Source organism: Pseudomonas sp. 10-1B, assembly GCF_000935045.1.
Taxonomy (GTDB): Bacteria; Pseudomonadota; Gammaproteobacteria; order Pseudomonadales; family Pseudomonadaceae; genus Aquipseudomonas.
In genome coordinates this window covers 1-46,945 of the sequence record NZ_JYKS01000046.1, presented here as the reverse complement: position 1 = coordinate 46,945, position 46,945 = coordinate 1, and the positions used below count along the sequence as shown (strand labels likewise).

The following is a 46,945-nucleotide window of genomic DNA, read 5'->3' as shown; positions in this document are numbered from 1 at the left end:
AAGCAGCCCCAATGGCTGCCACTAAGGCTTAACTGACTGGCATTACCCCTCGGGGTGCTTTTTCTGTGCCTGGTGGTTTTGCATTACCTGTGCTGGCGCTATCGCCGGCAAGCCAGCTCCTACAAGGCTATCCGCAGACCTTGGGCCTAATGCTCTCCTGTGGGAGCAACTGTCTTGTATTGCCTGGACTGGCCTCATCGCCAGCAAGCCAGCCCCCACAGGTACTGCACAGGGCTTGAGGCCTATGCGATCGAGGTGGGAGCTGGCTTGCCGGCGATGAGGCCGGAACAAGCAACAACATCACTGGCCAGCTTCGCTGAGGATCAGCTTGCCATTCTTGTCCAGCGGAATGGTCGACCCGGGCTCACGGTCCATCTTCACCTTGCCCACCTGGTCACCGATGGAATAGGTCACGTTGTAGCCCACCACCTTCTCGCTGATGTCGTTGACCGTGTTACAACGGGTTTGCGTGGTGGTATAGGTGTCACGCTCCTGCATACCTTCCTGCACCTTGTTGCCGGCATAGCCACCACCGACCGCACCAGCCACGGTAGCGATCTTCTTGCCAGTACCACCACCAATCTGGTTACCCAGCAGGCCACCGGCAATGGCACCCACCACGGTACCGGCGATCTGGTGCTGGTCCTTGACCGGCGCCTGGCGCGTCACGGCGACGTCCTTGCACACCTCACGCGGGGTTTTCACCTGCTGCTTGATCGGTTGCACGTCGGTGACCTGGGCGTATTCAGGCCCCTTGTTCACCAAGCTGTAGGTCGCGACAGCACCTCCGGCAGTCACACCGACAGCACCCAGCACAGCACCTACCAGCATTGATTTGTTCACATGAACCTCCTGATCATACCCGCGGGAGCCAACCCGCCTTCTCCCTGCCTTGGAGCGAAAAAAAAGGCGCGAGTTCAATACTCGCGCCTTTCGGGCCGCCCAACGGCGTAGACCAGGCCTTATGGACGCTCGTCCACACCCTCGGCCTTGACCACCGGGATCAGGTCTTCGCTGCTCAGGTTCAGCCAGATCAGTACCACGTTGGCGATATAGATCGACGAATAGGTACCAGCCATGACGCCGAGGAACAGCGCCAGCGAGAAGCCGAACAGGTTGTCGCCACCGAAGAACAGCAGCGCGGCAATAGCCAGCAAGGTCGACACCGAGGTGGCGATGGTACGCAGCAGGGTCTGGGTGGTCGAAACGTTGATGTTCTCGATCAACGAGGCCTTGCGCATGACGCGGAAGTTCTCACGCACCCGGTCGAACACGACGATGGTGTCGTTCAGCGAGTAGCCGATGATCGCCAGCACCGCAGCCAGCACCGTCAGGTCGAAGGTGATCTGGAAGAACGACAGGATACCCAAGGTCACCACCACGTCGTGGATCAGCGAGATGATCGCACCCACGGCGAACTTCCACTGGAAGCGGAAGGCCAGGTAGATGAGGATGCCGCCCAAGGCAAGGAGCATGCCCATGCCACCCTGGTCGCGCAGCTCTTCACCCACCTGCGGGCCGACGAACTCGACACGCTTGACCGTGGCTGGGTTGTCGCCGCCAGCCTTTTGCAGGGCTGCAGCTACCTTGTTGCCCAGTTGCGGATCATCGCCCGGCATACGCACCAGCAGGTCAGTGGTGGCACCGAAGCTCTGCACCACAGCCTCGTGGAAGCCGGAATCGGCCAGCTCGGCACGTACCGCCTTGAGGTCGGCCGGGCGCTCGTAGGTCAGCTCGATCAGCGTACCGCCGGTGAAGTCCAGGCCGAAGTTCAGGCCCTTCTGCCACCAGCTGAACAACGCCAGCACGGTGAGGAGCACGGTAATGGCGAACGCGACATTGCGCACGCCCATGAAGTTGATGGTTTTCATCGCAGCTCCCTCAAACCCACAGCTTCTTGATGTCACGCCCGCCGCAGGACAGGTTGACCATTGCACGGGTCACCATGACGGCGGTGAACATCGAGGTGAAAATCCCGAGGGACATGGTGACCGCAAAGCCCTTGACCGGGCCGGTGCCCATGGCGAACAGAATGCCACCGACCAGCAAACTGGTCAGGTTGGCGTCGATGATCGCGGTATAGGCGCGGTTGAAACCTTCGTGGATGGCGCGCTGCACCGACATGCCGGCTTTCATCTCTTCGCGGATACGCGAGAAGATCAGCACGTTGGCGTCTACCGCCATACCCATGGTCAACACGATACCGGCAATACCCGGCAGGGTCAGGGTGGCGCCCAGCAACGACATCAGCGCCAGCAGCAGGACCATGTTGCCCGCCAGGGCGATGGTGGCGATCACGCCAAAGGCGCGGTAGATGGCGATGATGAACAGCGAGACGAACAGCATGCCCCACAGCGACGCATCGATACCCTTGGTGATGTTGTCGGCACCCAGGCTCGGGCCAATGGTACGTTCTTCAGCGAAGTACATCGGCGCGGCCAGGCCACCGGCACGCAGCAGCAGGGCCAGTTCGGACGATTCGCCCTGGCCATTCAGGCCGGTGATGCGGAACTGGCTACCCAGCGGCGACTGGATGGTCGCCAGGCTGATGATCTTCTTCTCTTCCTGGAAGCTCTGTACAGCTACGTCTTTCTCGACGCCGTTGACGATCTGCTTGACGTAGCGGGTGACCGGCTTCTGTTCGATGAAGATCACCGCCATGCTGCGGCCGACGTTGCTACGGGTAGCACGGCTCATCAGCTCGCCACCGTGGCCATCCAGGCGGATGTTCACCTGCGGGCGACCATGCTCGTCGAAGCTGGCCTGGGCGTCGGTGACCTGGTCACCGGTAATGATCAGGCCGCGCTCGACTGCGGCGGAACGGCCGCCTTCACGGAACTCGAAGACCTCGGTGGTGGCCTTGGACGCACCCGGTTCGGCACCGAAGCGGAACTCCAGGTTGGCGGTTTTACCAAGGATACGCTTGGCCTCGGCAGTGTCCTGCACGCCTGGCAGTTCGACCACGATACGGTTGGCGCCTTGGCGCTGTACCAGCGGTTCGGCCACGCCCAACTCGTTGACACGGTTGCGAACGGTGGTGAGGTTCTGCTTGATCGAGTATTCGCGGATCTCGGCGACTTTCGCCTGGGTCAGCGCCAGACGCAGCACGGCGAGGTCATTGCGCTCGGTGGTGGTCAGGTCGAAATCATTGAAATTCTTGCGGATCAGGGCACGGGCCTGTTCGCGGGAGGCATCGTCAGCGAAGCCCAGCATGATGCCGCCATCCTGCTGAGGCAGGCTGCGGTAGCGGACGCGCTCTTTACGCAGCAAGGTCTTGACCTCGCCCTCGTAGACTTTCATGCGGGCGCTCATGGCCTTGTCCATGTCCACTTCCAGCAGGAAGTGCACACCACCGGACAGGTCCAGGCCCAGCTTCATCGGGCTTGCACCCAGGTTGCGCAGCCATTGCGGGGTAGTCTGAGCGAGGTTCAGGGCCACGACGTAATCATCGCCCAGTGCCTTGCGCACTACATCCTTGGCCGGCAGTTGGTCTTCCTGGTTGGTCAGGCGAATCAGCCCGCTGCCCTTCTCGCCCAGGCTCGCGGCCTTGACGGTGATACCGGCATCGGCCAGCGCCTTGCCGGCACGATCCAGGTCGCCCTGGTTCACATGCAGCGCCGAGCTGGCACCGCTGATCTGCACCGCCGGGTCATCCGGGTAGAGGTTAGGAGCGGAATAAATGAAACCGACCACCAGTACCAGCACGATCAGTGCATATTTCCACAGAGGGTATTTGTTCAGCATCACGCCGCCCGTTCAAGACGCGGGGCGCGTTGCGCGCCCCGACTGGAAAGAAAAACCGGTAACTCAGATAGCCTTGAGCGTACCTTTTGGCAGGGTCGCCGCGATGGCGCCCTTCTGGAACTTCAGCTCGACGTTGTCGGAAACTTCCAGTACCACGAAATCATCGGAAACCTTGACGATCTTGCCGGCGATACCGCCGTTGGTGACAACTTCGTCACCCTTCTGCAAGCTGCTCAGCAGGTTTTTCTGCTCCTTTGCACGCTTGGCCTGCGGGCGCCAGATCATCAGGTAGAAGATGACCAGGAAACCGACCAGGAAGATCCATTCAAAGCCGGTGCCGGCTGGGCCGGCGGCGGGTGCAGCGGCGTCCGCGTAGGCGGCGGGAATCAAGAAGCTCATTGGGCACTCCAGTTGCTTAAGTTTTTAATAGTGTGAGCGAACAGTCAGTCCAAGGGCGGCACAGGCAGCCCGCGCTTGGCGTAGAAGGCGTCGACAAAGGCGGCCAATTTACCCTGTTGAATAGCCTCGCGTAAACCGGCCATCAAGCGCTGGTAATGGCGCAAGTTGTGGATGGTATTCAGCATGCTGCTCAGCATTTCGCCGCACTTGTCCAGGTGATGGAGATAGGCGCGGGAGAAGTTGCTGCAGGTATAGCAATCACAGGTCGGATCCAGCGGCGATTCATCATGGCGATGGAACGCATTGCGGATCTTGATCACCCCTGTATCGACGAACAGATGACCGTTGCGCGCGTTACGCGTCGGCATCACGCAGTCGAACATGTCGACGCCGCGGCGCACACCCTCAACGAGATCTTCCGGTTTGCCTACCCCCATAAGGTAACGAGGTTTGTCAGCAGGCATCTGGCCCGGCAGGTAATCCAGCACCTTGATCATTTCATGCTTGGGTTCGCCCACCGACAGGCCGCCGATGGCCAGGCCGTCGAAGCCGATGTTCTCCAGCCCCTCCAGCGAGCGCATGCGCAGGTCCTGGTACATACCGCCCTGGACGATACCGAACAGCGCCGCGGTGTTGTCGGCATGGGCATTCTTCGAACGCTGGGCCCAGCGCAGCGACAGCTCCATGGAGGTGCGCGCCACATCGTGCTCGGCCGGGTACGGGGTGCATTCGTCGAAGATCATCACCACGTCCGAGCCCAGGTCACGCTGCACCTGCATCGACTCTTCCGGGCCCATGAACACTTTGGAGCCATCGACTGGCGAGGCGAAGGTCACGCCCTCTTCCTTGATCTTGCGCATGGCGCCCAGGCTGAACACCTGGAAACCACCGGAATCGGTGAGGATCGGGCCTTTCCACTGCATGAAGTCATGCAGGCCGTTGTGCTTCTTGATCACCTCGGTGCCCGGGCGCAGCCACAGGTGGAAGGTGTTGCCAAGGATCATCTCGGCGCCAATGGCCTCGATATCACGCGGCAGCATGCCCTTGACCGTGCCATAGGTGCCCACCGGCATGAACGCCGGGGTTTCCACGGTGCCACGTGGGAAGGTGATGCGACCACGACGGGCCTTGCCGTCGGTGGCCAGCAGTTCGAAGGACATTCGACAGGTGCGACTCATGCTTGATCCTCGGGGCCGCGTGGCGCCGGATTGCGGGTGATGAACATGGCATCACCGTAACTGAAGAAGCGGTAGCCCTGCTCGACCGCCGCCGCATAGGCAGCCATGGTCTCGGGGTAACCGGCGAAGGCCGAGACCAGCATCAGCAGCGTGGACTCCGGCAGGTGGAAGTTGGTGACCAGGGCGTCGACCACATGGAACGGCCGGCCAGGGTAGATGAAGATGTCGGTGTCGCCGCTGAAGGCCTTGAGCACGCCATCTCGCGCCGCGCTCTCTAGCGAACGCACGCTGGTGGTGCCGACCGCGATCACCCGGCCACCACGGGCGCGGCAGGCCTCGATGGCATCGACCACATCCTGGCCCACTTCGAGCCATTCTTTATGCATATGGTGATCTTCGATCTTGTCGACCCGCACCGGCTGGAAGGTGCCGGCGCCCACGTGCAAGGTGACGAAGGCCCGCTCGACGCCCTTGGCGGCGATCTTTTCCAGCAGCGCCTCGTCGAAATGCAGGCCCGCCGTGGGCGCGGCGACCGCACCGGCGCGTTCGGCGTACACGGTCTGGTAGCGCTCACGATCGGCGCCCTCGTCCGGGCGGTCGATGTAGGGCGGCAGCGGCATGTGGCCAACGCGGTCGAGCAGCGGCAGCACCTCTTCGCTGAAGCGCAGCTCGAACAGTGTGTCATGGCGCGCAACCATTTCGGCCTCGCCACCGCCATCGATGAGGATCACCGCCCCCACCTTGGGTGCCTTGCTGGCACGCACATGGGCCAGCACCCGGTGGCTGTCGAGCACGCGTTCGACCAGCACTTCCAGCTTGCCGCCGGAAGCTTTCTGGCCAAACAACCGCGCCGGGATCACCCGGGTGTTGTTGAACACCATCAGGTCGCCGGGGCGCAGGTATTCGAGCAGGTCGGGAAATTGCTGGTGCGCCAGCGCGCCGCTCGGCCCATCGAGGACCAGCAGACGGCTGCCATGGCGCTCGGCCAACGGGTGGCGGGCGATCAGGGAATCGGGGAGTTCGAAGGAAAAATCGGCGACGCGCATGATGATGTTCGGTTCGGCAGGGCCGGGAAGTTTAGCCCAATGTGTGAAAATTGACCATGAAAGCCGATTGACCGACCAGCGGCACCTCTCTATACTGCGCGCCACGCCCTGATGGCGGAATTGGTAGACGCGGCGGATTCAAAATCCGTTTTCGAAAGGAGTGGGAGTTCGAGTCTCCCTCGGGGCACCAAATCCGGAAAAAACCGACCTTATGGTCGGTTTTTTTTCGCCTTGAAAAATTCAAAGGCTGACGCGGTCCCTAATAGCAGCAACTGCCTTAAACAAAATCCAAAGGCTATCGCAAGCCCTGTGGGAGCGGGCATGTCGAGGCGTCGAACCGCCGCGAACACCGGCAAAGCCGGTGCTATTCACGGCGCCGCCTGTTTCGCGGGCTCGCCCGCTCCCACAGGTACTGTGCTCGCTTCTAGATGACGCTAACCAGCATGAGTGGACGCAACGTGTGCATGCAGCTGAAGACCAAGTGCCCTGGTCACCTTCAGGATAGTGGCAAAGCTGGGGTTGCCCTCGCCGGACAGCGCCTTGTACAGGCTTTCGCGCCCGAGCCCAGTATCACGCGCGAGTTGCGCCATGCCTTTGGCGCGCGCAATGGTGCCGAGGGCCTTGGCGATAAATGCAGCATCATCGCCCGCCTCTTCGATACAGGCCTCCAGGTAAAGCGCCATGTCCTCGTCCGTCTTGAGGTGTTCGGCACTGTCCCACTTTTTCAACTTGACGCTACCCATGGATGCCTCCTCCCGTCGTGCCAGGATTACGATTTCAAGGCCACGCTGAGTGAAATACACGCGATACCCCGGCCCATAATGAATACGCATCTCCGCGACGCCCTCACCTACAGGCTCGCAATCGCCGAAGTTCCCCGCTTCAGCACGATCAATGCGCGCCTGAATGCGTATTACAGATCGCCTATCCCTAAGCTTGGCAAACCAAACATCGAAATCATCGAGCGTTGCCAATCATGACCACTTTGCCCCCGGATCGCACTCGGAACCAGGGGTGTCAGCGCCAGGTAAGGGATGCAGAAGCCTTAGAAATCCGCCCGCAGGGTCACGCTGTAGTTACGCGGATCCCCATAGTAGTTCGCCGCATACAGCCAGCCAATGCTGGAGTAGTACTTCTTGTCGAACAGGTTGTTGCCGTTCAACGATACACTGAAGTGCTTGTTGATCTGGTAAGCCAGGCGCGCATTCCAGATCGCATACCCTGCCTGCTCGATCTTCCCTATCCCATCGGGCACGCGAACCTTCGACGCCCCTCGACGTCCCATACTGCATCCCCAGCAATCCGAGGTACCCCCCGCGTGAAAGACGTCATCGCCCGCAAGTACCGGCTGGTGGAGTCGCTGGGCTGGTTCACGCCGTTGGCGTCGACGGTGGTGGGGTTCATGCTGCTGGCCATCGAGCGGATCGGCACGGATTTGCAGAGCCTGTTCAGGCTCAGTGAGCACCAGATCCAGATGGACAGCATTTGCGAGACGATCGAGCGGAACCTGGAGTCGATGCAGCGGGAAGCGCAGTGTGGGGAGTTGGCTTAGTGCCAGACCTCAAGGGCCCTATCGCCGGCAAGCCAGTTCCCACAGGGGCCGTGGAGCCTTGTGACCTTGCACAGTACCTGTGGGAGCTGGCTTGCCGGCGATAGGGCCGCAAAGCGGCCCCGGCTATCTATCAGGCCCGCACATAGCGCTGGCGCAACACATCACTCAGCGCATCCACCAGCAACACCAACACCAGCATGCCGATGATCACCGTGCTGGCCTGGGCCTCCTGGAACAGGCTCAAGGTGGTGTACAGCATCTGCCCCAACCCGCCAGCCCCGACAAACCCCAGTACGCTGGCCATGCGGATGTTATTCTCCCAGCGGTACAAGCTGTAGGCCAGCAACTGCGGCCACAGGTTGGGCAAGGTACCAAAGCAGAACGCCGCCACCTGGCTGCCACCCTGCAAGCGGATCGCCGCCGCCGGCTCCGGCGGGGCGTTCTCCAGCGCCTCGGCAAACAACCGCCCCAGCACGCCAGCGGTATGCAATGCCAAAGCCAGAGTACCGGCATTCGGCCCAAGCCCGGCCGCCAACACGGTCAGCGCCGCCCACACCAGCTCCGGAATCGCGCGCAAGGCATTCAGCAGCAAGCGCGCCGCGCCCTGCAACGGCCAACCGAAGCGGCCTGCTGCCGGCAGTGCCAGCAACATCCCAAGTACCATCGCCAACAAGGTACCCAGGCCAGACATGGCCAAGGTCTCCAGCGCCCCACGCCACACCGCCTGCAAGCGCCCTGCAGACAGGTCCGGATGCAGGAAACGCCCGGCGTACTCGCCCATCTGCCCCAGCCCACCGTTGCCGACCAGCGCTTGCAAGTCCAGCTCCAGATAAGCGAACGAGGCCACCACCGCCGCCACGATGGCGCCAAGCAGCAACAGGTTGATTGCCCGGTTCATGCCAGCCTCCAGCGCAGCAGGCGGCTGAGCAGGTCGGCCAGCATCACCAGCAGCAGGAACGTCAGCAGCATGCTCGCTACCTCCGCACCGGCAAACATGCGCATCGACAGGTCGATCTGCTGGCCCAGCCCGCCAGCGCCAACAAAGCCCATCACCACCGATGCCCGCACCGCGCACTCCCAACGGTACACGGTGTACGACACCACTTCGGATGCGGCATTGGGCAGGATGCCATAGAGAAACGCCGTCAACCGGCCGCTGCCCGCCTGCAACAACGCATGGGCCGGGCGCTGGTCAACCGACTCGAAGATCTCCGCATAGACCTTGCCGAGCATGCCGCTGTAGGTGATGGCGATAGCCAGCACACCCGCCGTCGGCCCCAGCCCTACGGCACGCACGAACAACAGCGCCCAGACGATCTCCGGCACGCTGCGCAGGAAAATCAGCAGCCCGCGCACCGGCAGGCGTAACAACCGTGACCACAACCCGGCCCGCCCGCCGCGAGAAGCAGCACGTAACGACAAGGCACGGCTGGCCAGCAGGCCGGCAGGAACAGCCAACAACAGCGCCAGCGCCATGCCAGCGGTAGCCACGGCCAAGGTCTGCAAGGTGGCTTCGTACAACAGCGAAAGGAAATCGGCATCGTGTGCCGGCGGCCAGAAAGCACGGGTGAAGCTGGCAATCTGCTGGCGGTTCTCCGCCTGTAACAACACCCCTGGGTTCAGTTCGCTCAACTGAATACCCGGCCACAGTACCGCTACGGCCAGCAAGGTCAGCAGCAACCGCGGCAGCAGCGCCGGGTCGCGGGCGTCGGCCTTCAGCATCGCGGAATCTGCACGGTCAGGGTAGGCCCCTGGGTTGGCGGCGAGGCCAGGTGCTCGTTGGCGTACAGCGCCTCCAGCAATTGCTCGGTGACCGCCTCGGCCGGGCAGTCGAACGCCACCTGCCCTTCGCGAATACCGATCACCCGCGGGAAGTGCGCCAGCGCCAGCTCTACCGCGTGCAGGCTCGCCACCAGAGTCACGCCGTTGGCCTGGGCATGGCGGTTGAGCAAGGCCAGGCTGTGGTCGGCCAGCACCGGGTCCATGGCCGACACCGGCTCGTCGGTCAGCAATACCTGCGGCCGCTGGTAGAGCGCGCGGGCAATACCTACCCGCTGCAACTGGCCACCCGACAATTGCCCACACTGCACGAACAGCTTGTCGGCCAGGCCCAGCTCGGCCAAGACCTGGCGTACCCCCGGCACATCGCTGGGGTACAGCAGGTTGAGCAAACCGCGCAGCACACCCCATTGCCCCAGGCGGCCGGCCAGCACCGCCGTCACCACCCGCTGGCGCGGCGGCAAGGGCGGTGCCTGGTGCACCAGGCCAACCCGAGCCCGCAGGCGTTGGCGCGCCCTGGCCGACAACCTCCAGGGCTGCACGCCGAGCAGCTCCAAATGCCCGTTGCTGGGCTGGATGGCCGTGGCCATCAGGTGCAGCAAGCTCGACTTGCCCGCCCCCGACGGCCCGATGATGGCAACGCGCTCGCCCTGCTCGATGCATAGGTCGACCGCGTCAAGCGCGCGTACCTGGCCATGGCGCAGGCTGGCACCGTACAAATGGATTGCCACGTTCGAAGCTGTCACTTGAGCAGGCCGGCCTCACGTGCAGCCTGTTCGGTGCCCACGTAGTTCTCAGGCTTGGTCTCGATGAAGCGGCTGGCGGCCTGCAGGTCCAGAATCGCCTTGTGCTCCGGGTTGGCCGGGTCGAGGTCGAGGAAGGCTTTCTTGATCTTCTCTTTCAGCGCCGGGTCCATGTTGCCGCGTACGGTCCAGTTGTAGTCGAAGTAGGTCGGGGTGGTGGCGAACACTTTCACCTTGCTGGTATCGACCTTGCCGGCATCCACCAGCTTCTGCCACACACTGGCGTTGAGCACGCCACCATCGACCTTGCCGGCCTGTACCCAGGCCACGGTGGCGTCATGGGCGCCGGAATAGGCCACGCGGCTGAAGTACTCTTCAGGCTTGATGTTGTCCTGCTTGAGCATGAAGTAACGCGGCATCAGGCTGCCCGAGGTGGACGAGATGGAACCGAAGGCGAATGACTTGCCCTTGAGGTCGGCCAGGCTGTTCACATTGGGGTTGGCAGTGATGAACTTGGAGGTGAACTGGGCATCCTGCTCACGCTGTACCAACGGCGTGGCGGTCGGGTCCTTCAGGTGCACCTGGACGAAGGTGAAACCACCCAGCCAGGCCAGGTCCAGACGGTCGGAAGCCAACGACTCAACCACTGCCGGGTAGTCAGCCACCGGCACGAACTTCACTTCCATGCCCAGTTGCTTGGCCAGGTACTCGCCCAACGGCTTGAACTTGCGCTGCAGTTCGGTTGGCGCTTCGTCAGGGATGGCGCTGACCCGCAGGGTGTCAGCAGCCTGGGCGACAACGGCACAGCAAGACAGCACGAGACCGGCGGCGAGCGCCAGGGGGCGTTTGAGCATGGGTGTTCTCCGGTTCAATAGCGGGGAAAGGCCGGCCTACGCGCCGACAACGGGAATTATAAGAGGCGCAGGCACAAAGGCCAGCTTTGCTACAATCGCGCAACAATTTGACCTGCTGAGGTGCGTATGAGCGAGCAGATTCGCCTGACCCAGTACAGCCATGGTGCCGGCTGTGGCTGCAAGATCTCCCCCAAGGTGCTGGATGTGATCCTCGCCGAAAGCGGCGCCCAGGCCCTGGACTCGAAGCTGTGGGTCGGCAACGCCTCGCGCGACGACGCGGCCGTGTACGCGCTGGACGACGAGCGTGGCGTGGTCTCGACCACCGACTTCTTCATGCCGATCGTCGACGACCCGTACGACTTCGGCCGCATCGCCGCTACCAACGCTATCAGCGACATCTACGCCATGGGTGGCGACCCGCTGATGGCCATCGCCATTCTCGGCTGGCCAGTCAACGTGCTGCCGCCGGAAGTCGCCCGCGAAGTGATCCGCGGTGGCCGTGCGGTGTGCGCCGAAGCCGGCATCCCGCTGGCCGGCGGCCATTCCATCGACGCCCCCGAGCCGATCTTCGGCCTGGCCGTCACCGGCGTGGTCAGCAAGCGCCACCTCAAGCGCAACGACACCGCCAGCGCTGGCTGCCAGCTGTACCTGACCAAGCCACTGGGCATCGGCATCCTCACCACCGCCGAGAAAAAGGCCAAGCTGCGCGCGCAGGACCAGGGCCTGGCCCGCGACTGGATGTGCACCCTCAACACTCCTGGCAGCCGCTTCGGCAAGCTCGACGGGGTCAAGGCCATGACCGACGTCACGGGTTTCGGTTTGCTCGGCCACCTGGTGGAACTGGCCGAAGGCAGCGGTCTCACCGCGCACCTGGACTACGCCGCCGTACCGCGCCTGCCTAGCGTCGACCACTACCTGGCCGAAGGCTGCATCCCTGGCGGTACCCTGCGCAACTACGACAGCTACGGGCACAAGATCGGCGCCCTCGGCGACGACCAGAAGCACCTGCTGTGCGACCCGCAGACCAGCGGTGGCCTGCTGGTGGCGGTTACCCCGGAAGGCGAAGCCGAGTTCCTCGCCGTGGCCGCCGAACTGGGCCTGCAACTGTCGCCGATAGGCAAGCTGGTCGAGCGACAGAGCCATGCGGTCGAGGTAATCTGATGCGCCCCGACTGCACCAACTTCCGTCAGCTGTTCCTCGACGACGTGCCGATGATGGACATGCGCGCCCCCGTCGAATTTGCCAAGGGCGCCTTCCCCGGCGTCGTTAACCTGCCGCTGATGAACGACCAGGAGCGGCAGAAGGTTGGCACCTGCTACAAGCAGCAGGGCCAGGCCGCTGCCATTGCCCTGGGACACCAGCTGGTCAGCGGCACCACCAAGCAGGCCCGCCTGGAGGCCTGGGTAGCGTTCACCCAGGCCCACCCCGAGGGCTACCTGTACTGCTTCCGTGGCGGTTTGCGCTCGCAGATCGTGCAGGGCTGGTTGCGTGATGAAGCGGGCATCCAGTACCCGCGCGTGAAAGGTGGCTACAAGGCCATGCGTACCTTCCTGCTGGAGACTACCCAGCAGGCGGTGGAGCAATGCGACTTCGTGCTGATGGGCGGCCTGACCGGTACCGGCAAGACCGATGTGCTGCACCAGCTGGACAACGTGCTCGACCTGGAAGGCCACGCCAACCATCGTGGCTCCAGCTTCGGCAAGCGCGCCACTGCGCAGCCAGCGCAGATCGATTTCGAGAACCAGCTGGCCATTGATGTGCTGAAAAAGCGCGCCCGAGGTGTCGAGCAGTTCGTGCTGGAAGATGAAGGCCGCATTGTCGGCAGTTGCACGGTGCCGCTGGAGTTGTACCAAGGCATGCAGCGGTATCCGCTGGTGTGGCTGGAAGACAGCTTCACCAACCGCGTGGAGCGCATCCTGCGCGACTATGTGATCAACCTGAGTGCCGAATTCGTCGGCGTGCACGGCGACGAGGATGGCCGCCGGTTGTTCGCCGAGCGCATGCTGCAGAGCATGGCCAACATCTACAAGCGCTTGGGTGGCGAACGCTACCAACGGTTATCGGAAATCCTGCGCCAGGCCCTGGAAGAACAGCAGCGCAGCGGCGCGGTGGACCTGCACCGGGGCTGGATCGAGGGCTTGCTGAACGAGTATTACGACCCTATGTACGCCTACCAGCGCGCAGCGAAGTCCGAGCGCATCGAGTTTGCCGGGGATGCCATGGAAGTGCGCGAGTACCTCAAGGCCAGGGCGATGCGCCAACCGCGCACATAAAAACAGGGCCGCTTCGCGCCCCATCGCCGGCAAGCCAGCTCCCACCTCGATCGCATCGACTTCAAATCCTGTGCAATCCCTGTGGGGGCAACTGTCTTGCTCAAAATCTATAAGCTGACGCAATCCCTGTGGGAGCTGGCTTGCCGGCGATGAGGCCAGTCCAGGCAATACAAGACAGTTGCTCCCACCTCGATCGCATCGACTTCAAATCCTGTGCAATCCCTGTGGGGGCAACTGTCTTGCTCAAAATCTATAAGCTGGCGCAATCCCTGTGGGAGCTGGCTTGCCGGCGATGAGGCCAGTCCAGGCAATACAAGACAGTTGCTCTCACCTCGATCGCATCGACCTCAAATCCTGTGCAATCCCTGTGGGGGCAACTGTCTTGCTCAAAATCTATAAGCTGGCGCAATCCCTGTGGGAGCTGGCTTGCCGGCGATGAGGCCAGTCCAGGCAATACAAGACAGTTGCTCTCACCACACTACCCCTGTGGGAGCGGGCATGCCCGCGAAGAGGCCCGTACAGACAACTCACTGCCCCGGGCTAAGCACCCGCTCCAGCTCCGCCGCGCGATCGCGGGTCATGTCCATCAGGCAGCTGCCGCCTTCCAGCTGCGCCATGGTCCCGCCACTGGCCTGTACATGGAACTGGCAATTACCATCGCGGTAGGCCAGCCATTTGCGCTGCACATCGCGCAGGCTCTTCTGCTGCCCCGCATCCAGCTTGCCCATCAGTTGCTTGTACACCCGGTTCAACCGCTGGTCCTGCACTTGCGTCTCGGCCTTGATGCATTCGCTCATGGCCACCGTAGTGGAGGCCTTGTCCATGCACTGGCCATAGGCCGATGTGTAGTCGTCCGCCACCGCCATTGGCAGCACGCAGGCCAGTGCCAGACCTGTCAGATATTGCTTGATCATGCGAATCCTCCTTGTGGATATCACAGCGTCTGCGGCTGCTCCGGAGGCATCAGCACCTTGCCCGGCTCGAAGCGCAACGATGGCATCTGCGTTGCCGCATAAAGCGCCACGCCCAACGCCGCAATCAAGGCCACATCAAGCCAGTTCCAACCGGGCATGTCATCGGCGCTGCGGGCCTTCCAGCAATGCCAGGCCTGGCCCAGGCAGAACACCACCATCGCCGCCAGCCACAGATAGAAGCCGGCACCGAAACCGGTCAGGTCGTGGAATTCATAGGTCTGGTTGTCCGGCAACCGAGTGATGTCGAAGCTGCTGGCCGCCAGATACACCGCCGCCAACCCGGCCAGCAATGCCAGCCGGCGAAAGCGCCGATGGGCAAGAATGGCCAGGGCCAGCAACGGGTTGGCAAACCATTGGTACAAGCCGAAGGGCATGCCCCATGGCCCGTACAGCAGCATCTGCAGAGCCGGCATGCGGTGGCCGCCGCTCATCAGCGCGCCATCGAAGAACAGGGCGAGCAAGTACAGCAGCAGGCTGATGCTCAGGTAAAAAGCGGGCAAGGGGTTAATTTCCTAGGCAACCGGGGGCTCTAGCAGAAGACCATAGATGCCGGAATCGGACAACTCACCGGCCACGCACCAGCGTGCCCGCAGGGTGCCTTCCAGCACGAAACCCTGACGTTCAAGGGTGCGTGCAGAGCCTTGGTTGCGTGGGTCGATCTCGCCTTCCAGGCGGCGCATGTGCAGGGTGTGGGCGAGGTAGTCGATGAAGCAGGTCAGCGCTTCGTCCATGTAGCCCCTGCCCTGCACGGCGCTGGCCAGGCAGTAGCCAATTTCGCCGCGGCGGGAAACATCGTCGATGTTGAACAACTGGACCATGCCGATCAGCTCGCCGTTGTCACGGCGGTACATGCCAAGCTTGAGCTGGTCGCCATTGGCATAGGCTTCACGGTCCGCGGCCAGGGCGCTTTCGGCTTCGGCCAGGTCTTGCCAGGGGGCATGGTGCCAATAACGCATGACCTCCGGGTCGGCCATGATCGCCAGCCACTGCGCGGCATCGGCATGGCGCATGGGGCGCAGTTGCAGGCGCGGGCTGTCGAGGCAGAGGTCAGTGGGGAAACTGCGGGGTGGGGTCACGCCGGATCTCCTGTCCATGGCTGGGGAGATGACAGTTTAACGTCAAGCGCAAGGTTCCGGCATCCCGGGGCTGCTTTGCAGCCCATCGCCGGCAAGCCAGCTCCCACAAGGTCCCCACAGGACCTGAGCCTTGTGCAGTACCTGTGGGAGCTGGCTTGCCGGCGATGGGCTGCAGAGCGGCCCCAAAAATCGCTCAGGCGCCGCGATTCAACCCCACTTCCATATCATTGATCAGCGCCTTGGCCATGGCACTGAGTATCCGCGCCGCGCTGCCGGCGATCTTGTCGCCCTCCATCTCGGCCTCTTCGTTCAGGTGCTTGATGCAGCCAATCAGCATTGACAGCTCATCGAACGCCAGGTCGAGTGGCACACCCGGCTCTACCCGATACAGCTCTAGGAATTTCTCCACGCCTGCAGTGGTGCGGGATTTGAGGTGGTCGCTCATGCCTTGGCCTCCTGCGCTTTCATGTGGGCCAGCAGGGCTTGCAACTGGTTGGTCTGGATCGACATGTTTTCTAGGAGGGAGGAGCGCAAGGCCGGGGCTTCGGCGTCGAGGTATTGGATGATGATGTTGGAGAGGGTATCCATGACCTGGGTAGCCTGGGACTTCGCGGCTTGGTAGGTAAGGTCGGTAACAGGTGGGTCAGGTACAAGTTTTTTCATAGTCACCTCGGAAATATTTCAGAAGCAACCACTCACATCCTTCTCACAGATAAGGTGGCAGCCGTACGCGAGGTGAGAAGACCGTGTCCGAGGTACCACGGCCAGACCGAAGTCTGCACGCGCACGGCTGCCATAACTGGCAAGCCTCCTCAAACAACGGGCTTCTCACACCCGATCGCCATGTGTGGCGACGCTGAAACGTTATCTCTGAGGTTCCTACTTGCCTATCAGACGGCATCCGACTGAGCTCGTAGGATAATTCCCAATCCCTGGCAACCTGAAGCATTTGGTTTCAAGTTCAGAATCTTCTTACAGCTGATGGCCCTATCGCCGGCAAGCCAGCTCCCACAAGGTCTCCACAGGGCCTGAGCCTTGAGCAGTACCTGTGGGAGCTGGCTTGCCGGCGATAGGGCCAATGCTGGCTAGCGAAAATGGCTCAGGCCACCTCCGCCCCATCATCCGGCCAATGCGGCTCGTTGGCCCCCGGCGGGGTCAATGGTGGCAACCCATATGCCGCACGCGCAGCGTCACAGCTGGGGTTATGCAGCCCGCCCTCCCAGGAAGCCTCGAACTCGCGGCAGGTGCTTGAGCGGTTGGCATAAATGGTACAACCCACCTCTTTACCGATCTCGCCATCAAGGGCGACGCAACGACAAGGCTTGGCATCGGTGCCGATCATGGCAACGCGGGAGGGGTTGACCTGTACCACCAGGTCATCTGGCACAAGGCCCCCGGCAGACTGGCATTCGCCCCAGAAGAAGGACACACGGAAGTACCCGCAGCAGGCGCCGCAGTCAAGGCAAGGGTTATATTCGGACATGATGGCACGGAGGGAAGGTTGTTGTTATCGGGGCTGGCCCGCGGCGCCATTTTCATTCCAAGCAGGGGCGGCTGGATAGAGGGGCGATGCAAAATAAATCTGCCGCTGATCCGGCCGCCCGCCACGGCTAGCAGATGGCCTTGTAGGTGGCGGCATCCCAGCGCTGCAAGGCCAGGCCTGCGCTCGGGTCGTAGTCATCACCCTTCACCTTGCTGAAGTGCGTACGCGCTTCACCACAGTGCACCAGCCGGTCGTGTTTTTCACCCTCGGTCAGTACGGTGTAGGACTCGCTGCGCATGGCCTGGTACTGCTTGTCAGCCGCCGCCATGAGCTGGTGATATTTCATCAACTGGCTGTCGGCCAAGGCCAGGCACTTGTCCAGCTGCACACCCCAGCGGGTCAGGCACACTTCGGCAAAGTGGCGAACGATCAACCCCGGTTCTGCCAGCACCTTGCCTTCGCCTGCGCCGTCAGCCGATGCGTTGCCTACCAACGTGGCATGCCGGCCAGGCATCGGATAAATGCATATTCGCGTACTGCTTGCGACTGCAGGGATCACGCAGGCAAAACCTTTGGAACGCTCATCCCGCGAGTAAAAACCGACGTACTCTTTGACGTTCCCAGCCAACGTGACGCGTTCCGCTTGCACATTGCCAACCCCGGGTACCGGGTCGATGGCAAAGATGTTCACCGGTATGCCGCGCAATACAGGGTCTTGTGCCATGGCATTGGCCAGCATGTGGCAACTGATCCCTCCCCTGCTCCAGCCCACCAGGTTGACCTGGGTGGGCAGGCGCGGTTTGCGAAACATGCTGATGACGCGCTCTTGCAGTTCCTGTGGGGTTGGGTGGCGCTTGCCGAAGTTGTAGGTGCGCCAGAACCAGGAGGCTGAAGAAGTGGCATCCGGAATGGGCACCCCGGCATCTTTCAACCGCTCGTATTCTGCTTCGCTGAGTTCAGTGCGCTGCCAGTTGCTATCGCCTTTGATTACCTGAAGCACATGGTTGACGTTTTCTTCCCAGCCGCGGCCGAACAACTGGCCGGTCCAGTTGAAATAGCCGCCGGGTTCGACGAACAGGTTGTCATCCTGAAGGTTGCCGCTACCTGGGCCGTCGACGGCGATCCAGTGGGCGAATTCGCGGCCCTGGTCGTTGCTGGCCAGGGTCGAGACCAGCTCGCCATTCCAGAAGTTGGGGTTGGCGTCGTCGAAGCGGTGCGAGCCGGTGCCGCAGAAATAGGCGGTGAAGACACTCATGGGTGGGTCTCTGTGGTGAGAAATGAGTGCTGAAGATAGGCAGGCTGAAGAGTGGGATGCAGGCGGAAAGCTCACCCGGCTGAAGATTTTGGGGCTGCTTTGCAGCCCAATCGCCGCGGTTCGTCGCCACGACAAGCCAGCTCCCACAGGTGCGACGCCGCTCTCACGACCTGTGGGGTCTCTGTGGGAGCTGGCTTGCCGTGGCGACGAACCGCGGCGATTGGGCCGCAAAGCGGCCCCAATGGCTTACTTGCGGACCAACCCGTCAGCCCGGAACATCTGCCGAATCCCTCGAATCGCCTGACGAATGCGGTCCTGGTTCTCGATCAGGGCAAAGCGCACATGGTCATCGCCATAGTCACCAAAACCGACCCCTGGCGACACGCACACCTTGGCCTCGGCCAGCAGCTTCTTGGAAAACTCCAGCGAACCCAAGTGCGCATACTCCGGCGGGATCTTCGCCCATACGTACATCGACGCCTTGGGGTTCTCGACCATCCAGCCCAGCTCGTGCAGCCCTTTCACCAGCAGGTTGCGGCGCTGGCGGTACTGCTCGGCAATGTCGCGCACGCACTGCTGGTCACCTTCCAGCGCGGCGATAGCGGCCACCTGCAGCGGGGTGAAGGTGCCGTAGTCGTGGTAGCTCTTGATCCGCGCCAGGGCATTGACCAACTCGGGGTTGCCGACCATGAAGCCGATGCGCCAGCCGGCCATGTTGTAGCTCTTGGACAGGGTGAAGAACTCCACCGCAATATCCTTGGCCCCCGGTACCTGCATGATCGACGGGGCTTTCCAGCCGTCATAGACGATGTCGGCATAGGCCAGGTCATGCACCACCAGCACGCCATACTGCTTGGCCAGGGCCACCACGCGCTCGAAGAAGTCCAACTCCACGCACTGGGCGGTGGGGTTGGACGGGAAGCCGAGGATCATCATCTTCGGCTTGGGGATCGACTCGCGGATGGCCCGCTCAAGTTCGTTGAAGAAGTCCACCCCCGGTACCAGCGGCACGGAACGCACCTGGGCGCCGGCAATCACCGCACCGTAGATATGGATCGGGTAGCTCGGGTTGGGCACCAGCACGGTGTCGCCCTGGTCGAGGGTGGCCAGCATCAGATGGGCCAGGCCTTCTTTCGAACCGATGGTGACGATGGCTTCGCTTTCCGGGTCGATGTCGACCTCGTAGCGCTCCTTGTACCAGTTGGAAATAGCCCGGCGCAGGCGCGGGATGCCGCGCGAGGTGGAATAGCCGTGGGTATCTTCGCGCTGGGCGACCTGTACCAGCTTCTCGACGATGTGCGGCGGGGTGGCGCCATCGGGGTTGCCCATGCTCAGGTCGATGATGTCCTCGCCACGGCGGCGGGCAGCCATCTTGAGCTCGGCGGTGATGTTGAAGACGTAAGGGGGGAGACGATCGATGCGCGCAAAGCGACGCGGCGAACCTGGGTTGGCCATGGCTTCCTCTGAATACGTAAGCGCCCGGAACCGTCCGAGCGACGTTGGCCGATGTGGCGGCCTGGTTCAGAAGATAGTGCCGAAACAGTATGTTTGTAAAGGACAATCTCCTGTTTTGTTAGATTTTTTCAGATGTATTTTTTGAAAATAAGGATTTTATGTTTTCAGGCCTGGCCTCTTCGCGGGCTTGCCCGCTCCCACAGGGTTACCCACAGGCCCTGAGGCTTGCGCCGTACCTGTGGGAGCGGGCAAGCCCGCGAAAGGGCCGGCACAGGAAAACACCCATAAAAAAACCCCGGCACAGTGGCCGGGGTTTTCGTGAAACAGGCAGCAGTTTCAGCGTGCGTAGGTCATCAGCACGTCCGCAGCGGTCTGGCTATCCACCCCCATCATCACGCTCAGGGCAGTGACGGTGAGGATAGAGAAGCCGAACACCTTGCGGGCCCACTTGCTGTCGTCCTCGGCCTTGTAGCCACCCCAGGCCATGTACAACCAGTACAGGCCCATGGCAGCTGCCACGGCCAGGTAGCCGAGGCCGGCGTAACCGCCGAGGGTAAGCATCAAGGTGGCGAGCACGAAGGCCAGCACGTACAGCACGATCTGCTTCTTCGCCGCGAGGATGCCGCGTGCCACCGGCAGGACCGGAATGTTGGCAGCGCTGTAATCCTTGAAGCGGAAGATGGCGATGGCAAAGCTGTGCGGCATCTGCCACAGGCTGAACATCACCAGCAGGGTTACCGCGGCCAGGTCGAAGCTGTTGCTCACGGCGCAGTAGCCGATCACCGGAGGCATGGCACCAGACAGGCTGCCGACCAAGGTGCCGTGCACCGATTTACGCTTCAGCCACAGGCTGTAGAAACCGACGTAGACGATGAAGCCGATCAGCGCACAGAACGCCGACAGCGGGTTGGCCTGGACATACAGCAGGCTGAAACCCGCCACCCCGAGCAGGGTGGCGTAGATCAGCGCGAGGGGCAGCGACATGCCGCCCTGGACCATGACGCGGTTCTTGGTGCGCTCCATCTTGTGGTCGATGTCACGGTCGATGCAGTTGTTGAACACGCATCCGGACGCAACCACCAGCGAAGTACCGATCACCACCGCCAGGAACAGGGCGAAATCCACATGGCCCTTCGCGGCAAGGAAGAAACCGCCTGCCACGGAAAGCACGTTACCGAAAATGATCCCCGGTTTGGTGATTTGGATAAAGTGCTTAACGGACATGCAGTCTTACCTCACTTGGCCAACATTTCGAAGTGGATGCTGAACATGATCCACAGCGACAGGCCGACAAGCAGAGCGATCACCAGGGTGGTGAACAGGAACGTCGATACGTTGTTGCGTTGCTCTTTCGAGCGGTCCATGTGCAGGAAGTACACCAGGTGCACTACTACCTGGATCACGGCCATGGCAACGATGATCAGAACGGTCAGGTTCTTCGGCAGGCTTGGCGACATGGCCAGGCCGAACGGGATCGCGGTCAGGATGATCGACAGGATGAAGCCGATCATGTACGACTTGACGCTGCCGTGGTTACCTTCGTGATGAGTGTCGTGTGCGTTAGCCATTACAGAACTCCCAGCAGGTAGACGACGGTGAATACGCAGATCCAGACCACGTCCAGGAAGTGCCAGAACAGGCTCAGGCAGCTCATGCGGGTCTTGGCGGTCGGCGTGATGCCGTGCTTGTTGATCTGGTACATCATGATCGCCATCCAGATCAGGCCGGCGGTCACGTGCAGGCCGTGGGTACCTACCAGGGCGAAGAAGCCCGACAGGAAGCCACTGCGCTGCGGGCCGAAGCCCTCGCTGATCAGGTGATGGAATTCATAGATTTCCATCGCGATGAAGCCTGCACCGAACAGGAAGGTCACAGCCAACCAGCCCAGTACGCCAGCTTTCTTGCCATCGAACATCTTCAGCATGGCGAAGCCGAAGGTGATCGAGGACAACAGCAGGAACAGCGTTTCAACAGCTACGAAATCGAGCTGGAAGATGTCATGACCCGACGGGCCGCCGGCAAAACTGCCGGACAGCACCGCGTAGGTAGCGAAGAGCGACGCAAACAGGATGCAGTCGGTCATCAGGTACAGCCAGAAACCGAGTACGGTCATCTGGCCCGAGTCGTGGTGGTGGTCGTCATGCCCATGGTCGTGGCCATGAGCAGCACCGTGCATTACTTGACTGGACATTGATTACACCCGCTCAAACGATTCGACACGTGCGCCGGCAGGCAGAGCACCTGCTTTGGCCAGCGCTTTCATACGCTCGCCTTCGATGCGCGCCACTTCTTCGGCCGGAACCATGTAGCCCTGGTCGTCACGTGCAGCGTGGCGAACGAAGACAGCGATGGTTGCAACCAGGCTCGCGCCAACCAGCCACCAGATGTGCCAGATGAAGGCAAAGCCGAAGACGGTCAGGAACAGGCCCATGAACAAACCGGTGGAGGTGTTGCTCGGCATGTGGATCGCGTCGAACTTGGTCGCCGGCTTGTAAGCCTTACCGGTTTCCTTGGTTTCGTGCCAGGCATCCAGGCCAACCTGCTCAGGCATGTGGGCGAAGTTGTAGAACGGAGGTGGCGACGAAGTCGACCATTCCAGGGTACGGCCGCCCCATGGGTCGCCGGTCACGTCCAGGTTCTGGTTGCGGTCGCGAACCGATACGTACAGCTGGATCAGCTGGCAAGCGATACCGAACAGGATCAGCACGGCGCCGACAACGGCTACGTACAGGTAGGGTTCCCACAGTGGGTTGTCGGAGTGGTTCAGACGACGGGTCATGCCCATGAAGCCCAGGGCGTACAACGGCATGAACGCAACGTAGAAGCCCGACAGCCAGAACCAGAAGGCAGCTTTGCCCCACTTCTCGTTCAGGGTGAAGCCGAAGGCTTTCGGGAACCAGAAGGCGAAACCGGCGATGTAGCCGAATACCGCACCACCGATGATCACGTTGTGGAAGTGCGCAATTACGAACAGGCTGTTGTGCAGAACGAAGTCAGCACCCGGAACGGCCAGCAGTACGCCGGTCATGCCACCGATGGAGAAGGTGACCATGAAGCCCAGGGTCCAGAGCATCGGTGCGGTGAAGCGCACACGGCCTTGGTACATGGTGAACAGCCAGTTGAACAGCTTCACACCGGTCGGAATGGAGATCAGCATCGTCGCCAGGCCGAAGAAGGTGTTGACGCTGGCGCCGGCACCCATGGTGAAGAAGTGGTGCAGCCATACAGCGAAGCCCAGGACGGCGATGGCACCCGACGCGTAGATCATCGAGTGGTGGCCGAACAGGCGCTTGCCAGAGAACGTCGAAGTTACTTCCGAGAACACACCGAAGGCCGGCAGGATCAGGATGTAAACCTCAGGGTGACCCCACGCCCAGAACAGGTTGACGTACATCATCGGGTTCCCACCAAGCTCGTTGGTGAAGATGTGGAAGTCCAGATAACGGTCAACGGTCAGCAGTGCGAGTGCAGCGGTCAGGATCGGGAAGGAAGCCACGATCAGCACGTTGGCCCAGGTGCAGGTCCAGGTGAAGATCGGCATGTCCATCAGTTTCATGCCAGGTGCGCGCATCTTCATCACGGTGACGAGGAAGTTCACACCGGTAAGCGTCGTACCCAATCCGGATAGCTGTAGCGCCCAGATGTAGTAGTCGACACCCACCCCTGGGCTGTACTGAATGCCCGCCAGCGGCGGATAGGCAACCCAGCCGGTCTTGGCGAATTCACCAACGCCCAGCGAGATGTTGACCAGCAGCACGCCTGCCAGCAGCAGGTAGAAGCTCAGGGAGTTCAGGAACGGGAAGGCAACGTCACGTGCACCGATCTGCAGCGGAACCGCCAGGTTCATCAGGCCGGTGAAGAACGGCATCGCCATGAAGATGATCATGATCACACCGTGAGCGGTGAAGATCTGGTCATAGTGTTCAGGCGGCAGGTAGCCTTCGGAGCCACCGGTTGCGGCAGCCAGCTGGGTACGCATCATGATGGCGTCGGCGAAGCCGCGCAGCAGCATGATCATCGCGACGATGATGTACATCACGCCGATCTTTTTGTGGTCGACAGTAGTCAGCCACTCGCTCCACAAGTAGGTCCACTTGCGGAAATAGGTGATAAGACCGACGACAGCGATACCGCCGAGCGCGATCATGGCAAGCGTCACCATGACTATCGGCTCGTGATAGGGTATCGCCTCCAGGCTTAGTTTACCGAACATCTCTTACTCCTCTGCACCGGCAGCTGGTTGCATACTCGATTCCACACCCTTGGTTGTGGCCAGATCTTTGCTGCCTGCTTCTTCGTGGCTCGGACGACCGCGGTTCATGCCTTCGTACTTGTCGACGATCAGCTGGAACTGGTCAGGCGAAGCCTCGCTGTACAGCACGACCGGGTTGTTTTCGCTTGGTTTGGCCAAGGCGTCGTATTCGGCCTTGTCCAGCTTCTTCGGCGACTGCTTGACCTCGGCGACCCACTTGTCGAAGTCTTCCTGGGAGGTGGCAGTAGCCTTGAATTTCATGCCGGTGAAGCCAGCACCGCTGTAGTTGGCGCTGATACCGTCGAACTCGCCGTTTTCGTTGGCGATCAGGTGCAGCTTGGTGGTCATGCCGGCCATGGCGTAGATCTGGCCGCCCAGACCCGGGATGAAGAACGAGTTCATCACGGCGTCGGAAGTGACGCGGAAGTTGACCGGGACGTTAGCCGGGAAGTTGATCTTGTTGACCGTGGCAATGCCCTGTTCCGGGTAGATGAACAGCCACTTCCAGTCCAGCGCGACCACGTCGATCTGAATCGGCTTGACGTCCGAATCCAGCGGACGGTATGGGTCCAGCTTGTGGGTGGAGTGGTAGGTGACGTAACCCAGGGCGATGATGATCAGGATCGGGATGATCCACACCGCGGCTTCGATCTTGGTCGAGTGCGACCAGTCAGGGGTGTAGGTGGCTGCCTTGTTGGAAGCACGGTACTTCCAGGCGAAGACCAGGGTCATGATGATGACGGGAATCACCACCAGCAGCATCAGGCCGGTAGCGATCAGGATCAGGTTCTTTTGCTCAATGCCGACCTGGCCCTTCGGGTCGAGCAGGGTCCAGTTGCACCCACTGAGTAAAAGCATGCCTAAAAAGGGCAATATGCCAAACAGTCTGGGGTAACGCTTTTTACTCATCTCACGACCTCTAGATCAGCTTGCTTCAATGCAATTTGTGTTTTGGTAGCCAACACTTCGTCCTGCCAAGTGCGGCATTTCGCGCCCGTACTCGCTCCTGCCTGGGTCCGACTGCTGGGCCTTGGCGTCAAGCGTGTTAGCGGTGCTTATGGTTTCGTAGGCAACAGGCCTGTACTTCAGACCAATTCCATTTGGTGCGGGAAAACGCGGAGGGGGGTCCGCCCGGTATCGCCGTTGGGCGAAACTTGACGAAGTCAGCAAAAAGGAGCGCTGGGGCTTCCTTCAATCCTGCGACTCGCAAGCAGTGCCGAACGGAAATTGGGGGCGATTGTAGATAGGTCGCCAACCCTTGACTATGACTTATTGAGCAACAGTCTTTTACAGAATACGTAACAATACTGCTCAAAAATTCAACTTCGCGACAGTTTGTCGCACCCCGCTTGATAGGCCTCAAAGCCGCATTCTGCAAGGCCTTGGGGTTGATCTGGATCAAGCGGTGAGCAACTTTTCCCTCTTCGCATGCGGCGTAAAAGACCCCATGCAATTCGGGACTTTTGTCTAAGCCTGGCGTCGGTTGCGGTAGATGCCGAGCGGAACCAGGACGGCCGTCAGGACAAACGCCACGAGGGCCCATTGCGCCAGTGACAGACCGAGGATCGGTGGGTACGGCGTGCTGCAGAAGCCATCGACCTGGAACGCCAGTGGCCAGACCTTGGCCAACGGCAAGTCGTCGACGATCGGCTGCAGGGTGTCGATGCCACAACTGACCATGGGGTTGGCGAGTATATACACATGGTTGCCGGCCGCAACGATTCCGCCAATGGCGCTGAGCACCACCAGCGCCTCGAAGAAGGTCAGGCTGCGGCGCCCGGGCATCGCCGCGGCGATGAAGGCAAATACGGCAATGAACAGCAGCGCGTAACGCTGCAGGATGCACAATGGGCAGGGTGCTTCGCCCAGCACCACCTGCATGTAGAGGGCGCCCCCGATCAGCGAGATGCAGATCAAGCCCAACAGCACCAGAAAGCGCCGTTCGCGATTCAGGCGCGATGTTTGTTCGTTCATTGCCGGTTCCTTCGATGGATAGTGGCAGCGTGGTCCACCTGCCTGGGCGCAAGTCTACACGCTGGGCAGGGCCTTTGAGCGTGCCGAGGAGCTGACGCCAAGCACTGCGCAGGGCTATCCGGTGTGGCTGAGACCGGCCGCAGCGACGTCGGTTCAACGCCGGGCGGCAAAAAAGCGGCTGCCCGGGTGCCGCGCAGGAGCAAGCCCCTCGACACCCGGGAGTGAAGGATACCGTGATTAAAGGAAGATTAAAGATGAAAGCTGCGTGGCCGGTTTCATCTCTCCTTATATATAGGCAGAAAGGTGTAATGCGGCCCAGCCGCTGGCAAGCCAGCCCCCAGGCGGCGAATGCGATCGACCGTTTCGTTCTCGATTACCCACGGGCGGGAGCAATGCTGCGAGGGAGCTGGCTTGCCAGCGGCTGGGATGATTGCTTATGCCTGTGCCGGCCTCTTCGCGGGCTTGCCCGCTCCCACAGTTACCCCACAGGATTTGAAAGCAGTGGTGTTCCTGTGGGAGCGGGCAAGCCCGCGAAGAGGCCAGTACAGGTGCTACATCACTCCAAGGCAGCCGCCGGCCCGAAGAACTCGAAGCGGCTCTGCTGCTCCGGCACACCCAGGCCCTTCAGCTGGCGCTTGACCGCCGCCATGAAGCCCTTGGGCCCGAGGAAGTAGGCATCCACGTCACGCTCAGACGGCAGCCATTCGGCCAGCAGGTCCTCGCTCAGCAGGCCCACGGCATCGGCCGCGGCGCCACCTTCCGGCTCGGCGTAGCAGTAGAAGCGCTTGAGCTGCGGATAACGCTCGGCCAGGCCGTCGATCCAGTCACGGAAGGCATGCACCGCGCCATTACGTGCACAGTGGATGAAATGCACCTCGCGCTTGGTTTGCAGTGCCGCCTGCAACATCGCCAGGGTCGGGGTGATACCCACGCCGCCACTGATCAGTACCAGCGGCTTGTCGCTGGCAGCCAGGGTGAAATCGCCCGCCGGTGGGAACAACTGCAGCGTATCGCCAACCACCAACTCGTCGTGCAGGTAGTTGGAAACCTTGCCACCCGCTTCGCGCTTGACGCTGATGCGGTACTCCTTGCCGTCGCACAGCGCCGACAGGGAATAGTTGCGGCGCTGCTCGGCACCGTCGATGAACAGTTGCAGGCCGATGTACTGCCCGGGCTCAGCCTTGAGGACCGGCTTGCCATCCACCGGGGCAAAGTAGAACGAGACGATCTCGCTGCTTTCCTGCTCGCGGCGTACCAGGCGGAATTCGCGGGTACCGCGCCAGCCGCCCTCGGCCTCTTCCTTCTCTTTATAGAGGTTCTCTTCAGCGCCGATCAGGATGTCGGCCAGTTGGCCATAGGCCGCACCCCAGGCCTCGATCACGGCGGGAGTGGCGATTTCCTTGCCAAGCACTTCTTCGATGGCGCGCAACAGGCAGCTGCCGACAATCGGGTAGTGTTCCGGCAGAATCTGCAAGGCAACGTGCTTGTTGATGATCTGGCCGACCAGGCCGCCGAGCTGCTCCAGCTGGTCGATGTGGCGGGCATACATCAGCACGCCGTTGGCCAAGGCACGCGGCTGGTCGCCGCTGGCCTGGTGGGCCTGGTTGAACAGCGGGCGCACTTCCGGGTACTCGCTGAGCATCATCTTGTAGAAATGGGTAGTCAGTGCTTCGCCGCCGCTTTCCAGCAGGGGGACGGTGGCCTTGATGATTGCACGTTGTTCGGCATTGAGCATTGCAACGACTCCTGAGCCTGTGGCTTCAAATGACTGCCCCAGCTATTACATCAATCGTGCCAACTTTTATGGCCAGTAAAATCAATGGGTTGACGCATGTCATGTCAAAACGACCCACCTCGACGTATAGTCATATCGACTTTACAGGAGTCTATATGACCACAAAGCCGCTGCTCACCACCTTGCTGCCCCTGGTCAGCGACCTGTCCCGCGACCTGCCCGACCAGGAACGCTACCGCCGCCTGTTGCAGGCCATGCGTGGGCTACTGCCGTGCGATGCCGCCGCGCTGCTGCGCCTGGACGGCGAGTGGCTGGTGCCGCTGGCGGTCGACGGCCTGAGCCCCGATACCTTGGGCCGGCGCTTCCGGGTCAGCGAGCACCCGCGCTTCCAGATCCTGCTCAGCCGCCCGCAGCCCACCCGCTTCGCCAGCGATTCCGAGCTGCCCGACCCCTACGATGGCCTGGTCAACGCCCCCGATACCGACCTTGAAGTGCATGACTGCATGGGCTGCCCGTTGATGGTCGATGAGCGCCCCTGGGGCCTGGTCACCCTCGATGCCCTCACCCCCGGGCAGTTCCAGAGCATGGAGTTGGAGGCCCTGCAGGCCTTCGCCAGCCTGGCCGCCGCCACGGTCACCGTGGCCGAGCGCATCGAGCACCTGGCCCTGCGTGCCGAGGACGAGCACCACCGTGCCGAAATCTACCGCCAGGCCAGCGGCCAGGATAAAGAACTGATCGGCCAAAGCGCCGCGCACAAGCGCCTGGTGGAGGAAATCCGCCTGGTCGGCGGCAGCGACCTGACCGTGCTGATCACTGGCGAAACCGGGGTCGGCAAGGAGCTGGTGGCCCAGGCGCTGCACCAGGCCAGCAACCGCGCCGACAAGCCGTTGGTCAGCCTCAACTGCGCCGCCCTGCCCGACACCCTGGTGGAAAGCGAACTGTTCGGCCATGTGCGGGGTGCCTTCACTGGCGCGCACGGCGAGCGCCGGGGCAAGTTCGAACTGGCCAACGGCGGCACGCTGTTCCTCGACGAAGTGGGCGAACTGCCACTGACGGTGCAGGCCAAGCTGTTGCGTGTGCTGCAGAGCGGCCAGCTGCAGCGCCTGGGCTCGGACCGCGAGCACCGGGTGGACGTGCGCCTGATCGCCGCCACCAACCGCGACCTGGCGGCGGAAGTGCGCACGGGCAACTTCCGCGCCGACTTCTATCACCGCCTCAGCGTGTACCCGCTGCATGTGCCGCCGTTGCGCGAACGTGGGCGTGACGTGCTGCTATTGGCAGGCTACTTCCTCGAACAGAACCGTTCGCGCCTGGGCCTGAACAGCCTGCGCCTGAGCAGTGAAGCCCAGACCGCGCTGCTGGCCTACGACTGGCCAGGCAACGTCCGCGAACTGGAACACCTGATTGGCCGCTCGGCGCTCAAGGCGCTGGGTCAGCACAGCGATCGGCCACGCATCCTCACCCTGGAAGCCATCGACCTGGACCTCCGTGTAGCAGCAACGCCGGGCGCCCCGCCCGCCCCTGCTGCGCCATTGCAGGTGGCAGCACTGCCCGCAGGCGGCCTGCGCGAAGCCGTCGACATCTACCAGCGCCAGGTGATCGACGCCTGCCTGCAACGGCACCAGGAAAACTGGGCAGCCGCGGCCCGTGAACTGGGCCTGGACCGCGCCAACCTCAGCCGCCTGGCCCGCCGGCTGGGGCTGCGCTGAGGAGTTGGATGGCAGCCTGAGAAATCCTGGGGGCGCTTGGCGCCCCTTTCGCGACACAAGGCCGCTCCCACAGGAGATCGCGTACCCATTGTGGGAGCGGCCTTGCGTCGCGATGGGCTGCGCAGCAGCCCCAGAATCCGCCGCCGCCCTAAAGCCCGAGCAAAACAGGCCGATAACCGGTTACCCCTGTTCCCCACGAAGGTCACCATGGCCACGCAAAACGCCCGCGCGGACTCGCTGTCCCTGCTGCTGTTCACCCTGCGCAGCGGCAAGTTGATGGCAATCAACCTGCTCAAGGTCAGCGAGATCATCCCCTGCCCGCCCCTGACCAAGCTGCCCGAATCGCACCCCCACGTAAAAGGCGTGGCTACCTTGCGCGGCCACTCGCTGTCGGTCATCGACCTGTCCCGCGCCATTGGCGAACGGCCACTGGCCGACCCGAACGGCGGCTGCCTGATCGTCACCGAGATCAGCCGTTCGCGCCAGGGCCTGCATGTGCAGGCGGTAAGCCGCATCGTGCATTGCCTGAGCACCGACATCAAACCGCCGCCCTATGGCTCGGGCAACCGCTCGTTCATCACCGGCGTGACCCGGGTCGACAACACCCTGGTGCAGGTACTGGACATCGAAAAGGTCATCCACGCCATTGCCCCACCCGTGGCCGAGCCCCATCACGCTACGTTGAACGAAGAAGACGCCAGCCTGCTTGCCGCCGCCAATATCCTGGTGGTGGACGACAGCCAGGTGGCCCTGCAGCAGTCGGTGCACACCCTGCGCAACCTTGGTATCGAATGCCACACCGCGCGCAGCGCCAAGGACGCCATCAACGTGTTGCTGGAACTGCAAGGCACCGCGCAGGAGATCAACATCATCGTCTCCGACATCGAAATGAGCGAAATGGACGGCTACGCCTTCACTCGCACCCTGCGTGAAACACCCGACTTCCAGCACCTCTACATACTGCTGCACACCTCGCTGGACAGCGCCATGAGCAGCGAGAAAGCGACCCTGGCCGGGGCCAATGCCATCCTCACCAAATTCTCCTCGCCAGAGCTGACCGATTGTCTGGTGGTGGCCGCCCGCGCCGTGGTGTTCGCCGAGCACTGATATATTCAGCGACAAACTCCCCGGCTTGCCGCCGGGGGTGAGTCGGGCATAATTCGCGCCCCTCGGAAGAAACTTGCCGGAAACGCGTATGAAGTTTTTCAGCTCTATCCTGATCAGCTGCGCCCTCTTCAGCGGAGTCGCCCAGGCTTCCAGCAGCCAGGCCTGGAACGAGCAGCGCCAGCAGATGCTCAAGGCCTGCCTGGCCGCCAGCCAGTTCAAGGATGCCCACGCCCGCGGCAAGCCCGCCGAGTTCGATGACCAGGTCGGCATGAGCGCACTGCTGATCGAAGGCGTATACCCACAAAAGCACATGCAGCAGCGCAGCGGCACCGAACTGTGCCTGTACGACCGCCAGCACCAGCGGGCCTTCGTCAGCGAGTGGAGCCCGGAACCCAAGTGAACGACAGCTTGCGTTTCGGCTGTACCGGCTGCGGCAAGTGCTGCACCGGCCACCATGTACCCTTGACCCTGGCCGAAGCACGCCGCTGGGCGGACGCCAACGGCCAAGTGGTGGTGCTGATCGAAGCCTTCGTCACCGATGGCCCCGGCATGCCACTGGAGCAGCGTGAGCATGTGCTGCGCCGTTCCCATGCGGTACGCTGCGGCGCCAGCGAGGCGCGTGTATCGGTGACCTTTGCCGCCTTCAACCCCGGGCGTTGCCGCAATCTCGACGACAACGACCTGTGCACCATTTATGACGAGCGCCCGCTGGTATGCCGCATCTACCCGGTGGAAATCAACCCGCATATCCCGCTGCGTCCCGAAAACAAGGACTGCCCGCCCGAAGCCTGGCAGCAGGGGCCAGCGCTGATTCATGGCACACAACTGGTCGATGCCGAGCTCGAAGCGCTGGTGCAGGCATCCCGGCAGGCCGACCGGGACGACATCGCCGCCAAGGTGGCGGTGTGCCAGGCGCTGGGCATGACCACCAGTGCGCTCAAGGGCAATGGCTTTACCGCCTACCTGCCAGAGATGGCGGCCTTTGCCGCTGCCCTGGCGCAGCTGCCAGAGGATGACGGCGCGCAGTGGACCCTGCATGTGCAGGATGATGCCCTGGCGGCAAGCTTGCTCGCGCATGGGTTGCGGACTACCAGCGAACCGCCGGTGTACTACGCCTTCATCGGTTTCTAACCAGAGCGCCATGTTACAAGGCTATCGCCAGGCGACCTCTGTGGGAGCGACCGCATGGGCCTCAAGCCCTGTGCAGTACCTGTGGGAGCTGGCTTGCCGGCGATGAGGCCAGTCCAGGCAATGCTCCCACAAAAAAGAGACCGCGCATGATCTGAGAACGCTGTTTCTGGCCCGAAACTGACAAGGCTGTCAGCCAGCGGTCACGCTGCCGACCCGGTCCGGGGGCTATAAGCTTGAATACAGAAAACCGTTCCCCTCCCCTCTGGCCAAGGTGCCCGCACCGATGCGACGTCCGTCCCGCTCTGTCCTCCTCGCCGCCCTGGCGCTCCTGGTGCTGGTGGTAGCAGGCATCTGGTTCAGCCAGCGCCAGCCAGCACCTGCCGCCCATGCGCAAACGGCCATCCCGGTGCGCGTGGTCAGCGTTGCCCAGCAGGACGTCCCCCGCTATGCCAGCGCCATCGGCTCGGTGCTATCGCTGCACAGCGTCGAGGTGCGCCCGCAGGTGGAGGGGGTGCTGACCCAGGTGCTGGTCAAGGAAGGCCAGTGGGTGAAGGAAGGCGACCTGCTCGCCACCCTCGACGACCGGACCATCCGCGCCAGCCTCGATCAGGCGCGCGCGCAACTCGGGCAAAGCCAGGCGCAGATCCAGGTCGCCGGTGTCGACCTCAAGCGTTACCGCCTGCTCAGCACCGACAATGGGGTGTCGAAACAGACCCTCGATCAACAACAGGCACTGGTCAACCAATTGCAGGCCACGGTCAAAGGCAACCAGGCGGCCATCGCCAATGCCGAGGTGCAGCTGTCGTACACACAGATCCGCTCGCCCGTGACTGGCCGCGTCGGCATACGTAACGTCGACCCCGGCAACCTGGTGCGCACCAGCGACACCAGCAGCCTGTTCAGCGTCACCCAGATCGACCCGATCGCCGTCGAGTTCTCCCTGCCGCAGCAGATGCTGCCGACCCTACAGAGCCTGCTGAAGGCGCCCGCCCCGGCACTGGTGCAGGCCTACATGGACGCCGACGGCGAACGCAGCCTGCTGGGCGACGGCCACCTGGCGCTGATCGACAACCAGATTTCCGCCACCACCGGCACGGTGCGGGTCAAGGCCGAGTTCGACAACAAGGACGGCCGCCTGTGGCCGGGCCAACTGGTCACCATTCGCCTGCGCACCGCCGTCGACGAAAACGCCCTGGTGGTGCCGCCGCCGGTGGTGCAACGCGGGGTCGACGGGCACTTCGTCTACCGCCTGGACGGCGACAAGGTCACCAGCGTGCCGGTCAAGGTGCTGTACCAGGACAGCGGCCTGAACATCATTGCCGGGGTCAAACCGGGCGAGCGCCTGGTGCTCGATGGCCAGTCGCGGCTGAAGCCGGGTTCGCGGGTCGAGGTTACGCCCGATGCCCCCGCCGCATCGGAAATGGCCGACCGCCGGAGCCAGCCATGAACACGCGCAACGCTGTTTCGGCCTGGTGCATCGACCACCCCATCGCTACCCTGCTGCTGACCTTCGCCCTGGTGCTGCTGGGGGCCATCGCCTTCCCGCGCCTGCCGGTGGCGCCACTGCCGGAAGCGGACTTCCCGACCATTCAGGTCACCGCCCAACTGCCCGGCGCCAGCCCGGAAACCATGGCCTCGTCGGTGGCCACGCCGCTGGAGGTGCAGTTCAGTGCTATCCCCGGCATGACCCAGATGACCAGCAGCAGCGCGCTGGGCTCGACCAACCTGATCCTGCAGTTCACCCTCGACAAGAACATCGACACCGCCGCCCAGGAGGTGCAGGCGGCGATCAACACAGCCACCGCGCGCCTGCCGCAAGACCTGCCCAACCCGCCCACCTGGCGCAAGGTCAACCCGGCCGACAGCCCGGTGCTGGTGCTGACGGTCAGCTCCAACCAGATGCCCGGCAACGACCTGAGCGACTACGCCGAGACCTTGCTGGCCCGCCAGCTGAGCCAGATCGACGGGGTTGGCCTGATCAACATCACCGGGCAACTGCGCCCGGCGATCCGCGTGCAGGCACAACCCGAGAAGCTCGCCGCCATCGGCCTGACCCTGGCCGACCTGCGCCTGGCCATCCAGCAGACCAGCCTGAACCTGGCCAAGGGCGCGCTGTATGGCGAACACAGCGTGTCGACCATCGCTGCCAACGACCAGCTGTTCCATCCCGAGGATTACGCCCAGCTGATCGTCTCGTACCGCGACGGCGCCCCAGTGCACCTGCAGGACGTGGCCAAGGTGGTCAACGGCGCCGAGAATGCCTACGTCAGGGCCTGGTCCGGCGACCAGCCAGGGCTGAACCTGGTGATCTTCCGCCAGCCCGGCGCCAACATCGTCGATACCGTGGATCGGGTGCTGGCCGCGCTGCCCAAGCTGCAGGAAATGCTCCCGGCCGCGGTCGAGGTGTCGGTGCTGCAGGACCGCACCCAGACCATCCGCGCCTCATTGCACGAAGTGGAGCTGACCCTGATGATCGCCGTAGCCCTGGTGATCGGGGTGATGGCGCTGTTCCTGCGCCAGTGGTCGGCGACCATGGTGGTGTCCAGCGTGCTCGGCGTGTCGCTGATCGCCAGTTGCGCGCTGATGTACATCTTCGGTTTCAGCCTGAACAACCTGACCCTGGTGGCCATCGTCATCTCGGTGGGTTTCGTGGTCGACGATGCCATCGTGGTGGTGGAGAACATCCACCGCCACCTGGAAGCCGGCGACGACAGCCGCACGGCGGCGCTCAAGGGCGCCGGGGAAATCGGCTTCACCGTGGTGTCGATCAGTTTCTCGCTGATCGCCGCGTTCATCCCGCTGCTGTTCATGGGCGGCGTGGTCGGCCGGCTGTTCAAGGAGTTCGCCCTCACCGCCACCGCCACCATCCTGATTTCGGTGGTGGTTTCGCTGACCCTGGCGCCGACCCTGTGCGCGCTGTTCATGCGCCGCCCACCCGGCGAGCACAAAGGCGGTTTCGGCGAGCGCCTGCTCAGGTGGTACGAGAAGGGCCTGGACCACGCCCTCGCCCATCAGCGCCTGACCCTCGGCGTGTTCGGCCTGACCCTGGCCTTGGCGGTCGCCGGTTACGTGGCCATCCCCAAGGGCTTCTTCCCGTTGCAGGACACCGGCTTCATCCTCGGCACCAGCGAAGCAGCGGCGGACGTGTCGTACCCGTCGATGATCGAGAAACACCAGGCACTGGCCAAGATCATCGCGGCCGACCCAGCGGTGCGCGCATTCTCCCATGCGGTGGGCGTCACCGGCAGCAACCAGACCATCGCCAACGGCCGCTTCTGGATCGCCCTGAAGCCGCGTGGCGAGCGCGATGTGTCGGCCAGCGAACTGATCGACCGGCTGCGGCCCAAGCTCGCCCAGGTACCCGGCGTCGTCCTGTACATGCGCGCCGGCCAGGACATCAACCTCAGCTCCGGCCCGTCACGCACCCAGTACCAGTACGTGCTCAAGAGCAACGACGGTGTGGCACTGAACCTGTGGACCCAGCGCCTGACCGACCGCCTACGGGAAAACCCGGCGTTCCGCGACCTGTCCAACGACCTGCAACTGGGCGCCAGCGTCACCCGCATCGACATCGACCGCCAGGCCGCGGCGCGTTTCGGCCTGACCACCACCGACGTCGACCAGGCCCTGTACGACGCCTTCGGCCAACGGCAGATCAGTGAATTCCAGACCGAAACCAACCAGTACAAGGTGATCCTCGAACTGGATGCGCGCCAGCGCGGCAAGGCCGAAAGCCTCAACTACTTCTACCTGCGCTCGCCGCTGACCAACGAGATGGTGCCGCTGTCGGCGGTGGCCCACGTGGCGCCGCCCAGCACCGGGCCGCTGTCGATCAGCCATGACGGCCTGTTCCCCGCCGCCAACCTGTCGTTCAACCTGGCCCCCGGCGTGGCGCTGGGCGATGCGGTGAGCATCCTCGAACGCACCCAGCGCGAACTGGGCATGCCCGACGCCATCAGCGGCAACTTCCAGGGCGCGGCCCAGGCCTTCCAGAGCTCGCTGTCGAGCCAGCCGTGGCTGATCCTGGCGGCGCTGGTGGCGGTGTACATCATCCTCGGCGTGCTGTACGAAAGCTTCGTCCACCCGCTGACGATCATCTCCACCCTGCCCTCCGCCGGCCTGGGCGCATTGATCCTGCTGTGGGCCATGGGCCAGGACTTCAGCATCATGGGGTTGATCGGCGTGGTGCTGTTGATCGGTATCGTCAAGAAAAACGGCATCCTGCTGATCGACTTCGCCCTCGAAGCCCAGCGCCAACAGGGCCTGACGCCCGAGCAGGCGATCCATCAGGCGTGCCTGACGCGCTTCCGGCCGATCATCATGACCACCCTTGCCGCGTTGCTCGGCGCGCTGCCGCTGATGTTCGGCTTTGGCACTGGTGCCGAGCTGCGCCAGCCACTGGGCATCGCCGTGGTCGGCGGCCTGCTGGTGAGCCAGGCCCTGACGCTGTTCACCACCCCGGTCATATACTTGGCCCTGGAGCGCCTGTTCCACCGCCGTCAGGCCGCCCGTGCGGCGGCGCCAAGTGCCAGTTAGGACAAGACCATGCGTGTGCTGATCATCGAAGACGAAGAAAAAACCGCCGACTACCTGCATCGCGGCCTGAGCGAACAGGGCTTTACCGTCGACCTGGCACGGGACGGCATCGATGGCCTGCACATGGCCTTGGAGGGCGACTACGCGGTGATCGTGCTGGATGTGATGCTGCCGGGCCTGGACGGTTACGGCGTGCTGCGCGCCTTGCGGGCGCGCAAGCAGACGCCAGTGATCATGCTGACCGCCCGTGAACGGGTCGAAGACCGCATCCACGGCCTGCGCGAAGGCGCCGACGACTACCTGGGCAAGCCGTTCTCGTTCCTCGAACTGGTCGCCCGCCTGCAGGCCCTGACCCGGCGCAGCAGCAGCCATGAGCCACTGCAGGTGCAGGTGGCTGACCTGTGGATCGACCTGATGGCGCGCAAGGCCACACGTGCCGGCCAGCGTCTGGACCTGACCGCCAAGGAGTTCTCGCTGCTCAGCGTACTGGCGCGCCGACAGGGCGAAATCCTGTCGAAGACGGCGATTGCCGAGCTGGTCTGGGATATCAATTTCGACAGCGACGCCAATGTCGTCGAGGTAGCGATCAAGCGCCTGCGCGCCAAGCTCGACGGGCCTTTCGACAACAAGCTGCTGCACACCATCCGAGGCATGGGCTATGTCCTGGAAAACCGTGCGGGGTAATTCCATCGCGCTGCGTTTGTCGGCGCTGTTCATCCTGGTCGCGCTGGGCGTGTTCGTGCTGATCGGCTCGGCGCTGTATCGCCAGGTCGACCGCAGCCTCGACCTGCTGCCGCAAGCAGAGCTGGACGCGCGTTTCAGCGTGCTGGAATCCACCCTCAACCGCTTCGGCACGCCGGAGCACTGGGCCAAGATCAACAACAAGCTCAACCTGCTCAGCGAAGAGGACAAGCGTATCCGCTTCTGGGTAGTCAGCAGCGACCCAGCCTACGAATACGGCCATCCTAGCGAACTGGTCCGGGCATTCGCCGAAGGTGCGCAAGGCATGCGCGACCTGCGCCTGCCCGACCAGCCCTACCCGTACAAGGTGCTGGTCAGCGAACTGCCCGCGTTGGGCGAGCGGCCAGCGCTGCGCTTTCTGATCGGCATCGACACCGAAACCTTCTGGCAAGCCCAGCACAGCCTGCTGGTGGCCATCGTCGGCCTGGCCGTGCTTGGCGTGCTGCTGGCTTCGGTGCTGGGCTACTGGGTAGCGCGCATTGGCCTGCGCCCGCTGCTGGCGTTGTCCAACGAGGCGCAGGCCCTGGCCCCGCCGCGCCTGGACGGGCGCTTGCAAACCCACGCCCTGGCCCCGGAACTGGCACAGTTCGCCGGCGCCTTCAACGCCGCGCTCGACCGGGTCAGCCAGGCCTATTCACGGCTGGAAGCGTTCAATGCCGACGTCGCCCACGAACTGCGCTCGCCACTGACCAACCTGATCGGCCAGACCCAGGTGGCACTGACCCGCGGCCGCAGCGCCGAGCACTACTTCGAGGTGCTGCAATCGAACCTGGAAGAGCTGGAGCGCCTGCGCAGCATCATCAACGACATGCTGTTCCTGGCCAGCGCCGACCAGGGCAGCAAGGCCACCGCCCTGACCCAGGCCTCGCTGGCCGAGGAAGTGGCGACTACCCTCGATTACCTGGACTACATCCTCGAAGACGCGCAGGTCAGCGTGAGGGTGAGCGGCGATGCCCAGGCGCCCATCGAAAAGGCCCAGTTGCGCCGGGCGCTGATCAACCTGTTGAACAACGCCGTGCAGCACACGGCGCCACATCAGGTGATCCAGGTGCAGATCGATGCCGGGCCGGAGCAGGTCAGCATCGCCGTCAGCAACCCTGGGCCGGCGATCGACGATGAGCACCTGCCGTTGCTGTTCGAACGCTTCTACCGGGTGGATGCGGCGCGCAGCAACGCTGGCGGCGGTAACCACGGGCTGGGCTTGGCGATCGTCAAGGCGATTGCCCTGATGCATGGCGGGGAAGTGTTCGTGCGCAGTGGGGCTGGGGCCAATACCTTTGGTATCCGGCTGCCGATCCACGTCTGACCGCCGGGCACAGCACCTGTGGGAGCGGCCTTGTGTCGCGAAAGGGCTGCGAAGCAGCCCCGGCGATTGATGCCATGCCACAGAACCTGGGGCCGCTTCGCGCCCCTTTCGCGACACAAGGCCGCTCCCACATGGGCTATGTAGCCCCTCTAGCATGCGGGTTTTCGGCGAAAGTCCAATTGCTTTTCCAGCGATAATTACCTTTTGCGCAACAGTGCTTATCGCACTTCGCTCTGTTTCAAATGCATTGAAAGGACTAACTTTAGCCCCGTCCTCATTAGCACTTGCACCGCAAGAAGGTAGTTTCAAATGTCCAACAGTATGGGTATTGCCAGCGTCTTCGTCCTGTCTTCCCTGTTGTTGTCGCCGCTGGCCATGGCCGAAGAATCCCAGGCTTTCGTCACCCGTAATGCAGAGCTCGCCGCCGTCCACCAAGAGGCCCGCGAAGCTGTAGCCGCAAACAAGGCTGACGCCGTAAAAGACGCAAAACAGACAGCTTCGAAAGCCTCTGTCGATGTCAATGCCGACAGCTGATCAAGCACTGTCGCTGCTCCCGTTTTCCCTTGGCTACGCCATGGGCACCACCGGTGCCGATATGTTAGCCTTTTAAAGCCGCTGCCGATCAGCGGCTTTTTTTATGTGCTTTTAACTATCAGCCCGGCTGTAACGTACACCTATAAGAAAGACGCACATTCAAAAATAAAAACTGCCCCACCGCCAGACCAAAGGAGCTAGTACCGGTGCCTTCCGCGTTTCGTTTCACCCCGTTGTTCATTGCGTTGACTGCAACGATCCCTTTCGCCGCCCAGGCAGATGAAGACAAGGCTGATGGCTTCATCGAAGGTTCGTCCTTCAACCTGCATTTGCGTAACGCCTACTTCAACCGCGACAACCACAACCCCGGCGTGCGCGACACCCGCGAGTGGGGCCAGGGCGCGGTTGCCCGCTTCGAGTCCGGCTACACCCCGGGCGTGATCGGCTTCGGCCTGGACGCCCATGCCATGTTGGGCCTGAAGCTCGATGGCGGTGGCGGCCATGCCGGTAGCAGCATCCTGCCCGAGCACATCAAGGACGACGGCGAGCTGGGCGCTGCCCCGCACTCGTTCTCCACTGCCGGTGCCGCGGTCAAGCTCAAGGCCTTCGACACCGAACTCAAAGCCGGTGACCTGTTCCTCACCAACCCGGTGATCGCCGGCGGCGAAACCCGCATGCTGCCGCAGACCTTCCGTGGTGTGAGCCTGACCAACACCAGCATCGACGGCCTGCTGCTCGAAGGCGGCCAGGTGAGTTTCACCAAGCCTTACAACCAGAGCGGCCACCGCCGCATCAACACCTATTACGGCCGGTTGGACGAGCACGACAAGAGCAAGCACCTGAACTGGGCCGGCGCGTCGTGGAGCGGTACCGAGAACATCACCGCCAACCTGTATGCCGCCGAGCTGAAGGACATCTGGAACCAGTACTACGCTGACTTCGACTACACCTACGTGGTCAACGACCTGGTCAGCCTGAACCCGGGCGTGCACTTCTATCACACCCAGGACACCGGCCAGGCCTTGCTGGGCAAGATCGACAACAACACCTACAGCGTGCACTTCACCGTCAACGCTGGATACCACAGCGTCACTGCCGCCTACCAGCGGGTCAATGGCGACACGCCGTTCGACTACATCAACCTGGGCGACAGCGTGTACCTGGACAATTCGCGCATGTACTCGGACTTCAACGCGCCCAACGAGCGCTCGTGGAAGTTGCAGTACGACTATGACTTCGCAGGTGTCGGCATCCCTGGCCTGAGCACATCGCTGTCGTATTCGCGCGGTGAAGCGGACCTGACCAAGGCCGACCAGAGCAACACCCACTACGACTACTACGACGCCGATGGCAAGAACGCCATGCACTGGGAGCGCGACCTGGACGTGAAATACGTGTTCCAGCAGGGCGACCTCAAGGACCTGTCGGTGCTGGTGCGCTATGCCACCCACCGTGGCAGCCAGGGTTACGCGTCGATCGACAGCAGCAGCGACAACGATGAAATACGGGTGATCGTCGATTACCCGTTGAACGTGTTCTGATCCAAAACCGCAGGCGAGGGCTTCGCCCTCGTTTCGCCGGCAAGCCAGCTCCCACAGGCACAGTGCAGCCCTTGAGACTGGCGCAGTACTTGTGGGAGCTGGCTTGCCGGCGATGGGTTGCGCAGCAGCCCCATGCGTGATTCCGTCGGACAAATCTTGTTCGACAATGCCCGCTTCCCTAGAATATCGCCGCCGCGAATGGCCCTGCCCACGCAGTAGCGAGCATGCCCAGCCGATCACCGCGTTTCGCACTCTACAGGTCGCACCCCGAACTGATCCTCAACCTGGGCAGTTGCCTTGCCGTGCTTGCCATCGTGGCCATCGTCAGCTACCTGCTGGCACGTGAGCGCGATAGTGTGGAGCTGTCGACGATCCGCTCGTCCAACAACATCGTCCAACTGATCGAAAGCGACATCCTGCGCAACGTCGAGCTCTACGACCAGTCACTGCAGGGCCTGATCTGGGCGGTCGGGCGCAAGGAATTGGCGGAAATACCCGGCCCACTGCGCCAGCGCCTGCTGTTCAATGAAGCCTTTGTCGACCGTAAGCGCGGCGACGTGCTGTGGCTGGACCAGCAAGGCAATGTGGTGGGCGACTCCAGCAGCAGCGTGCCGCGCAAGGCCAACTTCGGCAACACCGGGGTGTTCAAGGCGCACCAGCGCAATGCCAACCTCGGCTTGCTGGTGGGCCCGCCGTTCAAGGCCACGCTCGGCGACCTGGACTGGTGTATCAGCTTCAGCCGGCGCATCTCCGGCCCCGATGGCGAATTCGCCGGGCTGGCAGCGGGTGCGCTGCGCCTGTCGTACTTCAGCGAACTGTTCCAGCGCCTGGACATTGGCGACGACAGCAGCATCAACCTGCTCAACAGCGACGGGCAATTGCTGGCCCGCCAGCCCTCCCGCCCGCAGGACCCGCTGATTGGCAGCAGCTACGCCGAGCGGCCGAATTTCAAACGCATTCTCAGCGAGCAAAGCGGCAACTTCACTGCCCGCTCCGGCAGCAACGACAGCCTGCGCATGTACACCTTCGCCAGGGTCGCGCAGTTGCCGCTGATCGTCCTGGTGGTGCACTCCACTGAGGAGGTGTTCCAGTCCTGGCGCCGCACCGCCGTCCTGGTCAGCGTGGCCACCGGCGTGCTGTGCGTGGGCATTCTCTGGCTGACCCTGCTGCTCGGCCGCGAGCTGCGCCGCCGCCAGGAGGCCGAACAGGGCCTGGCTACCCTGGCCGCCACCGACAGCCTTACCGGCCTGGCCAACCGTCGCCGCCTGGACCAGGTGCTGCGCCAGGAATGGGCCCGCGCCCAACGCAACCACAAGCCATTGGCGGTGCTGATGGTGGATGTGGACCATTTCAAGGCGTTCAACCAGCGCCATGGCCATGCTGGTGGCGACCATGCCTTGCGCGAAGTGGCCAAGACCATCGAGGCATGCATCCGCCGCCCGGCAGACCTGGCGGCACGTTATGGCGGGGAGGAATTTCAGGTGGTGCTACCGGAAACCGACCTGGCCGGCGCACAGCTGCTGGCCGAGCGCATTCGTAGCAGCGTCGAAGCTCTGGCCGCGTTTGCCGATGACGGCCGCGCGGTGACGGTGAGCATCGGCATCGGCCTGTACGAGGCAGGCACCCAGCAAGACCTCGCAAGGGTGCTGAGTGCCGCGGATGAAGCGCTCTACCGGGCCAAGGCCAAAGGCCGCAACCGGGTAGAGGGGCCGGCCCCTTAAGAACGGGCGCGGACGGCGTTACGCAGGGCCTTGACCTGGTCATGGTTGCGCTGCACGCCTTGCAGCTGTTTTTCTACCAGGGTGTAGGTCTGGTCGCTGGCGGTGCGCCCCAGTTTCACCAGTTTCTCGCGAGCTTCCTTGTAAGCTTTCAAGGCGTGGTCCTCGCCGCGCTCGACTTCGTTCAGCACGGCTTCTTCATCCTTGCCGGTGACCATCGACTTGAGGTTTACCCAACCGCGATGCAAGTCACCACTGATGCTGGTCGAGGTTTCCGGGTCGCCACCCAGGCGGCGCACTTCACTTTGCAGCTCACCAGCGGCGTTGGCGCAGTCACCGGCACGCTGGACGAAGAACGCTTTCAACTCGGGGTTCTTCACATCATCGGCGGAGGCCTTGAAACCTTTCTCGCCATCCTTGCTGTACTCGATCAGGTCGTTGAGCACGTCGATCACGTCTTTGTTGGGGTTGCTCATGGTACGAACTCCTTGGCAGGTGATAGTCATCTGTAAGAGAGCAGTGTTCGTGCCAAGCGTTAAGATTCAGAAAAGTGCTTTGTTTTCAGAAAGTTGAAAACAACCAAATGAAACCTGACAACGGCGTTCTGCATGATTGGCGCTTGGGCCTTCGTGCAGATTGCAGTATGGTCGGCGCTTTCCACAGGCAGGTACACCGATGATGAAGCCGGAAACCCTCGAACTGCTGGTGACCCGCAGCATGCCGTTCGGCAAGTACCAGGGGCGAATCATTGCCGATCTGCCGGGGGACTACCTGGCGTGGTTTGCGCGTAAGGGTTTTCCGGCAGGGGAGCTGGGTGGGTTGTTGGCGTTGATGCATGAGATCGATCACAACGGGCTGGGTGATCTGTTGCTGCCGCTGCGGCAGAAGCATCGGCGCTGACTGGCTTACACGGGCATTGTGGGAGCGGCCTTGTGTCGCGAAAGGGCCGCAACGCGGCCCCATGATTTCAGCCTTGACGCAAGAACTTCTGGGGCTGCTGCGCAGCCCTTTCGCGACACAAGGCCGCTCCCACAGGGTGATCGACCTGTAGATTGGTGTGCTAACCCTTCACCGGCGCCACCGCCAACTCCACCCGCTCGCTCTTCTTGATCAGCGCATACACCACCGCCGTCAACAAGCTGCCCGCCACTATCGCCAGCAGATACAGCAGCGCATGGTTGATCGCATTGGGGATCAGCAGCACGAACAGGCCGCCATGCGGCGCCATCAGCTTGCAGCCGAAGTACATCGACAACGCTCCGGTCAGCGCACCACCGGCGACACTGGCCGGGATCACCCGCAACGGGTCCTTGGCGGCAAACGGGATCGCCCCTTCCGAGATGAAGCACAAGCCCAGCACCAGTGCCGCCTTGCCCGCCTCGCGCTCGCTCTGGGCGAACTTGCGCCGGGCCAGGAAGCTGGCAATGCCCAGGCCGATCGGCGGCACCATGCCTGCGGCCATGGTCGCCGCCATCGGTGCGTAGCTGGACGAAGCCAGCAACCCCACCGAGAAAGCGTAGGCGGCCTTGTTGATCGGCCCACCGAGGTCGACGCACATCATGCCGCCCAGCAACAGGCCCAGCAGGATGGCATTGGTGGTGCCCATGCTGTCGAGGAAGTGCGTGAGACCTTCAAGCATTGCCGCCACCGGCTGGCCAACCACGTAGATCATCACCAATCCGGTGAACAGGCTGGCCAGCAGCGGAATGATCAGTATCGGCTTGAGCGCCTCCAGGCTGCTGGGCAAGCGCGCCCAACGGGCAATGGCCTTGGCGCTGTAGCCGGCGAGGAAACCGGCGATGATGCCACCGATGAAGCCCGCGCCCAGGGTGCTGGCCAGTAGGCCGCCGATCATGCCGGGCGCAAGCCCCGGGCGGTCGGCAATGGACCAGGCGATATAGCCCGCCAGCAGCGGCACCATCAGCTTGAACGCGGCCTCGCCGCCGATCTGCATCAACGCCGCCGGCAAGCTGCCCGGCTCTTTGTAAGCCTCGATACCAAACACGAACGACAGGGCAATCAGCAGGCCGCCTGCCACCACCATCGGCAGCATGAACGACACACCAGTCAGCAGGTGCTTGTACACACCGGTCTTCTCGCCCTTCGCCGCCGTGGTAACCGCTGTGGCATCGGCGCCGGTTTCGACCTTGGCTTCGGCCAGGGCCTTGTCCAGGGTGGCACGGGCCTGCTTGAGGGCGATGCCGGTGCCACAGCGGTAGATGCGCTTGCCGGCAAAGCGCGCGGTGGGCACTTCGATGTCAGCGGCCAGCAGCACCACGTCGGCTTCGGCGATGGCTTCGGCAGGCAAGGCATTGCGCGCACCGACCGATCCCTGGGTCTCGACCATGAGCTGGTAGCCCAGCTGTTGCGCAGCCTGCTGCAAGGCCTCAGCGGCCATGAACGTGTGTGCGACGCCGGTCGGGCAGGCCGTGACCGCGACGATGCGTACGCCAGCGTTGCCCGCCTCGGCAGGGCCAGGTATAGCCGCCAGCAGTTGGGCGTTCGCCGCCGCTTCATCGAGGAAGCCCTCACGGTCGGCCAGGGCTTGGGACGGCGTGCTCTGGTACACGCGCTTGCCAACGAAACGGGCCAGGTCCACCGGGCCGGTGCTGACCACCAGCACCCAGTCGGCCTCGGCGATCTGCGCGGCGCTCAGTTGCCGCTCGGGGTGCCCGGCATCCTGCACCTCGACGCTGGTGCTCCAGCCACGCCGCTGGGCAGCGGCCGACAGCAAGCGCGCGCTCAGCACACTCGACACCTGGCCGTTGGGGCAGGCGGTGACAATGGCAATGTTCATCGGCAACCCTCTTGTTGTTCTGTCAGTTGCACGGCAGCCTCCAGGCGCGCCAGTTGCTCGCGGTCACGGATGCCGAAGCCGACCTGGGTGACGGCCTGGGCGGCGATGGCAGTGGCCCGGGTCAAGGTCTGCGCAGGGGCTTCGCCCAGCAGCAAGCCATGGACCATGCCAGCCACCAGCGAATCGCCCGCACCCACGGTGCTGGCGACCCGTACCTTGGGCGGGCGAGCATGCATGGCCAGGTCGCGGGCGAACCAGCTGACGCCCTGCTCGCCAGCGGACACCACCACGTGTTCAACGCCGCTGGCCAACAGGCGCTCGGCGGCGGCACGTTGCTGCGCCGGGTTATCCACAGCCAGGCCAAGCACCTCGCCTAGCTCTTCGGTATTGGGCTTGACCAGCCAGGGCGCGCTTTGCAGGCCGCTACGCAGGGCTTCGCCACTGCTGTCCAGGGCCACCCTGAGGCCCTGGGCCTGCAGTTGCTCGAGCAACTGGCGGAACCAGTCGGCACTGACCCCGCGCGGCAGGCTACCCGCCACCACCACGGCATCATGGCCCGGGGCGAGCTGTTCCAGGCGGCGCAGCAAGGCACTGCGTGCCGCCTCGTCGACTTCCGGGCCCTGGCCGTTGATGTCAGTGACGCGGCCATCGGCCTCGACCAGCTTGATGTTGCTGCGGGTTTCACCCGGCACGCGGACAAAGCAGTCGGCAAAGCCGCGCCAGTCGATCAGCGACTCGAACGGCTGCAGGTTGTCGCGCCCGAGAAAACCGCCAACGGTAACGCTGTGCCCCAGGTCGGCCAGTACCTGGGCAACGTTCAGCCCCTTGCCCGCGGCGTGGCTATGCTGCACCTGGCTGCGGTTGACCTGCCCTGGGCGCAGGGTATCCAGGCCGATGGTGATATCCAGCGCCGGGTTCAGGGTGAGGGTAAGGATCTTGGCCATTCAGTAACGCTCCACCAGCGCGCGAACCGCTGCGGCGCTGTCCTGTTGCAGGGCCTCGCGCGCCAAGGCGCGGGCCGTCTGGTGATCGGCCTGGCGAACCAGGGCCTTGACTTCGGCAATGCTGCGCGCGGCGACGCTGAGTTCGTCCACGTCCAGCCCCAGCAACACGGCGACTGCCTGCGGGTCGGCCGCCAGCTCGCCGCACACGCCGACCCACTTGCCATGGGCATGGGCGGCACGCACGGTCATGTCGATCAGGCCGAGCACCGCCGGGTGCAGGCCATCGGCCTGGGCCGAGAGGCTGGGGTGACCACGGTCGATGGCCAAGGTGTACTGGGTCAGATCGTTGGTGCCGATGCTGAAGAAGTCCACTTCGCGCGCCAGTTGTGGCGCCAGCAGGGCCGCCGAAGGCACTTCGACCATGATGCCCAGTTGCAGGTCGGCCACCGGGATCTCTGCACGCAGGCGCTCGACCATGGCCCGCGCCTCGCGCCACTCGTGTACCTGGCCAACCATCGGGAACATGATGCGCAGCGGGCGTTGGTCGGCAGCCTGCAGCAAGGCCCGCAACTGCTCTTCCATCACCTGCGGGCGTTGCAGGGTCAGGCGTATGCCGCGCACGCCGAGAAAGGGGTTTTCCTCGGCAACGATCGGCCAGTACGGCAGCGGCTTGTCGCCGCCGACATCGAGGGTACGCACCACCAATGGCCGCCCGTCGAGGCCATCGAGCACACGGCGGTACTCGGCCTCCTGGGTGGCCACATCCGGAGCTTGGGGGTGGGCCATGAAAATCAGTTCGGTGCGCAGCAGGCCCACGCCTTCGGCGCCCTGCTCCACCACCTTGGCGATGCCGCTACTTTCGCCGATGTTGGCGAACACCTCGACGGCGTGGCCATCACGGGTGACGGCCGGCTCGAAGCGGTTGGCCCAGGCGGCCTGCAAGCGCTGCTCGCGCAAGTCGCGCTCGGCCAGGGCACGTTGCAGTTCATCCGCCGGCGGTGCCACGCTGACCACGCCGCGCTGGCCATCGAGCAGCAGCGGCGTGCCACTGTCCAGCAACAGTATCGCCGCCCCCGCCCCCACCACCGCCGGAATGCCCAGGGCACGGG

At 63.0% G+C, this 46,945-nt stretch carries 45 protein-coding genes, 1 tRNA gene and 2 pseudogenes; 16 read left to right on the top strand and 32 right to left on the bottom strand.

The genetic code is table 11. The annotated features are described in order from the left end of the window. Positions 1 to 300: 300 nt before the first annotated feature. The 6 genes from TZ03_RS22465 to queA all read right to left on the bottom strand — a co-directional run bounded on the left by TZ03_RS22465 (position 301) and on the right by queA (position 6,367). Positions 301 to 843 (bottom strand): glycine zipper 2TM domain-containing protein, encoded by a 543-nt coding sequence (locus TZ03_RS22465; RefSeq protein WP_041166378.1) that lies wholly within the window; start codon positions 841 to 843, stop codon positions 301 to 303. A gap of 119 nt (positions 844 to 962) precedes the next feature. Then, the gene (secF, locus tag TZ03_RS22460; RefSeq protein ID WP_051100472.1) at positions 963 to 1,871 is read right to left on the bottom strand and encodes a protein translocase subunit SecF; all 909 of its coding nucleotides are present in this window, start codon (positions 1,869 to 1,871) and stop codon (positions 963 to 965) included. Between the two features lie 10 nt (positions 1,872 to 1,881). Beyond that, positions 1,882 to 3,744, bottom strand: coding sequence for a protein translocase subunit SecD (gene secD / locus TZ03_RS22455; protein WP_051100471.1), 1,863 nt, complete (start codon positions 3,742 to 3,744; stop codon positions 1,882 to 1,884). A 63-nt stretch (positions 3,745 to 3,807) separates the two neighbouring features. Next, entirely contained in the window at positions 3,808 to 4,143 is a 336-nt protein-coding gene (yajC, locus tag TZ03_RS22450; protein WP_051100470.1) for a preprotein translocase subunit YajC, read from the bottom strand. A 44-nt stretch (positions 4,144 to 4,187) separates the two neighbouring features. Beyond that, entirely contained in the window at positions 4,188 to 5,303 is a 1,116-nt protein-coding gene (tgt, locus tag TZ03_RS22445; protein ID WP_172287079.1) for a tRNA guanosine(34) transglycosylase Tgt, read from the bottom strand. A 14-nt stretch (positions 5,304 to 5,317) separates the two neighbouring features. Continuing rightward, positions 5,318 to 6,367: a tRNA preQ1(34) S-adenosylmethionine ribosyltransferase-isomerase QueA gene (gene queA / locus TZ03_RS22440; RefSeq protein ID WP_051100468.1), complete on the bottom strand. Its 1,050-nt coding sequence runs from the start codon at positions 6,365 to 6,367 to the stop codon at positions 5,318 to 5,320. Positions 6,368 to 6,472: 105 nt separating this feature from the next. On the opposite strand from queA, the gene TZ03_RS22435 reads away from it, so the two are divergent. Further along, positions 6,473 to 6,557: transfer RNA gene (locus tag TZ03_RS22435), tRNA-Leu, on the top strand. A gap of 244 nt (positions 6,558 to 6,801) precedes the next feature. Here the strand turns inward: TZ03_RS22435 and TZ03_RS31365 are convergent. From TZ03_RS31365 to TZ03_RS22425, 3 genes and pseudogenes are all read right to left on the bottom strand, one after another. Continuing rightward, a complete protein-coding gene (locus tag TZ03_RS31365) occupies positions 6,802 to 7,110 on the bottom strand; it encodes an addiction module antidote protein (protein ID WP_051100475.1) in 309 nt (102 codons plus the stop codon). 33 nt (positions 7,111 to 7,143) lie between these two features. After that, positions 7,144 to 7,341, bottom strand: a pseudogene (locus TZ03_RS31360) (type II toxin-antitoxin system RelE/ParE family toxin); the annotation flags it as partial. Between the two features lie 71 nt (positions 7,342 to 7,412). After that, a complete protein-coding gene (locus tag TZ03_RS22425) occupies positions 7,413 to 7,622 on the bottom strand; it encodes a TonB-dependent receptor (RefSeq protein WP_051100467.1) in 210 nt (69 codons plus the stop codon). Positions 7,623 to 7,715: 93 nt separating this feature from the next. On the opposite strand from TZ03_RS22425, the pseudogene TZ03_RS22420 reads away from it, so the two are divergent. Next, a pseudogene (locus tag TZ03_RS22420) lies at positions 7,716 to 7,919 on the top strand (bestrophin family ion channel); the annotation flags it as partial. Between the two features lie 130 nt (positions 7,920 to 8,049). Here the strand turns inward: TZ03_RS22420 and phnE are convergent. The 4 genes from phnE to TZ03_RS22400 are packed head-to-tail and all read right to left on the bottom strand — an operon-like array spanning position 8,050 to position 11,295. After that, positions 8,050 to 8,817 (bottom strand): phosphonate ABC transporter, permease protein PhnE, encoded by a 768-nt coding sequence (phnE, locus tag TZ03_RS22415; RefSeq protein ID WP_051100465.1) that lies wholly within the window; start codon positions 8,815 to 8,817, stop codon positions 8,050 to 8,052. Next, positions 8,814 to 9,641: a PhnE/PtxC family ABC transporter permease gene (locus TZ03_RS22410; RefSeq protein WP_051100464.1), complete on the bottom strand. Its 828-nt coding sequence runs from the start codon at positions 9,639 to 9,641 to the stop codon at positions 8,814 to 8,816. Before TZ03_RS22410 ends, phnE begins: the two co-directional genes overlap by 4 nt. Further along, positions 9,635 to 10,444 (bottom strand): phosphonate ABC transporter ATP-binding protein, encoded by an 810-nt coding sequence (locus TZ03_RS22405; RefSeq protein WP_051100463.1) that lies wholly within the window; start codon positions 10,442 to 10,444, stop codon positions 9,635 to 9,637. The genes TZ03_RS22410 and TZ03_RS22405 overlap by 7 nt, the downstream gene beginning before the upstream one ends. Next, the gene (locus TZ03_RS22400) at positions 10,441 to 11,295 is read right to left on the bottom strand and encodes a putative selenate ABC transporter substrate-binding protein (RefSeq protein ID WP_051100462.1); all 855 of its coding nucleotides are present in this window, start codon (positions 11,293 to 11,295) and stop codon (positions 10,441 to 10,443) included. Before TZ03_RS22400 ends, TZ03_RS22405 begins: the two co-directional genes overlap by 4 nt. A gap of 126 nt (positions 11,296 to 11,421) precedes the next feature. On the opposite strand from TZ03_RS22400, the gene selD reads away from it, so the two are divergent. Together selD and mnmH are read left to right on the top strand one after the other, a co-directional pair. Continuing rightward, positions 11,422 to 12,456, top strand: a complete 1,035-nt coding sequence (gene selD / locus TZ03_RS22395; protein WP_051100461.1) for a selenide, water dikinase SelD — start codon at positions 11,422 to 11,424, stop codon at positions 12,454 to 12,456. Next, entirely contained in the window at positions 12,456 to 13,568 is a 1,113-nt protein-coding gene (gene mnmH / locus TZ03_RS22390; RefSeq protein WP_051100460.1) for a tRNA 2-selenouridine(34) synthase MnmH, read from the top strand. The genes selD and mnmH overlap by 1 nt, the downstream gene beginning before the upstream one ends. Before the next feature lie 527 nt (positions 13,569 to 14,095). Here mnmH and TZ03_RS22385 read toward each other — a convergent pair. The 15 genes from TZ03_RS22385 to hmpA all read right to left on the bottom strand — a co-directional run bounded on the left by TZ03_RS22385 (position 14,096) and on the right by hmpA (position 27,772). Further along, positions 14,096 to 14,482: a lysozyme inhibitor LprI family protein gene (locus TZ03_RS22385; RefSeq protein ID WP_051100459.1), complete on the bottom strand. Its 387-nt coding sequence runs from the start codon at positions 14,480 to 14,482 to the stop codon at positions 14,096 to 14,098. 20 nt (positions 14,483 to 14,502) lie between these two features. Then, complete coding sequence (locus TZ03_RS22380) at positions 14,503 to 15,042, bottom strand: hypothetical protein (protein ID WP_051100458.1); 540 nt, start codon at positions 15,040 to 15,042, stop codon at positions 14,503 to 14,505. Positions 15,043 to 15,054: 12 nt separating this feature from the next. Further along, a complete protein-coding gene (locus tag TZ03_RS22375; protein WP_051100457.1) occupies positions 15,055 to 15,618 on the bottom strand; it encodes a GNAT family N-acetyltransferase in 564 nt (187 codons plus the stop codon). A gap of 193 nt (positions 15,619 to 15,811) precedes the next feature. Further along, the gene (locus TZ03_RS22370; RefSeq protein WP_051100456.1) at positions 15,812 to 16,063 is read right to left on the bottom strand and encodes a DUF3077 domain-containing protein; all 252 of its coding nucleotides are present in this window, start codon (positions 16,061 to 16,063) and stop codon (positions 15,812 to 15,814) included. Continuing rightward, positions 16,060 to 16,281: a hypothetical protein gene (locus TZ03_RS22365; RefSeq protein ID WP_051100474.1), complete on the bottom strand. Its 222-nt coding sequence runs from the start codon at positions 16,279 to 16,281 to the stop codon at positions 16,060 to 16,062. The genes TZ03_RS22370 and TZ03_RS22365 overlap by 4 nt, the downstream gene beginning before the upstream one ends. Before the next feature lie 436 nt (positions 16,282 to 16,717). Beyond that, positions 16,718 to 17,101 (bottom strand): YkgJ family cysteine cluster protein, encoded by a 384-nt coding sequence (locus tag TZ03_RS22360; RefSeq protein WP_051100455.1) that lies wholly within the window; start codon positions 17,099 to 17,101, stop codon positions 16,718 to 16,720. Positions 17,102 to 17,228: 127 nt separating this feature from the next. Then, positions 17,229 to 18,356 carry a hypothetical protein gene (locus TZ03_RS22355; protein ID WP_051100454.1) on the bottom strand — a complete coding sequence of 376 codons (1,128 nt, stop codon included), beginning with the start codon at positions 18,354 to 18,356 and terminating at the stop codon, positions 17,229 to 17,231. 246 nt (positions 18,357 to 18,602) lie between these two features. Beyond that, complete coding sequence (alaC, locus tag TZ03_RS22350; protein ID WP_051100453.1) at positions 18,603 to 19,811, bottom strand: alanine transaminase; 1,209 nt, start codon at positions 19,809 to 19,811, stop codon at positions 18,603 to 18,605. A gap of 336 nt (positions 19,812 to 20,147) precedes the next feature. Beyond that, the gene (gene cyoE, locus TZ03_RS22345; protein WP_051100452.1) at positions 20,148 to 21,035 is read right to left on the bottom strand and encodes a heme o synthase; all 888 of its coding nucleotides are present in this window, start codon (positions 21,033 to 21,035) and stop codon (positions 20,148 to 20,150) included. A gap of 11 nt (positions 21,036 to 21,046) precedes the next feature. Further along, positions 21,047 to 21,379 (bottom strand): cytochrome o ubiquinol oxidase subunit IV, encoded by a 333-nt coding sequence (gene cyoD, locus TZ03_RS22340; RefSeq protein ID WP_003259128.1) that lies wholly within the window; start codon positions 21,377 to 21,379, stop codon positions 21,047 to 21,049. Then, on the bottom strand, positions 21,379 to 22,002 hold the full coding sequence (cyoC, locus tag TZ03_RS22335) for a cytochrome o ubiquinol oxidase subunit III (RefSeq protein WP_010952048.1): 624 nt from the start codon (positions 22,000 to 22,002) through the stop codon (positions 21,379 to 21,381). Before cyoC ends, cyoD begins: the two co-directional genes overlap by 1 nt. Positions 22,003 to 22,005: 3 nt before the next feature. Beyond that, positions 22,006 to 24,024, bottom strand: a complete 2,019-nt coding sequence (gene cyoB / locus TZ03_RS22330) for a cytochrome o ubiquinol oxidase subunit I (protein ID WP_051100451.1) — start codon at positions 24,022 to 24,024, stop codon at positions 22,006 to 22,008. A gap of 3 nt (positions 24,025 to 24,027) precedes the next feature. After that, positions 24,028 to 24,972, bottom strand: coding sequence for a ubiquinol oxidase subunit II (gene cyoA / locus TZ03_RS22325; protein ID WP_051100450.1), 945 nt, complete (start codon positions 24,970 to 24,972; stop codon positions 24,028 to 24,030). A gap of 558 nt (positions 24,973 to 25,530) precedes the next feature. Beyond that, positions 25,531 to 26,037: a disulfide bond formation protein B gene (locus TZ03_RS22320; RefSeq protein ID WP_051100449.1), complete on the bottom strand. Its 507-nt coding sequence runs from the start codon at positions 26,035 to 26,037 to the stop codon at positions 25,531 to 25,533. A gap of 556 nt (positions 26,038 to 26,593) precedes the next feature. Next, entirely contained in the window at positions 26,594 to 27,772 is a 1,179-nt protein-coding gene (gene hmpA, locus TZ03_RS22315; RefSeq protein WP_051100448.1) for an NO-inducible flavohemoprotein, read from the bottom strand. A gap of 155 nt (positions 27,773 to 27,927) precedes the next feature. Here hmpA and norR point away from each other — a divergent pair, with 155 nt between their 5' ends. The 11 genes from norR (at position 27,928) to TZ03_RS22260 (ending at position 42,098) form a co-directional block, all read left to right on the top strand. Then, positions 27,928 to 29,481, top strand: coding sequence for a nitric oxide reductase transcriptional regulator NorR (norR, locus tag TZ03_RS22310; protein ID WP_051100447.1), 1,554 nt, complete (start codon positions 27,928 to 27,930; stop codon positions 29,479 to 29,481). Between the two features lie 207 nt (positions 29,482 to 29,688). Then, a complete protein-coding gene (locus tag TZ03_RS22305) occupies positions 29,689 to 30,588 on the top strand; it encodes a chemotaxis protein (protein WP_051100446.1) in 900 nt (299 codons plus the stop codon). 88 nt (positions 30,589 to 30,676) lie between these two features. After that, entirely contained in the window at positions 30,677 to 30,988 is a 312-nt protein-coding gene (locus TZ03_RS22300) for a hypothetical protein (RefSeq protein WP_051100445.1), read from the top strand. Then, positions 30,985 to 31,719, top strand: a complete 735-nt coding sequence (locus tag TZ03_RS22295; RefSeq protein ID WP_051100444.1) for a YkgJ family cysteine cluster protein — start codon at positions 30,985 to 30,987, stop codon at positions 31,717 to 31,719. Before TZ03_RS22300 ends, TZ03_RS22295 begins: the two co-directional genes overlap by 4 nt. A gap of 283 nt (positions 31,720 to 32,002) precedes the next feature. Next, positions 32,003 to 33,166 (top strand): efflux RND transporter periplasmic adaptor subunit, encoded by a 1,164-nt coding sequence (locus tag TZ03_RS22290; RefSeq protein WP_051100443.1) that lies wholly within the window; start codon positions 32,003 to 32,005, stop codon positions 33,164 to 33,166. Then, positions 33,163 to 36,255 carry a multidrug efflux RND transporter permease subunit gene (locus TZ03_RS22285; protein ID WP_051100442.1) on the top strand — a complete coding sequence of 1,031 codons (3,093 nt, stop codon included), beginning with the start codon at positions 33,163 to 33,165 and terminating at the stop codon, positions 36,253 to 36,255. The genes TZ03_RS22290 and TZ03_RS22285 overlap by 4 nt, the downstream gene beginning before the upstream one ends. A gap of 9 nt (positions 36,256 to 36,264) precedes the next feature. Further along, on the top strand, positions 36,265 to 36,939 hold the full coding sequence (locus TZ03_RS22280; RefSeq protein WP_051100441.1) for a heavy metal response regulator transcription factor: 675 nt from the start codon (positions 36,265 to 36,267) through the stop codon (positions 36,937 to 36,939). Beyond that, complete coding sequence (locus TZ03_RS22275) at positions 36,914 to 38,302, top strand: heavy metal sensor histidine kinase (RefSeq protein WP_051100440.1); 1,389 nt, start codon at positions 36,914 to 36,916, stop codon at positions 38,300 to 38,302. Before TZ03_RS22280 ends, TZ03_RS22275 begins: the two co-directional genes overlap by 26 nt. A 309-nt stretch (positions 38,303 to 38,611) precedes the next feature. Then, positions 38,612 to 38,836 carry a hypothetical protein gene (locus tag TZ03_RS22270; protein ID WP_051100439.1) on the top strand — a complete coding sequence of 75 codons (225 nt, stop codon included), beginning with the start codon at positions 38,612 to 38,614 and terminating at the stop codon, positions 38,834 to 38,836. Positions 38,837 to 39,042: 206 nt separating this feature from the next. Next, positions 39,043 to 40,377, top strand: a complete 1,335-nt coding sequence (locus tag TZ03_RS22265) for an OprD family porin (RefSeq protein ID WP_051100438.1) — start codon at positions 39,043 to 39,045, stop codon at positions 40,375 to 40,377. A gap of 224 nt (positions 40,378 to 40,601) precedes the next feature. Then, positions 40,602 to 42,098 carry a sensor domain-containing diguanylate cyclase gene (locus tag TZ03_RS22260; RefSeq protein ID WP_051100437.1) on the top strand — a complete coding sequence of 499 codons (1,497 nt, stop codon included), beginning with the start codon at positions 40,602 to 40,604 and terminating at the stop codon, positions 42,096 to 42,098. On the opposite strand, the gene TZ03_RS22255 is transcribed toward TZ03_RS22260, so the two are convergent. Then, positions 42,095 to 42,571 carry a ferritin-like domain-containing protein gene (locus tag TZ03_RS22255; protein WP_051100436.1) on the bottom strand — a complete coding sequence of 159 codons (477 nt, stop codon included), beginning with the start codon at positions 42,569 to 42,571 and terminating at the stop codon, positions 42,095 to 42,097. The two genes, TZ03_RS22260 and TZ03_RS22255, sit on opposite strands and share 4 nt — an antisense overlap. 202 nt (positions 42,572 to 42,773) lie before the next feature. Here TZ03_RS22255 and TZ03_RS22250 point away from each other — a divergent pair, with 202 nt between their 5' ends. Beyond that, positions 42,774 to 42,995 carry a DUF3820 family protein gene (locus TZ03_RS22250; RefSeq protein WP_051100473.1) on the top strand — a complete coding sequence of 74 codons (222 nt, stop codon included), beginning with the start codon at positions 42,774 to 42,776 and terminating at the stop codon, positions 42,993 to 42,995. Between the two features lie 160 nt (positions 42,996 to 43,155). On the opposite strand, the gene TZ03_RS22245 is transcribed toward TZ03_RS22250, so the two are convergent. The 3 genes from TZ03_RS22245 to ptsP all read right to left on the bottom strand — a co-directional run. After that, the gene (locus TZ03_RS22245; RefSeq protein ID WP_051100435.1) at positions 43,156 to 44,892 is read right to left on the bottom strand and encodes a PTS fructose-like transporter subunit IIB; all 1,737 of its coding nucleotides are present in this window, start codon (positions 44,890 to 44,892) and stop codon (positions 43,156 to 43,158) included. Continuing rightward, positions 44,889 to 45,836, bottom strand: coding sequence for a 1-phosphofructokinase (gene pfkB, locus TZ03_RS22240; protein ID WP_051100434.1), 948 nt, complete (start codon positions 45,834 to 45,836; stop codon positions 44,889 to 44,891). Before pfkB ends, TZ03_RS22245 begins: the two co-directional genes overlap by 4 nt. After that, the coding region (gene ptsP, locus TZ03_RS22235; protein ID WP_051100433.1) for a phosphoenolpyruvate--protein phosphotransferase at positions 45,837 to 46,945 on the bottom strand (1,109 nt) is incomplete at its 5' end.

Excerpts from the sequence above, each read along its gene's own strand:
- TZ03_RS22250 (WP_051100473.1), top strand. The coding sequence starts at position 42,774 with ATGAAGCCGGAAACCCTCGAACTGCTGGTGACCCGCAGCATGCCGTTC.
- TZ03_RS22275 (WP_051100440.1), top strand. The coding sequence starts at position 36,914 with ATGTCCTGGAAAACCGTGCGGGGTAATTCCATCGCGCTGCGTTTGTCG.
- phnE (WP_051100465.1), bottom strand. The coding sequence starts at position 8,817 with ATGAACCGGGCAATCAACCTGTTGCTGCTTGGCGCCATCGTGGCGGCG.
- TZ03_RS22365 (WP_051100474.1), bottom strand. The coding sequence starts at position 16,281 with ATGAAAAAACTTGTACCTGACCCACCTGTTACCGACCTTACCTACCAA.
- cyoC (WP_010952048.1), bottom strand. The coding sequence starts at position 22,002 with ATGTCCAGTCAAGTAATGCACGGTGCTGCTCATGGCCACGACCATGGG.
- secD (WP_051100471.1), bottom strand. The coding sequence starts at position 3,744 with ATGCTGAACAAATACCCTCTGTGGAAATATGCACTGATCGTGCTGGTA.
- cyoA (WP_051100450.1), bottom strand. The coding sequence starts at position 24,972 with ATGAGTAAAAAGCGTTACCCCAGACTGTTTGGCATATTGCCCTTTTTA.
- TZ03_RS22285 (WP_051100442.1), top strand. The coding sequence starts at position 33,163 with ATGAACACGCGCAACGCTGTTTCGGCCTGGTGCATCGACCACCCCATC.
- TZ03_RS22355 (WP_051100454.1), bottom strand. The coding sequence starts at position 18,356 with ATGAGTGTCTTCACCGCCTATTTCTGCGGCACCGGCTCGCACCGCTTC.
- TZ03_RS22400 (WP_051100462.1), bottom strand. The coding sequence starts at position 11,295 with ATGCTCAAACGCCCCCTGGCGCTCGCCGCCGGTCTCGTGCTGTCTTGC.
- TZ03_RS22300 (WP_051100445.1), top strand. The coding sequence starts at position 30,677 with ATGAAGTTTTTCAGCTCTATCCTGATCAGCTGCGCCCTCTTCAGCGGA.
- yajC (WP_051100470.1), bottom strand. The coding sequence starts at position 4,143 with ATGAGCTTCTTGATTCCCGCCGCCTACGCGGACGCCGCTGCACCCGCC.
- TZ03_RS22410 (WP_051100464.1), bottom strand. The coding sequence starts at position 9,641 with ATGCTGAAGGCCGACGCCCGCGACCCGGCGCTGCTGCCGCGGTTGCTG.
- TZ03_RS22305 (WP_051100446.1), top strand. The coding sequence starts at position 29,689 with ATGGCCACGCAAAACGCCCGCGCGGACTCGCTGTCCCTGCTGCTGTTC.
- secF (WP_051100472.1), bottom strand. The coding sequence starts at position 1,871 with ATGAAAACCATCAACTTCATGGGCGTGCGCAATGTCGCGTTCGCCATT.
- pfkB (WP_051100434.1), bottom strand. The coding sequence starts at position 45,836 with ATGGCCAAGATCCTTACCCTCACCCTGAACCCGGCGCTGGATATCACC.
- TZ03_RS22370 (WP_051100456.1), bottom strand. The coding sequence starts at position 16,063 with ATGAGCGACCACCTCAAATCCCGCACCACTGCAGGCGTGGAGAAATTC.
- TZ03_RS31365 (WP_051100475.1), bottom strand. The coding sequence starts at position 7,110 with ATGGGTAGCGTCAAGTTGAAAAAGTGGGACAGTGCCGAACACCTCAAG.
- TZ03_RS22255 (WP_051100436.1), bottom strand. The coding sequence starts at position 42,571 with ATGAGCAACCCCAACAAAGACGTGATCGACGTGCTCAACGACCTGATC.
- TZ03_RS22245 (WP_051100435.1), bottom strand. The coding sequence starts at position 44,892 with ATGAACATTGCCATTGTCACCGCCTGCCCCAACGGCCAGGTGTCGAGT.
- TZ03_RS22360 (WP_051100455.1), bottom strand. The coding sequence starts at position 17,101 with ATGTCCGAATATAACCCTTGCCTTGACTGCGGCGCCTGCTGCGGGTAC.
- cyoB (WP_051100451.1), bottom strand. The coding sequence starts at position 24,024 with ATGTTCGGTAAACTAAGCCTGGAGGCGATACCCTATCACGAGCCGATA.
- hmpA (WP_051100448.1), bottom strand. The coding sequence starts at position 27,772 with ATGCTCAATGCCGAACAACGTGCAATCATCAAGGCCACCGTCCCCCTG.
- TZ03_RS22320 (WP_051100449.1), bottom strand. The coding sequence starts at position 26,037 with ATGAACGAACAAACATCGCGCCTGAATCGCGAACGGCGCTTTCTGGTG.
- tgt (WP_172287079.1), bottom strand. The coding sequence starts at position 5,303 with ATGTCCTTCGAACTGCTGGCCACCGACGGCAAGGCCCGTCGTGGTCGC.
- cyoD (WP_003259128.1), bottom strand. The coding sequence starts at position 21,379 with ATGGCTAACGCACACGACACTCATCACGAAGGTAACCACGGCAGCGTC.
- mnmH (WP_051100460.1), top strand. The coding sequence starts at position 12,456 with ATGCGCCCCGACTGCACCAACTTCCGTCAGCTGTTCCTCGACGACGTG.
- TZ03_RS22270 (WP_051100439.1), top strand. The coding sequence starts at position 38,612 with ATGTCCAACAGTATGGGTATTGCCAGCGTCTTCGTCCTGTCTTCCCTG.
- TZ03_RS22260 (WP_051100437.1), top strand. The coding sequence starts at position 40,602 with ATGCCCAGCCGATCACCGCGTTTCGCACTCTACAGGTCGCACCCCGAA.
- alaC (WP_051100453.1), bottom strand. The coding sequence starts at position 19,811 with ATGGCCAACCCAGGTTCGCCGCGTCGCTTTGCGCGCATCGATCGTCTC.
- TZ03_RS22280 (WP_051100441.1), top strand. The coding sequence starts at position 36,265 with ATGCGTGTGCTGATCATCGAAGACGAAGAAAAAACCGCCGACTACCTG.
- queA (WP_051100468.1), bottom strand. The coding sequence starts at position 6,367 with ATGCGCGTCGCCGATTTTTCCTTCGAACTCCCCGATTCCCTGATCGCC.
- selD (WP_051100461.1), top strand. The coding sequence starts at position 11,422 with ATGAGCGAGCAGATTCGCCTGACCCAGTACAGCCATGGTGCCGGCTGT.
- norR (WP_051100447.1), top strand. The coding sequence starts at position 27,928 with ATGACCACAAAGCCGCTGCTCACCACCTTGCTGCCCCTGGTCAGCGAC.
- cyoE (WP_051100452.1), bottom strand. The coding sequence starts at position 21,035 with ATGTCCGTTAAGCACTTTATCCAAATCACCAAACCGGGGATCATTTTC.
- TZ03_RS22290 (WP_051100443.1), top strand. The coding sequence starts at position 32,003 with ATGCGACGTCCGTCCCGCTCTGTCCTCCTCGCCGCCCTGGCGCTCCTG.
- TZ03_RS22385 (WP_051100459.1), bottom strand. The coding sequence starts at position 14,482 with ATGATCAAGCAATATCTGACAGGTCTGGCACTGGCCTGCGTGCTGCCA.